The organism is Vibrio toranzoniae, from assembly GCF_024347655.1.
GTDB lineage: Bacteria > Pseudomonadota > Gammaproteobacteria > Enterobacterales > Vibrionaceae > Vibrio > Vibrio toranzoniae.
Map to the genome: position 1 here is coordinate 2,825,349 of NZ_AP025514.1, position 57,671 is coordinate 2,883,019.

Below are 57,671 nucleotides of genomic sequence, written 5' to 3' on the forward strand. Positions count from 1 at the left end.
CGATGTAACCTTCAGCTTTAAGTAATGCAGCAATTGCAACTTTAAGCTTTGAAGAAGGCATTTTTACAGCAACTTTGTTTGCTGCCTGACCGTTACGAACTCGGGTCAGCATATCCGAAATCGGATCTTGCATGCTCATAAGATTTACTCCAAATGATTAAGTGGCAATTACCAGCTAGCCTTACGAAGACCCGGAATCTCGCCTTTCATGCAAGCTTCACGAACCTTAATGCGGCTTAGACCGAATTTACGTAGGTAACCGTGTGGACGACCAGTTTGGTTGCAACGGTTGCGCTGACGTGATGCACTTGAATCACGTGGAAGAGATTGCAGTTTAAGAACCGCATTCCAACGATCTTCTTCAGATGCGTTTACATCGCTAATGATAACTTTTAGCGCAGAACGCTTTTCAGCGAACTTAACTACTAGTTTTGCACGTTTAGCTTCACGTGCTTTCATTGATTGTTTAGCCATAACAGTAACCCTACCCTTACTTACGGAATGGGAAGTTAAAGGCAGCCAGCAGAGCTCGGCCTTCCTCATCGGATCCCGCAGATGTCGTGATAGTAATATCAAGACCGCGGACGCGATCGACTTTATCGTAGTCGATTTCCGGAAAGATGATTTGCTCGCGAACGCCCATGCTGTAGTTACCGCGTCCGTCAAAAGACTTAGCGCTAACACCACGGAAATCACGTACACGTGGAAGTGCGATAGAGATTAAACGCTCTAAAAATTCCCACATGCGCTCACCACGCAAGGTTACTTTACAACCAATTGGGTAGCCTTCACGAATTTTGAAACCAGCTACAGATTTACGCGCTTTCGTGATAAGTGGCTTCTGACCAGAGATCGTTGCCATATCAGATGCTGCGTTTTCTAGCAGTTTCTTATCGTTGATTGCTTCACCAACGCCCATGTTTAGGGTGATTTTCTCAATCCTAGGGACTTGCATGACGCTTGTGTAGCTGAACTCTTTGGTAAGCTCAGCGACTACAGACGACTTGTAGTAATCATGCAGTTTCGCCATAGTAGAACTCCAAATTACTTCTAATTAGTTAGAAACAGTTTCGCCGTTAGATTTGAAGAAACGAACTTTCTTGCCATCTTCGATACGGAAACCGATACGGTCTGCTTTACCAGTAGCCGCGTTAAAGACTGCAACGTTAGAAGCATCAATAGCTGCTTCTTGTTCAACGATGCCACCTTGTTGACCTAGAGCCGGAACCGGCTTTTGGTGTTTTTTAACAAGATTGATGCCTTCAACAACAACTTTACCAGTTGTCAGAACCTTAGTTACTTTACCTTTCTTGCCTTTATCTTTACCAGCAAGAATGATTACTTCGTCATTACGACGGATTTTAGCTGCCATGTTGCCGCTCCTTACAGAACTTCAGGTGCAAGTGATACAATCTTCATGAATTTCGCGTTACGAAGTTCACGAGTCACAGGACCAAAGATACGTGTGCCGACTGGTTGCTCAGTAGTGTCATTTAACAATACACAAGCATTACTGTCGAAGCGAATGACAGAACCGTCTGGGCGACGAACGCCTTTACGGGTGCGCACTACTACCGCCTTCAGAACATCACCTTTCTTTACTTTACCGCGAGGAATTGCTTCCTTCACTGTAACTTTGATGACGTCACCGATATGTGCATAACGGCGGTGAGAGCCACCCAGAACCTTAATACACATTACCTTGCGCGCGCCAGAGTTATCTGCTGCGTCAAGTGTACTTTGCATCTGGATCATTGTTAGTGCTCCGCTAAATATTAAAACTAGACCCTCTCGGGTCGGGCTGCCTCTTTAAAAGGGACGCGAATTGTACCACCCTTTTTTTAAATTGGGTAGACAAAAAACAAGCGGCTCCAAAAAATAATTTGGAGCCGCTTATAAGTTATAGAATTACAAAGATTAAATCTTCGCTTTTTCTAGAACTTTAACCAATGTCCAAGACTTAGTCTTAGACAGAGGACGACACTCAACGATTTCAACTTTGTCGCCTAGGCCACAAGTGTTGTCTTCGTCGTGTGCGTGTACTTTAGTCGTGCGCTTAACGTATTTACCGTAAATTGGATGTTTTACAGTACGTTCGATAGCAACAACGATAGACTTGTCCATCTTGTCACTTACAACACGACCTTGCTGGATGCGGTTAGTTTCGCTCATTATGCGCCTGCCTTTTCAGTCAAAACAGTTTTCACACGTGCGATGTCACGGCGTACAGCTTTTAGAGTATGAGTTTGCTGTAGCTGACCAGTTGCAGCTTGCATGCGCAAGTTGAACTGTTCACGTAGCAAATTCAATAGCTCAGCGTTAAGCTCTTCAACGTTCTTTTCGCGTAGATCTTGTGCTTTCATCACATCACCTGCTTAGTTACAAAAGTAGTTTTAACAGGCAGTTTACGTGCCGCTAGGCGGAACGCTTCACGTGCCAACTCTTCAGGTACGCCATTCATCTCGTACATAACTTTGCCAGGTTGGATTTGAGCAACCCAGTACGCAACTGAACCTTTACCTTTACCTTGACGAACTTCAAGAGGCTTTTCAGTAATCGGCTTGTCTGGGAATACACGGATCCAGATTTGACCTTGACGCTTAATGTGACGTGTCATAGCACGACATGCCGCTTCGATTTGACGTGCAGTTAGACGACCACGGCCAACAGCTTTAAGACCGAATTCGCCGAAGCTTACTTCAGTACCTTTCGCTAGACCACGGTTACGACCAGTCATAACCTTGCGGAACTTAGTACGTTTTGGTTGTAGCATCGTTCGACTCCTTACTTACGGCCTTTACGCTGCTTCTTAGGCTTATCGCCTTTTGGCTCTACTGCGTTAGCAGCTGGCATACCGCCTAGAATCTCACCTTTGAAGATCCAAACTTTAATGCCGATCACACCGTATTGAGTGTGAGCCGAAGAAGTTGCGTAATCAATGTCTGCACGTAGAGTGTGTAGAGGCACACGGCCTTCACGGTACCACTCAGAACGTGCGATTTCAGCACCGCCAAGACGGCCGCCTACTTGTACTTTGATGCCTTTAGCGCCTAGACGCATAGCATTTTGTACCGCACGCTTCATTGCACGACGGAACATAACACGACGCTCTAGTTGAGACGCGATGCTATCAGCTACAAGCTGACCATCTAGCTCAGGCTTACGTACTTCAGCGATGTTAATTTGCGCTGGTACACCTGCGATTTTAGCTACAGCTGTGCGTAGCTTCTCTACGTCTTCACCTTTCTTACCGATAACAACGCCAGGACGAGCTGTGTGAATAGTCACACGGATGCTCTTAGCTGGACGCTCGATAACGATACGAGATAATGATGCTTTTTGTAGTTCCTTGGTAAGGAACTGACGTACCTTGAAGTCGCCGTCTAGGTTGTCAGCGAATTCGTTGGTATTAGCAAACCATGTAGCATTCCAAGGCTTAACGATGCCAAGACGAATACCATTAGGATGTACTTTCTGACCCATTGCTTACTCTCCTAGTCTTTAGCGATCTGCTACAACAATAGTGATGTGGCTTGAACGCTTCAAGATACGATCCGCACGACCTTTAGCACGAGGCATAATGCGCTTCATGATAGGGCCCTCATCTACGAAGATTTTAGCGACATTTAGATCGTCGATATCTGCACCTTCGTTATGTTCCGCGTTAGCGATAGCTGACTCAAGAACTTTCTTAACCAATACAGCAGCTTTTTTGTTGCTGAAAGTTAGAATTTCTAGAGCTTGGTCTACCGACTTACCGCGAATTTGGTCTGCAACTAAGCGAGCTTTCTGTGGAGAAATACGAGCAAAGTTATGTTTAGCTAAAGCTTCCATCATCTACTCCTTATTTCTTCTTAGCTTTCTTATCTGCAGCATGACCGCGATAAGTACGAGTTGGTGCAAATTCGCCCAGTTTGTGACCGATCATTTCTTCGGTAACGAAAACTGGAACGTGCTGACGACCATTATGGACAGCGATGGTCAAACCAATCATTGTTGGGATGATCATTGAGCGACGGGACCAAGTCTTAATAGGCTTTTTGTCTCCGCTTTCCACCGCTTTCTCTACCTTCTTCAGCAAGTGTAGGTCAATAAAAGGACCTTTCTTGAGAGAACGTGGCATGGCGATTCCTCTTTATAGATTATTTAGTGCGACGACGTACGATGTACTTGTCAGTGCGCTTGTTCTTACGAGTCTTGAAGCCCTTAGTAGGAACGCCCCAAGGAGATACTGGGTGACGACCACCAGATGTGCGGCCTTCACCACCACCATGTGGGTGATCCACCGGGTTCATTACTACACCACGTACGGTTGGACGTACGCCGCGCCAGCGTGAAGCACCAGCTTTACCAAGTTCACGTAGCATATGCTCAGAGTTACCAACTTCACCGATCGTTGCACGACCTTCAGAAAGAACTTTGCGCATTTCACCAGAACGTAGACGAATAGTTACGTATGCACCATCGCGAGCGATGATTTGAGCATAAGCACCAGCCGAACGAGCTAGCTGAGCACCTTTACCAGGCTTAAGTTCAACACAGTGTACAGTAGAACCTACTGGGATGTTGCGCATCGGCAGAGTGTTACCTGCTTTGATTGCTGCATCTACACCAGATTGAATCTGGTCACCTGCGTTAACACCTTTAGGTGCAATGATGTAACGACGCTCACCGTCTGCGTACAGAACTAGAGCGATGTTAGCACTACGGTTTGGATCGTATTCTAGACGCTCAACTTTCGCTGGGATGCCATCTTTAGTACGTTTGAAGTCAACTACACGGTAGTGGTGCTTATGACCACCGCCGATGTGACGTACTGTGATACGACCGTTGTTGTTACGACCACCGTTCTTAGAGTTTTTCTCTAGAAGTGGTGCGTATGGCTTACCCTTGTGTAGGTCAGCGTTAACAACTTTAACGACGTGACGACGACCAGGGGAAGTCGGCTTACATTTAACAATAGCCATTTTTACTACTCCTGTTATTCCGCGCCGCCAACGAAGTCAAGATCTTGACCTTCTTTCAAAGTAACGTAGGCTTTTTTCACGTCTGAACGACGGCCTTCACGCATACCTTGACGTTTGGTCTTACCCTTTAATACAAGAGTATTTACAGACTTAACTTCAACTTCAAATAGCTTTTCTACAGCTGCTTTGATCTCTTTCTTAGTTGCATCTTTAGCTACTTTGAAAACGATAGTGTTCGCTTTCTCAGCTGCCATAGTTGCTTTTTCAGAGATGTGCGGAGCACGTAGAACTTTTAAGATACGCTCTTCAGTGATCATGCTAGCATCTCCTCAACTTGCTTAACTGCGTCAGCAGTCATTAGAACCTTGTCGAAAGCGATAAGTGATACTGGGTCTACACCAGCAACATCACGTGCATCAACTTTGTATAGGTTACGAGCAGCTAAGAATAGATTTTCATCTACTTCGCCAGTCACAATCAGAACGTCGCTTAGCTCAAGCTCTTTAAGCTTAGCTACAAGTTCTTTTGTTTTTGGTGCTTCTACAGAGAAGTTATCAACAACGATTAAACGCTCTTGACGAACTAACTCAGAAAGAATGCTCTTCATAGCACCACGGTACATTTTTTTGTTTACTTTTTGGCTGTGATCTTGTTGTTTCGCAGCAAAAGTAACACCACCTGTACGCCAGATTGGGCTACGAATTGTACCAGCACGTGCGCGGCCAGTACCTTTTTGACGCCATGGCTTAGCGCCACCGCCAGATACTTCAGAACGAGTCTTTTGAGCACGAGTACCTTGACGAGCACCTGCTGCATATGCAACAACTACTTGGTGTACAAGAGCTTCGTTGAAGTCACGTCCGAAAGTAGTCTCGGAAACAGTTAGTGCATCAGCACCTTTAACCATCAATTCCATTACTTACTCCTAGACGTTATGCTTTAACAGCAGGTTTTACGATCACGTTTCCGCCTGTTGAGCCCGGTACTGCACCTTTAATAAGGAGTAGATTGCGCTCAGCGTCAACACGTACGATCTCTAGGTTTTGAGTCGTTACACGCTCAGCACCCATGTGACCTGCCATTTTCTTGCCTTTAAACACGCGACCTGGAGTTTGACATTGGCCAATTGAACCCGGTGCGCGGTGAGACAAAGAGTTACCGTGAGTCATATCTTGAGTAGAGAAGTTCCAACGCTTAACAGCGCCTTGGAAGCCTTTACCTTTAGATGTACCAGTAACGTCTACTTTCTTAATTTCGTTGAAAAGTTCTACGTTTAGCTCAGCGCCAACTTCAAACTCTTCGCCGTTTTCTAAACGGAATTCCCAAAGACCGCGACCTGCTTCTACACCCGCTTTCGCGAAGTGACCAGCTTCAGGTTTAGTTACACGGTTAGCTTTCTTAGCACCAGCAGTTACTTGGATTGCTGCGTAGCCGTCTGTCTCAAGAGTTTTAACTTGAGAAATACGGTTCGCTTCAACCTCAACAACTGTTACTGGGATAGAAACGCCTTCTTCAGTAAATACGCGGGTCATACCCACTTTACGTCCGACTAGACCAATCATTATTCTTATCTCCCTTAACCTAGGCTGATTTGAACATCAACGCCAGCTGCAAGATCAAGACGCATTAGAGCATCAACAGTTTTATCTGTTGGCTCAACGATGTCGATCAAACGCTTGTGAGTACGGATTTCGTACTGGTCACGTGCATCTTTGTTGACGTGTGGAGAGGTAAGAACAGTGAAACGCTCTTTACGAGTAGGAAGTGGAATAGGACCACGAACCTGTGCGCCAGTACGTTTTGCTGTTTCAACGATTTCCGCAGTTGAAGCATCGATTAGCTTGTAATCAAACGCTTTAAGGCGGATACGAATACGTTGGTTCTGCATGAGACAGAGCTCCAATTATTAAAAATTACACAAACAATATCGCCACTCAAACTCGAAAAAACGAGAGAATGCCGATTGATTTATGTGAAACCGTAGCATCCAAAATTAGGACGCATTGTCAGTTAACTTTTGAAGCAAACAAAAAGTTTACTATTTTTATTAACCGCGAACATAAGCTGAGTATACATTACTAGGTAAGACCTACTCCTCAGTGCTCATTGGTTCACAACCGACGTTAGCCAGTGCGTTGCATTATACAGATCACATTTTGGTATGCAAGTGTCGTTGGAAAAATAATCGGAATATATTTGATGAAGGTAATCGACGGTAGCTGAATGACGAAAGTCGAATAATAAAGAACGGAGGAATACTTGGGAAATTGTAGAAACGTAAGAGGTTAGAAAAATAAAAGGGAAGCCGAAGCTTCCCTTTTTTAATGCAGTTCTTCTATTGAAGAGTGTGCAAAATCAATTCGCGATTAAGCGAAGATTTTAGCTACAACACCAGCACCAACTGTACGGCCACCTTCGCGGATTGCGAAACGTAGACCTTCGTCCATTGCGATTGGAGCGATTAGCTCAACAGTCATTTGAACGTTGTCACCTGGCATTACCATTTCTACGCCTTCTGGTAGAGTGATGTCGCCTGTTACGTCAGTTGTACGGAAGTAGAACTGTGGACGGTAACCCTTGAAGAAAGGAGTGTGACGGCCGCCTTCGTCTTTAGAAAGTACGTATACTTCAGACTCAAACTTAGTGTGTGGGTTGATTGAACCTTTCGCAGAAAGTACTTGGCCACGCTCAACGTCATCACGCTTAGTACCACGTAGAAGTGCACCAACGTTCTCACCTGCACGACCTTCGTCAAGCAGTTTACGGAACATTTCAACACCAGTACAAGTAGTAAGAGTAGTCTCTTTGATACCAACGATTTCTACTTCGTCACCTACACGTAGGATACCGCGCTCGATACGACCAGTTACAACTGTACCACGACCTTGAATTGAGAATACGTCTTCAATTGGTAGTAGGAACGGTTGGTCTACTGCACGCTCTGGCTCTGGGATGTAAGAATCTAGTGCTTCTGCAAGCTCAACAATCTTGTCTTCCCACTGCTTCTCGCCGTTTAGTGCGCCAAGTGCAGAACCTTGGATAACTGGTAGGTCATCACCTGGGAAGTCGTATTCAGAAAGAAGTTCACGAACTTCCATCTCAACTAGCTCAAGTAGCTCTTCGTCATCAACCATGTCACATTTGTTCATGAATACGATGATGTAAGGGATACCAACTTGACGACCAAGTAGGATGTGCTCACGAGTTTGAGGCATAGGGCCGTCAGTCGCAGCAACAACTAGGATGCCGCCGTCCATTTGTGCAGCACCAGTGATCATGTTTTTAACATAATCCGCGTGTCCTGGACAGTCTACGTGTGCGTAGTGACGTGATGGAGTGTCGTACTCAACGTGAGAAGTAGCGATTGTGATACCGCGCTCACGCTCTTCTGGAGCGTTATCGATAGATGCGAAATCTTTAGCAACACCACCGTACACTTTTGAAAGTGTAGTACAGATAGCAGCAGTTAGAGTTGTTTTACCGTGGTCAACGTGGCCGATAGTACCAACGTTTACGTGCGGTTTCGTACGTTCAAATTTTTCTTTAGACACAATCGTGTTCCTTCCTAGTTATGATTCGCCACGTTCATTATTGAGCGAGACGCGCCAGAAATTGCTATTTTATGCGCCAACTCTCGTTAGCGCAATATTTGGACGCATTGTTCTTTTAAAAAATAAAGAAAAATGCCTTCCTTTTGTTTAACCACGTTCTGCAATGATTGCTTTCGCAACATTATTAGGCACTTCAGCGTACTCACTAAACTTCATAGAGTAAGAAGCACGCCCTTGTGTCGCAGAACGTAAATCAGTTGCGTAACCGAACATGACAGACAACGGAACTTGTGCACGAATTATCTTCAGGCCAGCTGTCCCCTCGTCCATACCTTCGATGATGCCACGACGACGGTTAATATCGCCAACAACGTCACCCATCCAGTCTTCTGGAGTAGTTACTTCAACTTTCATCATAGGCTCAAGCAGAACTGGTTGCGCTTCAAGTGCACCCGTCCTGAAAGCCATAGAGGCAGCGATTGTAAACGCCATCTCACTTGAATCAACTTCATGGTAAGAACCATCATACAGTGTAGCTTTGATATCCAAAACAGGATAGCCAGCAAGCACACCGTTGTTCATCTGCTCTTCAACGCCTCTAGCAACTGAAGCGATAAACTCTTTAGGTACAATACCGTTGGCAATTTCATCTACGAAGACAAAGCCTTCGCCAGTTTCTGATGGCTCCAGTTTCAGCCATACGTGACCGTATTGACCCTTACCACCATGCTCACGGATAAATTTACCTTCTGCTTTCGCTGTACCGCGAATTGTTTCACGATAAGCTACTTGCGGATTACCAACGTTGCAGTTCACGTTAAATTCACGCTTCATACGGTCAACGATGATATCTAAGTGTAGTTCACCCATACCAGAAATCAGTGTCTGGCCTGTTTCCGCATCCATATCAACACGGAACGATGGGTCTTCTGCTGCTAGTTTACCTAGAGCAATGGTCATTTTATCTTGATCAGCTTGCGAGCTTGGCTCTACAACGATCTGAATAACTGGGTCTGGAAACTCCATGCGTTCAAGAATAATTTTATGATTCTGGTCACACAGAGTTTCACCGGTGGTTACATCTTTTAAACCAATAATTGCTGCAATGTCACCTGCTCGTACTTCTTTTACTTCTTCACGTTTATTTGAATGCATTTGAACAATGCGACCTAAACGTTCACGTTGCTTCTTCACAGAGTTGTAAGCAGTTTTACCGCTTTCTACAATACCAGAGTAAACACGGATGAAAGTTAGAGTACCAACGAATGGGTCGGTTGCGATTTTAAAGGCTAGCGCAGAGAACGGTTCTTTATCATCCGCGTGACGCTCTACTTCATTCTCGTCTTCATCAATACCTTGAATCGCAGGTACATCAATTGGTGAAGGGAGAAAATCAACAACGGCATCTAGAACAGCTTGTACGCCTTTGTTTTTGAATGCACTACCACAAGTTGCTAGTACTATTTCATTATTAAGGGTACGAGTACGAAGACCTTGTTTGATTTCAGCTTCTGTTAGTTCACCTTCTTCAAGGTACTTATCCATCAACTCTTCACTTGCTTCTGCAGCAGCTTCAACAAGTTCTGTGCGATATTCTTCAGCCATTTCTTGCATGTCTGCTGGAATATCTTCATAAGTGAAGGTCATGCCTTGATCAGCATCGTTCCAATTGATTGCCTTCATCTTGATAAGGTCAACAACACCCTGAAAGTTTTCTTCAGTGCCAATATTCAATTGGATAGGAACAGGAGTTGCGCCTAAGCGGTCCTTGATCTGCTCAACGACACGTAAGAAGTCTGCGCCTGTACGGTCCATTTTGTTAACGAAAACCAGACGTGGAACTTGGTACTTATCGGCTTGACGCCATACTGTCTCTGACTGAGGTTCAACACCAGATGAGCCACAGAACACAACGACAGCACCATCAAGTACACGCAAAGAACGTTCTACTTCAATAGTAAAGTCAACGTGTCCAGGGGTGTCGATGATGTTGATACGGTGATCTGAGAACTGAGCTTCCATACCACGCCAAAACGTAGTGGTCGCTGCTGAAGTGATCGTAATACCGCGCTCTTGCTCTTGCTCCATCCAGTCCATGGTTGCTGCACCATCGTGAACTTCGCCGATTTTGTGAGAAAGACCGGTATAGAGCAGAATACGTTCACTTGTGGTTGTTTTACCTGCATCTACGTGAGCAACAATACCAATATTACGGTATCGCTCAATAGGAGTTTTACGAGCCACGGTTGAATCCTCTTAACTTAGAGACTTAGGGACTATTGCTATACCCAGGATGCTAAAAAGTACTAGCCCTAGAAATAGCAATAGTTCCTAGCATATGCATAGGAACTAAAGAAGTGCTGCAAGGAACCTTGCAGCACAAAAAGGTATTACCAGCGGTAATGTGCGAACGCTTTGTTTGCGTCAGCCATGCGGTGAACGTCTTCACGTTTCTTAACCGCAGTACCTTTGTTCTCAGACGCGTCTAGCATTTCAGCAGCTAGGCGTTGAGCCATAGATTTTTCACCACGCTTACGCGCAGCTTCAACTACCCAACGCATAGCAAGAGCGTTACGGCGAACCGGACGAACTTCTACAGGTACTTGGTAAGTTGAACCACCTACACGGCGAGATTTAACCTCTACCGCTGGGCGAACATTTTCAAGAGCTTCTTCAAATACAGCTAAGTGGTCTTTACCAGACTTCTCAGCCATTGAATCTAGTGCAGTGTAAACGATTTTCTCTGCAGTAGATTTCTTTCCGTCAACCATAAGGATGTTAACGAATTTTGCCAGCAATTCAGATTTGAACTTAGGATCTGGAAGGATCTTACGCTGACCTATTACGCGACGACGTGGCATGGATATTCTCCGTTGTCTTCTTCAGGTTTTTTCCAAAACTTTTCAGAATAATAAATAAAATAGTGTTTGGCCTTACTTAACGCTTTCTTTTAAAAAAGAAAATGCATTAAGACTTAGGACGTTTCACACCGTACTTAGAACGACCTTGTTTACGGTCGTTAACGCCAGCACAGTCAAGCGCGCCGCGAACAGTGTGGTAACGAACACCCGGAAGGTCTTTTACACGACCGCCACGGATTAGTACAACACTGTGCTCTTGAAGGTTGTGACCTTCACCACCGATGTACGAAGTTACTTCGAAACCGTTGGTTAGACGTACACGACATACTTTACGTAGTGCCGAGTTAGGTTTTTTAGGTGTAGTAGTGTAAACACGAGTACATACACCACGTTTTTGTGGGCACGCTTCTAGTGCAGGCACGTTGCTTTTAACAACTTGCTTTACACGAGGTTTGCGAACCAACTGGTTAATAGTTGCCATTAACTAGCTCCTGAAATTTACTTGAAAGTAAGCTTTGTGAAAAATCTATCCCTAATCACAAGTCGTAATTAGGGACGCAAAATTCTATTCAGCAGTGGGAGGTGTGTCAAGAAATATACAGATCTTTTTTAGCCGTCCAGAGCTCAGGATGGTTTAATTTTAACCAAACTGATAAAACACGGCTACCAAGTGACTGATTTGTCGTTCAAAACCGTCAGCTTAACGAACCCGTCAAAGTCCACTTGACTAAGTGCACCAGAGACAAGGGGCTGTAAACCTCGGCTATCGAGATCCGGTTTTAACACCGACACCTGATCAACTGCGCAGATTTGAGTGAATAACTCATGATTGGGAAGGCAAACATACACCGCATCTTCCACTAAAAGGAAGTTATCCTGTGGTTGAGAGTAGGTCAATGCGAGTTTAAGTTTGTCGACTGATTTTACGATATGAAGCATAGCGTTCCCTAGAAAGTCAGTATCTGCTGGCATTGAGTTAGCTTCTGCGTTAACTCATCCGCTTCAACCGCGGTTACATCAATCAACAGGTTGTCTGTCGAAATACCAAACTGACACAGGCTACGCTGACACACATACACCTGTTCGATGTCGTACAGGTCCATAAGCTTAAATGCTGAGATGTAGTCGCGTGATAGGACTTCGTCGGGTTGCTGAGCTTTAAGGAGCTGTGTCACGCCATCGCCAACAAAGAACACTGAGATGTCTTCACTGTAAGCGGAAGCGGCAAGTAATGCGTCTAACCCTTCTCTACCGGCAGCAGTACTATGAGGAAAACTATTAAATATAAAGGCTAACTTTCTCAAAACTGTACGACCCTATCTTGCGTGAGCAGCGCTTCCGATAAACTCCCTAATCCGGCCTGAGTGAATCCAGACGCTAGATTAGAAACACCAAGTTGATGTTGCGTTGCTTCTTCTGGGCTAATCACTCCGCGCCTTAACGCAGCAGCCACACAGGTCTCTAGGCTAACATCGTGCTCATCAGCCAGCTTTTGCCAAGCTGAAGCTAAGTCAAATTCATCGTTAGCCGGTACGGTAAGAGCTGAGCCGTTACTGACGCCATCTTGATAGAAAAACACACTGTGAAGTTTGTGCCCCTGCTTAATCAGAGCCACGGCAAACTGATAAGCACTTCTTGCGGATTGTGAGCCGTAAACGGGCCCATTAACTAGGAGTGTGTAGCTTAACAACCCTCTTCATCCTCTGTTTTACGTTGGCGGATATACAAATATACGGTGTGCTTCGAGATATTCAAGCGCTCAGCAACACGGTTAATCGCATCTTTGATATCGAAAATACCTTTGTCGTAAAGCTCCATCACAATCTGACGGTTCTTAGTATTGTTCGATACCGACTTGTCTGCATTGATTTCTTCAATCGTTCGCTCAACCGTTTGGTCGACGAGTTCTTCAACATCACTTGCGAAGTTAACCGATGACGCAGCTTCGTCAGCGTCTTGCGTTGGCATGAAAGATTGCAGCACTTGTGAGAATGGCGCATCTAAATTGACGTTGATACACAATAACCCTATCACTCGGTCTTCACCATTACGGATAGCAACCGTGATCGACTTCATTAATACTCCACCTTTAGCGCGAGTGAAGTATGAGCGTGAAAAGTTACGCTTAGAACCTTCAATATCTTTCAGCATCTTTAATGCAAGATCGGTGATCGGAGAGCCAACCTGACGACCTGTATTCTCACCGTTGGCAATTTTAATTGCAGAAGTATTGAGGTCTTCTAGTGAGTGCAAAACGATTTCACAAAACGGACCAATAAGGCTCGCAATCCCATCAACAACGGCCTCATAAGATCTTAAAATAATTTTATCGTGTTCACTGAATGGCATAACGTGGACTGATTCCATTTCAAGTAACACATCTGCATTGATTGTTTCTGTAGTAGTCACTTATTCCTTACCTTCGTGTGAAAAATCAACAAATTTATGTAAGTTTATCAGAAAATTTTAATTGCACACCTAGCTAACATTGCAACTAGTGATTTAGAACAAGTTTAAAAATAAAATACTCAATTTAAAATCATAAAAAAGCCTAACTTGAAGTTAGGCTTTTTATTCTACCAACGTATTTTAAAACGAAGTTTCGCTTTGATATTACTGAGCAGCAGTCGCTTCAGTATCATCAATTTTTAGTAATTCGACTTCGAACACTAGCGTTGAGTTAGCAGGGATAGTCGGTGTATCTTGCTCACCGTAGGCTAGCTCTGGCGGGATAACGAACTTGTACTTAGAGCCAACTGTCATCAGTTGCACGCCTTCAGTCCAACCAGGAATTACGCGGTTAAGCGGGAATGTTGCTGGTTCACCACGCTCGTAAGAGCTGTCGAACTGAGTACCATCTGTTAACGTACCTTTGTAGTGTACTTGAACTGTGTCCGTGTCTTTTGGAGAAGCGCCTTCACCAGTCGTCATTACTTGGTAAAGTAGACCAGATTCCGTTTGCTTAACGCCGTCAGTTTTAGCGAACTCAGCGCGGAAGTCATCACCCACTTTCTTAGTTTCTGCCGATTTTTCTGCCGCTTGTGCTTGCATAGTTTCAGCAACACGCTTATCTAGAGCTTCAAGAGCCGCTCGAGTCTCTTCTTCGTTCAGTGCCGTTTTCTCTGCGAATACGTCTTCGATACCTTGAAGAACCATGTCTTTGTCTAGGTTAATACCTAGCTCGCTTGGCTTATCAATGCTTGTGCTTAGGTAGTTAGCGAAAGATACACCGATTGCGTATGCCGCTTTGTCGTCTTCTGTTTTAAAGTTTACTGCTTCTACTTTAACTTCTTCTACTTGAGGAGCTTCTGCCTTTGGTTCTTCTTTCTGACAACCAACTGCTAGCATAACCGTTGCGGCAAGCAGTGATACTTTTAAAACTGATTTCATTGAATTCTCCAATTAATGGCCAAGCCATTGGTTATTGTGCACAAATCTAATGATTAGATTGGTGTGAATACGTTAGTTATAACAATATACTAGTCATATGTCTTTCGACAAAAACCGGATTATTAGACGTGATGCGAATATTTTTTCATTCATTGCTATGTACAATTGTCATCACCTTGTTAAATGGCTGTTTTTTCTTCCAAGATGATGATCAACGTTGGGAAATTGAACCCAATGGCGCCACCAGCTTTGCGCTCAGCAGAGATGGACGCTTCGCCCTGCTCTACTCTCAGAAAAAACACTTACTGCTCTGGGACTTAGAGCAAAACAAAGAGCTTGCTCAACTCGGTCCGCAAGACCAATCAGAAAACCAAGTATCCCGTATCCGAATCTCGGACAATGGTCGCTTTGCCATTACCGCAAGCCAAATGAATTTCGCCGTGTGGGACTTATCTTGGACTCAAGCTGAAGGGCTTTGGTCTATTTCCGATGGCTTGATTCGCGATGTCGATATATCTAGCAACGGTGAAAAAGTATTGCTTGGCCTGTCTAATGGTAAAGCGATCTATGTGGATTTAGTCACCGGACGCCGTCTGGAGTTCCTCGCTCACCGAGAAAAAGTGAATTCGGTGTCCCTTTCGGCCAATGGTCGCTACGCACTTACTGGCGGGAATGATTACAAAGCTTACCTTTGGGATACCGAGTCTGGCTTGGTATTGCGTACCTTTGAGCATGAACAAAGAGTAGTACGAGTTGCGCTACAGCGCGATGGTGAACTGGCTTTTACCTCTGACGGAGGTAATCAGGCTATGATTTGGGATCTTGAAACTGGTGAGTATCAAGCGCAACTACAGAGTTGGTCTCGACAATTGATATTTTCAAGTGCACGTTTCTCTGATGACGGCCGTATGTTGGTGACAGGAACACCATCAAGCCAAGTGAGCGTGTGGAACACTCAGGATGGCAAAAGAATTTCTCGTCACGATGCTGAACCATTAAAAGATGCTCGCCCTCCCCGTGCGGTAGTGTATGATGCGACCTTTGATGATAAAAACCGTGTGATATCGGGCACCTCAGCGGGCATTGCCCAAGCTTGGAATGTGGATTAAGAACGATGACAGAAAAGCGAGTTGAAAAACTGGAAAGCCGCGTGAATGACCTAGAGTGTCAGCTAGCTTTTCAAGAACAGACCATTGAAGAACTCAATGAAGCGCTTAGCCAACAACAGATGTTGATCACAAGAATGCAAGACCAAATGAAGTTCGTGGTTGGCAAAGTGAAAAACATGGATGGCTCAAACTTAGCAGACGCATCAGAAGAGACGCCACCGCCACACTATTAGGCAAGCTGAAAACGAGCGAATAAATATTAATGATGCACTCCACTGACAACAGAAATTGAAAGGGCGGCAGATCTATCTGTCGCCCTTCGTTTATGTACCGACAGGCTAGGATCAAACTATCATGGTTTACTCATCGGCATAAATTTTCACTTCAACATAGCCTTCAGTATCAACGCTGGCACGGTACATCCCAGAGCTGTTCATTCCGAAATGAATTTCGCCTTGGCCATCAATAGCGATCAAACCGCCTTCACCCCCCATGGCTTTTAGTTCACCTTGGATAATTTGCTCACTGGCCGTGTGCACATCTTCCTTGAGGTAACGCATTCGTGCAGCCACATCACTGGCGACCATTTTTCTGAGGAAAAACTCCCCCATACCCGTTGTAGAAACAGCAACGTTACCATTTTCGGCAATAGTGCCTGCACCTATGATTGGCGAGTCACCGACACGACCATATTGCTTATTGGTCACGCCGCCAGTGCTTGTCGCAGCCGCTAAGTTACCCGCTTGGTCTAACGCTACAGCCCCTACGGTTCCATGCTTTTTATCGTCTGGATACTGGTCTTGTTGCTCTTCATACTGAGCTTCAGAGAGAGCAAAAATACCTTTCTCCTTCATCGATTGCAGCTGATCGTAGCGACGTTCAGTAAAAAAGTAGTCTTGCTCGGTAAACGTATACTCGTGTTCAAAGGCAAACTTCTCAGCACCTTCGCCAATCAGTAGTACGTGGTCGCTTTTAAGCATCACATCACGCGCGAGCTCAACTGGGTTTTTAATATGACGCACCCCTGCTATCGCACCGGCATCCATTTCACGCCCATGCATCACTGAGGCATCCATCTCAACAAATTCATCATGAGTCAAAACCGAACCTTTACCAGCATTAAAGTGTGGGCTGTCTTCCATCACTTTAACCGATGCAACCACTGCATCGAGAGCATCACCGCCCGATTGCAGAACTTGATAACCGGCCAAAACAGACTTTTTCAAGGCTTCGACAATGCCCGTTTTTAGTTCATCGCTCATCTGATCTCGCAAGATGGTTCCAGCACCACCATGAATGGCGATTGAAAAAGGCTGTGACATGCAAATTCTCCACTGACGTATTCTTAGAATGTTGTGCTATCAATACCACATCCATGATTCTATGTCTGATAGAGAAAACCAAACTTTTTGCGGATGCTTAGATTTACGGATACTTAGATTTACGGATACTTAATTCGGTAGATTAAAAGCCAGGTCAAAAGGCTCGGCGCCAATACGAAAAAAGCCTCCACAAGGGAGGCTTTCAAGATTCTTAATCTACACCGTTAATTCGGTATTAGTGAGAACCACAGCTACCGCCGCCGCAGCAGCCGTCTTTTTTCTCTTCACCATGGTCGTGGTCTTCGCCACCGCAGCAACCGCCTTCGTGGTCATGATCGTGGTCGTGACCACAGCCACCTTCTTGGTGCACATGACCGTGTTGAACTTCTTCTTCAGTCGCTTCACGAACCGCTACAACTTCAACATCAAACGTTAGTGTTTGACCAGCTAGCATATGGTTACCGTCAACAACAACTTCGTCGCCATCTACTTCAGTAATTTCTACTGGGATCGGACCTTGGTCTGTATCCGCTAGGAAACGCATACCTACTTCGATTTCTTCAACACCTTGAAACACATCAGAAGGCACTCGTTGAACGAGGGCGTCGTTGTGCTCACCGTAAGCCTCTTCTGGAGTAACAGTTGCAGAGAATTTGTCGCCAGCCACTTTGCCTTCAAGCTCTTTTTCAAGACCTGTAATTAGGTTGTTGTGACCGTGAAGGTAATCTAGTGGAGCCTCTGCAGTTGATTGATCAACTACTACGCCATCTTCAAGTTTCACTTGATATGCAACACTAACCACTACGTTCTTTTCAATTTTCATGAGAGCTCCAAGGAGGTTTGGACTAGGCTCGAACAGTTGAACCTAGGAATAAATTTTGTACACCGGGTATTATGGGGATGAATTAATGAAACTCAATCATTCTGGTTTAAAAATACCGATCATTTCTTGATTCGCGTGTTCAGATTTCTCTACAGTTTTGGGTTTACGCTGTTCAGTGAAGTCGCAGTCGACACATTCCACCAACTCGATATTATTCTCGACCCACCAGCGAAGTGTGTCTTGAGTGTTGCAGCTTGGGCAGCTCGCCCCTGCGATAAAGCGTTTTTTCTGTTTCACGTTCATGTCCTTTACTACTCTGGATTCGCTGTTCTTCTATGCCCCACAATGTAAAGCCAATAGAGACCGCGTTTATTATTAGGCTGTATTTTTCTTATTACAAAATCATTGGCTCTAAGCTCTGAATTATTGCCAATAGTTTCGAGACTGGTGATCGTTTTCCATCTCGTGTCCAAAAATCTCTTCGAGCTCTTTGCGAGCCTCTTTGGCTCTTTGAGCTAGCTCTGCATCTTCACTATGCTGAGAAAGTAACTCCTTCAGCATACCATTATCCAATTTCCTAAAGTGTGCTTCTGCTCGCTTCGCTTTATAAGGATGCATGCCGAGTTCGGTCAACGTTTGACGACCTAAATCGAGGGCTCCAAGGAAGGTTTCTCGCGAGTAGTTACTCACACCGTGGTTAAGCAATTGATAGGCCTCAACACGGCTTCGAGCACGCGCTAAGATCTTTAAGCGTGGGAAGTGCTGCTTACATAAATCGACGGTTTTCATAATTTCGTCTGGAGAGTCAGTACACAACACAATCGCTTCGGCTTTATCTGCACCCGCAGCTCTTAACAACTCTAAGTGTGTTGAATCGCCGTAAAATACTTTGTAACCGAACTTTCTAAGGATATGTATTTGGCTGGCATCACTCTCAAGGACGGTGATACGAATCTTGTTGGCATACATTAAGCGGCCAATGATTTGACCAAAACGACCAAAGCCAGCAATGATCACTCGAGGGCTGCGATCCACCACATCTGAAGACATCGAACTTTCACTGATTTGATTAAGTTGACGAGCGAAAAATTTATCTTGCAGCTTTAACATCAATGGCGTTGTCACCATAGACAAGCTGACAACAACCAATAAGAACGACACTTGTTCGTTACTTAAGAGGCCTTGTGCGCTCGCCGCAGTAAAAATGACAAAGGCAAACTCACCACCTTGGCTAAGAATCATTGCCATTCGGCTACGCGCTTTAGCTTGAGTACCAAAGATACGAGCAAGCACATACAACACTAACCCCTTTAAGACGACCAAAGCCGACACAGCACTGAGTATGACGAATGGGCTTTCCGCTAACAAACCTAAATTTACCGCCATCCCAACAGAGATAAAGAACAGACCAAGCAGTAGCCCTTTGAAGGGGTCAATCGCAATCTCAAGCTCGTGTCGATATTCACTTTCAGCCAAAAGTACGCCCGCGAGGAAAGTACCTAATGCCATCGACAAGCCAATTTGCTGCATTATGACCGCAATACCAATCACAAGTAATAGTGCCGCAATCGTAAACACCTCACGAACACCACTCATGACTATGTATCGAAACAGTGGTCTCAGTAAGAAGTGACCACCAACAAACAAACCAATCACACCACCTAGCATCCACAACATATCAGCCCAACTACCACCGACATTACCAGCAAGCAGGGGTAACATCGCCAACATTGGAATGACCGCGATATCTTGAAAAAGTAACACCGCAAAGCCTGACTGCCCGGCCTCTTTGCCACCGAGCTCCCGCTCCTCAATAACACGCAAAGCTATCGCAGTTGAAGATAGTGCCAACCCCATACCTATCACGAGACTCGTTTGCCAACTTAAACCAAACAAACGCACGATAGCGGTAATTATCAAAGTGGTGATCAGCACTTGCGCGCCACCCAACCCAAGAATAGGCGCTCTCATTTGCCACAATTTTTTGGGGTTTAGCTCTAAACCAATCAGAAAGAGCAATAATACGACCCCAAGTTCGGAGAAATGCAGAATTGCCTCGACGTCACTGATCAGCCCGAGCCCCCATGGCCCAATCGCCACACCTGCTAACAAATACCCCAACACCGAACCCAAACCAGCTCGCTGTGCGATAGGAACCGCAACGACAGCCGCCGCTAAAAAGATAACGCTACTTTGCAGAAAATCATTAGTCAGGGCCATCATTCGCTCCTGTATCTTGTAGCGGATCTTGCAACCAGTTTCGATAGGCTTCAGCGTGTTGATAACGCGCCATATCCGAAACATTCCGTGCCCAATGTAAAACCAAAGGTGACATCCAGTTCATCTGACACAAAGCAGCGGTTAACTCAAACGGTTGTAAGATCTCTTGCAATGGATATTTATTATAGCCTGCAGCGCCAAATGCCTCTTCTTTACCACCAGTAGTGATAACACTTCTCCAGTACCTACCTTTAAGCGCACACTGCTCACCAAACGCAAAACCTTTCCCTAACACGCGATCAAACCACTCCTTTAAGAGCGAAGGGCATGAATACATAAATAGAGGGTGTTGAAACACAATCACGTCGTACTCAAGGAGCAATTTACGCTCATAAGGGACATCGATAAAAAAGTCTGGATAGATGGCATAGAGATCATGAACTTTAACATGCCCTAGCGACTCTACCTTTTTAATCATCATCTGATTAGCAATAGAGGTGTGCGGCTCTGGGTGTGCGTAAATGATTAACACCTTTGGCACGGGGTTGTCTGTCGAGGGAGTATTACTCATTCCTTTGAAACATTCCTTTGAGGGCTAAACAGTGGCAAGGCCACAAGAATTTAAAACAAAAGTTATTAATATGTTATTGGCATAATAACGCAAATTGCATTGTGATCGACTTTTATCTGGTTTCAGCCTACTATGCAGGCGTCTGTTCACCTCTAATTTCTATGCTACTTCTATGATTACTTTCTCTGATATTCAATTGCTACGCGGCGGTAAGCCACTCCTCGACCAAGCATCTGCGACTCTTCATCCTGGCGACAAGATCGGTTTGGTTGGTAAAAACGGCTGTGGTAAATCCACGCTTTTCGCCTTAATTAAGGATGAATTATCGATTGATGCCGGTTCATTCAGTAAACCCGCTCACTGGGAAATGGCTTGGGTTGCACAAGAAACCCCAGCATTAGAAAGAAAAGCCATTGAGTATGTGATTGATGGTGACAGAGAATATCGTGGCCTTGAAGAGCAATTAGCCAAAGCAGAACAGGCCGACAACGGTACACTGGTAGCAGAGATACACGGAAAAATTGAAACTATTGGTGGTTACACCATCAATTCACGAGCCGCAGAATTACTTGATGGCCTTGGTTTTCGTCAAGAACAAATGACATGGAATCTGACCCAATTTTCGGGTGGTTGGCGTATGCGCTTGAACTTAGCGCAAGCTCTTCTATGTCGTAGTGACTTACTGCTACTCGATGAGCCTACCAACCACTTAGACTTAGACGCAGTGATGTGGTTAGAGCGCTGGCTACAAAGCTACCCTGGTACACTGATTCTTATCTCGCACGATAGAGACTTCTTAGATCCTATCGTCAACCGCATCGTGCATGTTGAAAACCAGCAGCTTAACGAATACACAGGAAACTACTCGTCGTTTGAGACTCAACGTGCTCAGAAACTGATCCTGCAACAAGCAATGTTCCAGAAGCAGCAGAAGCAAATGTCTCACATGCAGAGCTACATTGACCGTTTCCGCTACAAAGCTTCAAAGGCTCGCCAAGCGCAAAGTCGTATTAAAGCGCTTGAAAAGATGGAACAAGTACTACCCGCTCAATTTGATAACCCATTCAGCTTTGAATTTAGAGAGCCAGACGCGCTGCCTAACCCAATCATGATGATGGATGAGGTATCGGCGGGTTACGACGACAACCTAATTCTAGAAAAGATTCGCCTTAACCTCGTTCCAGGTAGCCGTATCGGCCTGCTGGGCCGAAATGGTGCGGGTAAATCGACACTGATCAAACTGCTTTCAGGCGAACTAAAACAGCAAGGTGGTGAGCTGAACTATTCGCAAGGCGTTAAGTTGGGTTACTTCGCTCAACATCAATTGGAAACGCTGCACCCAGAAGAGACGCCACTGCAACACATGATGCAGATTGCGCCTAAGCACACCGAGCAACAATTGCGAGATTACCTAGGCAGCTTTGGCTTCCAAGGTGAAAAAGCGCTCGATAAAGTGGCTCCGTTTTCTGGTGGTGAAAAAGCACGATTGGTATTGGCGCTACTGGTATGGCAAAAGCCAAATCTCTTGTTACTCGATGAACCAACCAACCACCTTGACCTCGATATGCGTCAAGCGCTGACCTTCGCGCTACAAACGTTTGAAGGCGCGATGGTTATCGTATCGCACGACCGTTACTTACTGCGTGCAACCACCGATGACTTGTACCTAGTACATGACCGTCAGGTTGCGCCCTTTGACGGTGATCTTGACGATTACTATAAATGGCTGACTGAACAGCAAAAAATTGAACGTAAAGAAGCGCAAGCGTTAGCTCCGGCTAAAGACAGCGCGAACAGCGCAGCGGCAAAAAAAGATCAGAAACGTAAAGAAGCAGAGTTCAGAAAACTGACCGCACCACTGCGTAAAAATCTGACTCAATTTGAAAAGCAGATGGATAAGTTAACTCAGTCTCTTGAAGAAGCTGAACAGCAATTATCTGACACTTCACTTTATGAAGCTGAAAATAAGGCTAAACTGAATAAAGTACTCGCACTGCAAGCGAGCAGTAAATCACAGCTAGAAGAAGTTGAAATGGATTGGATGTCCACTCAAGAAGAACTTGAGCAAATGGAACAGGAAATGGATAGCTTATGAGCCCAGAGCACGCCCCGATATCACTAACACTGGAACGACTATGGCAATTTAGCCTTCAGTATTACAGTGTGCGCGGTGTAAAGGATGCGTGCTTAGCTTTGCAAAACCAGTTCCACGGCAACGTCAATCTTCTGCTGCTTCTCAAATGGCTTGATGAGCAGCAACTCTCTTTTGCCGAAGAAGAGTGGCATAAAGTACAACAGTGTTTAAGCCGCTCTGAAACTCTTCTTCACAACTATCGTGAGCTACGTAAACACCTCAAACCTCAGGTTGTCGACTCTCTCTACCGCGAAGCTCTCCAATTTGAGCTACAGCTAGAGAAACAGCAGCAGTCCGACCTCGTTGACTGCATTAACTCCCTTAAACTTTTTGCCAACCAACAATCGTCACTCACCTTTAAATACTGTCGTTTATTAGGGGCAGAAAACCTCTATGCCGCTTTTTCTGAACCAGCACCACAGCCCTAACACGTCACCTCTCCCTTTTGAATCAAAAACCGAGCTTAATTGCGCACTATCATTTCCATGTTCACGTACAGACGAATGCACACCAAAGGCAATCGATAATACAACCAACCTTGATGATATTCAGCCAGTTACGATCAACGTGTTTTTATGTTTCCTATAAGTTAACCCCTTGCGCTTATACCGAGAATCACCCAAGATCAAATCAAAACGTGGGCGTTTCACAACAAGCTCAATCCTTTATCAAAGCCCATAAAATAAGCATGGACTGTTTTTATGACAATATTTACCGCTGCCGCTGGTTTATCTAATCCCCACTTACAAACCTTAATACCACGGTTTATTAGAAAGCAGGCGTTGTTTCATCCTCAATGGCAAACATTAGAAACACCCGATGGTGACTTTCTCGACCTTGCTTGGAGCGAATCACCAAGTGGTGACAATCCAGGTAGTAATCATCGAAGTAACAAACCTATATTCGTTCTGTTCCATGGTTTAGAGGGTAGCTTTGAGAGTCCTTATGCCAACGGCCTAATGAATGCGTTTGCTAAAGAGGGTTGGCTTTCAGTGATGATGCATTTTAGAGGCTGCAGCGGAAAACCGAATCGCTTGGCTCGCGCATATCACTCAGGTGAAGTCGAAGACGCTCGCTTCTTCCTTAAACACCTTGATAGACAGTTTCCAAATAACCCAAAGGTTGCGGTTGGGATTTCCTTAGGCGGAAACATGTTAGCGAACTATTTGGTTGAATACGCAGATGACCCATTACTGTCGGCGGCAACAATAGTCTCTGCACCTTTTGATCTTGCCTGTTGTTCAAGCCGCATTGAACGAGGTTTCTCCAAGATCTATAAGAAGTACCTGCTCAATTCACTCAAATCCAATGCGTTGAAAAAGGGTAATCTGCTACAAGATAAACTCGGGATCACCGCTGAAGCGATCAAGAAAATTAATAAGCTATACGAGTTTGATGAACGGATTACTGCGCCGCTACACGGGTTCAAAAACGCGCAAGACTATTACGCACAGTGCTCCGCTCTTCCTAAGCTCAATCAGATAAAACTACCGACACAGATCATTCACGCCAAAGATGATCCATTCATGACCGATGATGTTATTCCAAAATTCGTCCTCCCCGACAACATCGATTATCGACTGTTTCAAAAAGGTGGCCATGTGGGCTTTATTACCGGCAGTACGCTCAAACCTAGATTTTGGTTAGAAGAAGCATTACCCGCCTACTATGAAAGTCTCCAAGATTCGGCATAATGCCCGGACGTTATAAAAATAAGCTTAGCTTTGGTAAAGAGGGGGGAGTGGTAATGTCCACTAGACACACTCATCAACGTACCAATGAACATACTTATGAACATAAAAGAGAGAAGTATTTATGATCATCCCATGGCAAGACATCGCGCCAGAGACACTGGAAAACCTCATCAAAGAGTTCGTACTACGTGAAGGTACAGACTACGGCGACGTAGAGGTTTCATTACAGAACAAGATTGACCAAGTGAAACATCAATTAGCCTCGGGAGAGGTCAGCATCGTGTTTTCTGAGCTACATGAAACCGTTGATATCCAAGTCATAAAACGCTTCTAGGCTGCGCTTAGAAAGGAGCCGTGTTATAGTAAAAATCGATTGCTAACAAGTATGTTACTCAAACGACAAGGGTTGTCATGTCCGCTAAACATCCAATTATTGCGGTGACGGGTTCATCTGGAGCCGGCACCACCACTACCTCAGAAGCCTTCCGTAAAATGTTCAATATGATGGACGTGAAGGCCGCTTGGGTTGAAGGGGATAGCTTCCATCGCTTTACTCGACCAGAAATGGATGTCGAAATCCGCAAGGCACGCGCGCAAGGTAAACACATCAGCTACTTTGGTCCACAGGCTAACGATTTTGGCGCATTAGAAGAATTCTTCCATCAATACGGTAATGAAGGCACCGGTAAAGTACGGAGTTATCTGCACACCTTCGATGAAGCCGTGCCTTACAATCAAATGCCAGGTACCTTTACGCCATGGCAAGAGATCCCTGAAAATTCAAATGTGATGTTCTACGAAGGCCTACACGGCGGTGTAGTAGACGGAGACATCAACGTCTCTAAACATGTCGACCTGCTAATTGGCATGGTGCCAATCGTAAACCTTGAATGGATACAAAAATTCGTTCGTGACACACGCGATCGCGGGCACTCACGCGAAGCAGTAATGGACTCAATTGTTCGTTCAATGGATGATTATCTTAACTACATAACTCCTCAATTTTCGCGTACTCATATCAATTTTCAACGAGTGCCAACCGTAGATACATCCAACCCACTCAACGCCAAAGGGATCCCTAGTTTAGACGAGAGCTTCGTAGTTATACGATTACGTGGCATCAAAAACGTCGATTTCCCCTACCTTTTGGCTATGATTGATGGCTCATTTATGTCTCGCCACAACACGCTTGTGGTGCCAGGAGGAAAAATGAGTTTTGCTATGGAGCTCATTGTAAGGCCAATCCTGCAGCAACTCATCGAAACCGGCAAAATAGGTTAACGGTACGACATTCCTATTGATTACTTTTCATACCGTGATCATGTGCACAATTTTGCGTAAAAAATCGTAGCTTGGTCACGATTAAAATCAAGAAATAGTACCTGAAAAAGGATACTATTCTTAAACGAAACACAAGATAGCTTGCAGCACTCAACAAGTGCTCTTATCCTAACGAGTCAATCCAGGCTTAGCTAAAATACGGAAAGCAGCAAGCATACCCTGCAGAGGAAGTAAGATATTATGGTTCTAGGTAAACCCCAAACCGATCCAACATTAGAGTGGTTCCTTTCACACTGTCATATTCATAAGTACCCTTCAAAAAGTACTTTGATTCATGCTGGTGAAAAGGCAGAAACCTTGTACTACATTGTGAAAGGTTCTGTGGCAGTTCTTATCAAAGACGAAGAAGGTAAGGAGATGATTCTTTCTTACCTAAACCAAGGCGACTTCATCGGTGAGCTTGGCTTATTCGAAGAAGACCAAGAGCGTACTGCGTGGGTTCGAGCAAAATCTCCTTGTGAAGTCGCTGAGATTTCTTTCAAGAAATTCCGCCAACTTATCCAAGTGAACCCAGACATCCTGATGCGTCTTTCAGCGCAAATGGCAAGCCGCCTACAAGTAACTAGCCAAAAGGTTGGTGACTTAGCGTTCCTTGACGTAACCGGTCGTATCGCTCAAACGCTACTAAACCTAGCGAAACAACCCGATGCAATGACTCACCCTGACGGCATGCAAATCAAGATCACTCGTCAAGAAATTGGCCAGATCGTTGGTTGTTCTCGTGAGACAGTAGGTCGTATCTTAAAGATGCTAGAAGAGCAGAACCTAATTTCTGCACACGGTAAAACTATCGTGGTATACGGCACTCGTTAATCTCGATTAACTGAGCCAAAAATTTGAAAGCCACCAAATGAAAATTTGGTGGCTTTTTTGTTATCTAAAGATCTAAAGAGCAGATGCGAGATGCGAATGGAACACTTACAACTTCCAAACGCAAACTATCTCGAAGCGAAGCGCACCCGCATCCCTAGGGCAAAGCCTGTGCTCGAATCTTTCTTTAACCGTTGGTGCTTTCAAAAATCTTGTCAGCCGATGCTGCAACAAACCCGGTATAAAGCTCACCATTCGCCATCGCATAGCGCTTAGCAAACTCATAGAAGCCACCAGGAATCATCTCATTGCCTTCCACAAATGAAACTGGGACTTTGTCTGCCATTGTTGATGATTGCTCTAATAAGACCTCTGGAGAGCCTTTCACCTCACCTCCAGATGCATTGATCGTGAATCCCGACTCATTCAGATAGTCATTCACAACCTGCACTTCATCGAACTTATTTAACTGGTTCACACTCACCGTAAAGTGGTTGGCACCGTAACCATGAGCCGCTAGCCAAGACGCGTATTCACTCTCTTTTGCTAGCACTTGGAAATCAGCGAAGCTCAAATCCCAGAGACGACCACCAAACAAGAATTCATGACCTTGAAGCTGACTTGCGTCAACTTGCTCAACCAACTTAGCAACGATCTGTTGCAACTCACTTGAGCACTCTTCTACCTTCAACTCACTAATGAACACTTTCGGCTGCTTTGGATCTGGATGCTCGTAATGCTTAGCGACTAGCTTCTTGCTCTCAAACAGGTAATCGCCACACGCTTTATAACCTAACTCAAGGAAAGGCTTAGCCAGCGTTTCAATTCCCAGCGGAGCTACATTGAAAGTACGCAGTGCAATATGATCATTAATCAGCGCTTCGTCTTCTTTTAGCAACTGGTGTACTTTCTCAGCCGATGGGCACAGCCTGTGAATGTAATCATCCCATAGTGATTTAAAGAGTAGATCGGGCGTCATGGTGACTCCTTGTCAGAGGTTCTAGCAAGCTAGTAATTTGGATTAGAAAGGGAGTGGCTGAGACCCAAAGTCAGCAGCCATCAGCCTGTGACATACTTGTTCTATTATTATCTACCGCCCAATCTAGGTGTCGGACGTGATGGAAAAGGAAGCGATAACACCACTTCCCTATTTCCAATTTAACGAATGAGCTTAGTACTCATTAGCCTAAATTACAGCTCAATACCCGGGCTAAACGTTGCTGGAAGTTGAGTTTCACCACCTTCCATTGAAGCCATAGGATAAGCACAGTAGTCAGCCGCATAGTAAGCACTAGGGCGTAAGTTACCTGAAGCACCCGGACCACCAAATGGTGCATCACCACTGGCGCCTGTTAACTGACGGTTACGGTTCACAATACCCGCTCGAATATGGTCAACGAAGTATTCCCATTCAGAATCATCTGTTGATACTAAACCAGCAGATAAACCAAAGCGTGTGTCGTTAGCTAACTCAACCGCTTGCTCTAGTGATTGGTAACGGACCACTTGTAGCAATGGACCGAAGTACTCTTCATCCGGCAGTTCAGCAATGTTGGTTGCATCGATAATCCCCGGAGAAACAAACGCCGCTTGACCCGCTTTTGCTTCCACGAGGCTGACACCGCCTAGCGATTGCAGATTCGCTTGCGCGTCTAAAATAAACTTAGCTGCTGTTTCAGAGATCTGTGGGCCCATGAATGGTGCTGGCTCAGCGAAAGGCTGATCAACACGAATCTTTTGAGTTGCTGCAACAAGCTTATCGATCAGTAGGTCACCCTTCTCGCCAATAGGAACATATAGACGACGAGCACATGTACAACGTTGACCTGCACTGATGAACGCCGATTGGATAATGGTGTATACCGTTGCGTCCGCATCACCGTATTGGTCGCTGATCACCATAGGGTTATTGCCGCCCATTTCTAACGCTAGCATCTTGCCCGGTTGACCCGCGAATTGACGGTGCAGGATATGGCCCGTATTCGCACTACCCGTAAATAACACGCCATCAAGACCTTTAGCATCGGCCAGTGCGATACCTGTCTCTTTAGCGCCTTGCACTAGGTTGATTACGCCAGCAGGAAGACCCGCTTCTTGCCATAGCTTCATTGCGAACTCACCTGTCCAAGGTGTCTGCTCTGAAGGCTTAAATACCACGGTATTTCCCGATAGCAGTGCAGGAACAATATGACCGTTAGGTAGGTGTCCTGGGAAGTTATAAGGACCAAATACCGCCATCACGCCCAGTGGACGGTGACGAAGTACGATTTGGTTGCCTGCCGCTTCACGTGAAGCTTCACCAGTACGTTCGTGGTAAGCACGGATAGAGATAGCTATCTTGCCTGCCATCGCGCCCGCCTCCGTGCGAGTTTCCCAAATAGGTTTACCCGTCTCTTTTGCGATAATTTGTGCGATTTCTTCGCTGTTCTCTTTCACTTTTTCCGCGAACTTCAACACGATCGCTTCGCGCTCAGAAAAGCTCAGCTTTTTCCAAACTAAGAAGGCTTCACGAGCCGCCGCTACTGCGGATTCAACCTGTGCCGGTGTTGCACTATCACCCTGCCACACTACTTCGTTGTTGTATGGGCTTACTGATGTCATGGCATCACCTTGACCTGCCACCCATTGTCCTGCTATCCACTGAGTCATACTTCTATCCTTAAAAATCTTCGACAGATAATCACCGCTCTTATTGAGCCAACATGCGAACGAATTCGCCTTCTTTTACTTCAAGAGCGCTTGCTACTTCAGATGATAAAATCACTGTGTCTCTTTCTTGGTCATACGCGCCTTTCGCGGCGACCGCGCGGAAGTTTTCAAACGAGGTATTACCAATTAGGAAGTCTTTCGAGCTAGAGTGATCGGCAATTTTTACTTGAGCACGAATCGCATGACGCACCGATTCGATATTTTTTAAATCACATTCAACCGTTGGGCCGGCATCAAAAATGTCAACATAGCCACGATTAGTAAAACCTTCACGTTCAAGTAGCCTTAGTGCCGGACGAGTATTCTCGTGCACTTGGCCAATCACAGACTGGGCCTCTTTACTCAATAAGTTTACGTAGATTGGTAACTTTGGCATAAGGTCAGCAATGAAGCCTTTCTTACCAATACCAGTTAAGTAATCTGCAAGTGTAAAATCAATAGAGAAGAAGTGCTCTTGCAGCCACTGCCAGAAAGGTGAATTGCCTTCAGCATCCGATACACCACGCATTTCAGCAAAAATCGTTTTCGAGAAACGCTCTGGGTGTTCAGCCATGATCAAGAAACGACACTTAGACATCAAACGGCCATTCAATCCACCACGGAAATCAGGTCGCAAGAATAGTGTGCAGATCTCACTGCATCCTGTGTAGTTATTACCGAAAGTCAGCAGCTTCACGACATTATTAACGCCAAGCTTTTGTGATGAGTGAACCACTTTACTGATGTGGTAAGAATAAAACGGTACATCCCAGCCAATCGAAGCTTCGATCCCTGTAGTACCGGCCACTTCTCCAGTTTCGGTATCAAAGCCAACCATTAAGTAGCCTTCGTCACCGGGCTCAGTCACATCTTGTTTGGCAAAGCTGTATTCAGAGTGAGTAATTCGGTTGGTTAACAGTTCTTCATTAACCGGAAGAGACGTAAATCCATGTCCTGACTCAACGGCGCAGGTATGCAGCGAATCGTAGTCAGATAATTTAATTGGGCGAACAACTAGCATCAATATTCCCTCCAGATGCAAAACAGGCCCAAAACCAGAAGCTTGGGCCTTTAGCGAAACGTCATAGGATCGCTCTAATGACGATGATTCCTATGACGCCGCTCAGGCTATACTAGCGTAGCGATTGCTTTGTCTAGTTTTGATAAGCCTTCTTCAATTTCTTGTGTAGTAATAACCAGTGATGGCGTGAAACGAACCACGTTTGCCCCCGCAACCAGTACCATCAAGCCTTGTTCACCTGCTGCTACTAATACGTCGCGTGCACGGCCTTGCCACTCTTCATTAAGCGCAGCACCTAGCAATAGACCTTTACCACGGACTTCACTGAAGATTTGGTACTTATCGTTAATCTTAGCAAGACCATCACGGAACAATGCTTCACGCTCTTTCACGCCTGCTAATACTTCAGGTTGGCTAACCACATCAACAACCGCTTCTGCAACAGCACACGCCAGTGGGTTACCACCGTAAGTAGAACCGTGAGTACCTACTTTTAGATGTGCCGCTAATTCAGTGGTCGTTAGCATGGCACCGATAGGGAAACCACCACCCAGAGATTTAGCCGTACTTAGAATATCTGGTGTCACACCTAGGCCTTGGTAAGCGTAAAAGTTGCCCGTACGACCATTACCCGTTTGCACTTCATCAAAGATAAGCAGTGCATTGTGTTTATCACACAGTTCACGAACTGTGTTCACGAATTCAGAGGTTGGCGAGATGATACCGCCCTCGCCTTGCAGAGGTTCCATCATGATTGCACAAGTGCGATCAGAGATGTGCGCTTCTAGCGCTGCAATATCGTTGTAAGGCAGGTGAGTAACGTCGCCCGGTTTAGGACCGAAACCGTCAGAATAAGCTTCTTGCCCACCAACGGTTACGGTAAAGAAAGTACGACCGTGGAAACCTTGTTTGAATGCAATGATTTCAGATTTCTCAGGACTATGGACATCCGCAGCCCAACGACGAGCTAGCTTCAATGCTGCTTCATTGGCTTCAGCGCCAGAGTTCGCAAAGAATACTTTTTCTGCAAAACACACGTCGGTTAGCTTTTTCGCTAGACGCAGCGCAGGTTCGTTGGTCATCACATTACTTAGATGCCAAAGCTTATTCGCTTGCTCAGTAATTGCATTCACCATTGCTGGGTGACAGTGACCCAAACAGCTCACAGCGATACCACCAGCAAAGTCGATATACTCTCGGCCTTGTTGGTCCCAAACGCGTGCGCCTTCCCCTTTTACTGGGATCATTTCCATTGGGTTATAACAAGGCACCATCACCTCATTAAACAGACTACGTTCTACTTTATTTTCCACTGTCATCGTACATTCCTTCTCGATACCGCAAGCTTCGCAAATAAGCGTATTGGTTTATAAGTGAGACAAAAATATTTTGTCCCGTCATAATCCCGCCGCAGCATTATATTTACATTTAATTAACGTTTTCAATAGTAGATTATTCTTTAGCCATCCATGACAGCCAGCTAAATGTCACTACCTATGACTATTTATGCATCAATTAATCTATTTTATGAAGCTTTTTCTATTCAAACGTATCTATAAAAACAGCAAAGCCTTACTGGTACAGCTGTATATTGAGGTCGAGAGGAAATAAGGCGAATAATATTGCATAGACTAAAAACTTAGCCTAACGAGGGAGAAATGTTATAAAAGGTGATCAGTGTCAGGGAGAGAGGAGCGCTTAAAACACGGATTCAAACACCTAGCGTCTTAGGAAATTAGCCAGAAGTTGGTGTCCCTGATCTGTTTTAATCGATTCAGGGTGGAACTGTACTGCATCAATCGGCAAGGTTTTGTGTTGATAACCCATGATCTCATCCATACTGCCATCTTCAAATTCCGTCCAAGAAGTGAGTTCAAAGCAGTCGGGTAGCGTGCCATTCTTCACCACTAAAGAGTGGTATCGCGTCACAGTCAGAGGATTATTGAGACCTTGGAAAACACTCTTACCGTTGTGACGGATTGGAGAGGTTTTACCATGCATCACTTGTCTGGCTCTCACCACTTCACCACCAAAGACTTGGGCAATGGCTTGATGACCAAGACACACCCCTAAGATCGGCAGCTTACCAACGAAGTGCTCAATGACTTGCAGAGAAATACCCGCATCATCGGGCGTACAAGGGCCCGGCGAGATAACAAGATGACTAGGATTCAGCGCTTCAATGCCCACAATATCAATCTCATCGTTGCGAACAACTTTTACAGTTACCCCTAACTCACAGAAATACTGATACAAGTTATAGGTAAAGGAGTCGTAGTTATCGATGATAAGTAACATGGGTCGAAATCGTTTGCTAAATACTAAAGGGTTGGGAGATATAGGGGCGGTATTGTGCAATACCCATAGCGAAAGGCAAGTGGAAACTGCATTTCGCCAATAATTAAGGCCAACCTAAGTTGACCTTAATTGTTTACAGATAGCTCTAAGCTATCTGGATTGGCTTGCTTGTATAGCTTACTAATCTACTTACGATTTAGCTATTTGCGACGACGCCACATTGCTAGGCCGAACAATGACATCAGTGCACCAAAACCGAATGAGCCGCCGACTCTTAGCTCAAGAACCGCAGGATCATGATCCGATGAACGGAAGTGATCTTGGTACTTAGGCAGATCGCCTTTGTACTCTTCGTTGTAGTCAAATAACGTCGATTCGCCACCGTTAATGTGCCAGTCAGTAGCATCAACCACCATGTCCTTCAAGCTGTCACTGATCAGTAAGTGATCCAACGCGCCCACTTCGTCATTGTATGAGTAGCTCCAACTGTCTGGGTGCTTTTGAGCCACTGCATTAATGTAGCCGTAGTTCTTAGTAATCACCGCACCGCTATCACCAAACTGCTCAACACCATCAATGTAAGTGTTACGCGCCGCTTTGATTTGCTTACCGTATTTCTCTTCAGAGTAATCCGTTAGCACCAGCATTGGATCTTCCATGCCGTACGAGTTCATATCACCCAGAATCACTTTATGGCCTTTGATGCCATCAAGCGCTTCACCTAATGCGACCGCAGCTGCCACACGGAAGTTCTCACATGAACCTTGCTTATCGGCATCAACACCACCTTGACCACCCTCTTCAACTGACGCAGCATCTTCCCAACACTTAGAACCTTTCGATTTAAAGTGGTTAATCGCTACGGTGAGTTTCTCTTTGGTGCCTTTAACTTTAAAGGTTGGCGCCAATGAGTCGCGTTGGTAGTTCTTACCGTCTTCAATCACCTTGCCAGAATCGTCTAACACCTCTGGTGCTTGCTGGCTTGGCATCGCGATAACACGGCTGTCTTTAAGCTTCACTACCTTCTTACGGTAGATAACACCCGTTGTGATTACGTCGGTACCAATCGAGTCCATCTCGTCGGTTACGCCATCTTCATTAGAATCGACAGCGACAAACGTATAACGGTCTTTCTTACGTTCAATACGGTTATTCAGTTGATTAACAAGCTGCCCAATGGCAGAGCCTTCACCAAATCCGTTGTTCTCAATTTCCATCAAACCAATGATGTCAGCGTCTAAGCGAAGAATCGCGTTGACAATCTTCTCTTGCTGCATCTCAAACTCAGTGATGGTGTTTGCGCCACGGTTGCTGCCGTGCTGGTTCGCATCACCATCAAATGGAGAGTTGAAGTAGTTCAGTACATTGAAGGTCGCGATACGTAGGTCACCTTCATCCATGTCTGGCTTGTCGTTACGCGGATCGTTGCGAACGAAGTTTTCAGCCGAGATCTGGTTAGTCGCAATTAAACGGTACTCACCGTAGCTGTAAGTCAACACACCTTCTAGGCCAACAATGGTGTCATCGATACGGATATAGTCTTCTGTTGAGCCATCTTGGTCGATGTCGGTACGGCCAAAGTCTGGATAAAAAGGAACTTGACCATCACCCGCTTTTTGATCCGTTTCTACGAAAATACGACGATCAGCGTTGTCTTCTGTTTGCTGTTTCGCGTCATCAGAACCTGCGGCGAAAAGCTGGTTAGGCTGCATGTTGATACGCTCATGCGCCAACACCATGTTGTTACGACGACCTGCGTAGTCATAACCGAAGGTACGCGTTACACGCATATCAAGTGCTTCGGTTGTTTTCACCAACATGCCTTCGTAGCGTTCAAGCGTTGCCGCGAAGTTCTCGTCACTGTCTAGCGCTTCAATCGCCGTTGCTTCAGGTGCTTGTTGTGTCCACTGCTTTAGCCATTGATTGTTTTCAACTTTAAGTTGAGTGTGGCTGTAGTATTCTTGAACCTTGCCTTTGACACACACCACATCGCCCGCGGCTAGCTCTGAGCTTGACTGGTTAGTATGAATGAATAGACCTTCAGAGGTGCTTGAGTTGAAGTCATCCTCAAGTGCTTGCAGATAGAAGCCTTTGGTTAGGCCTGTAGTCACTGCACTTACCACACCTTTGACGAAGTATTCATCATCAGTGATATACGGATAGCCATCGATGAATGGCGATGTTGCACCTTCACCTTGGATCTCTTGAATAGTGGTGAATACCGGATCTGAGCCATCTTGTGTACAAGTAAACGCTTCTGGCAATTCAACACTGTCTAGTGAACCTAACCCTTCAATGTTGTCTTTTGGTAGCGATATCCACTGTGAAGCGTCAAACGTCGCCGAGGGTGTTTGTTCAGCTCGAACCAAAGTGACATCTTTGCCCCAGTCCACATCGCCCATCACACCAATCATATCCAGCACACTTGAGTCTGAATTCAAGATAGCCAGCGGATCGTCTCCATTATGGTTAGCCAGCGAAGCATTTAGAATGTCAGCGACGGCCTTAATCTCATCACTGGCACTGGTATGAGCGACAACAAGTACCTCACCGGGCGCTAAAACGTGGCCATCTAAAGGTAAAGTGCCCCCCCATGATCCGTTGCCATTCGCTGATTTAGCCAACGAATAACCATCTAAGTTAATGTGGCTATCACCGTTATTAGCAATCTCAACCGCTTTGTTGTAACTGCCGCCTTCCACATATTGTGAAATAAACAAATCAGCGTGTGCGCTTGTGGTTAACAAGCTACCAATTGCCACTGCTAGCAATGAAGGTTTGTGTAAAAGAGCCATCCGTTTCACCTGAGTTCATTGAGTTATCGTCACTGCCGTCTATGGGCAGTCATGTATTTTGTGGTAACTATCAGGTTTATTTATGAAAGGAATAAGTCAGTTGGCAAGAAAATGAGGAACTTATCACTTTGGAATCATCAATTGTTTGGCACGTTATATATTTCCAACATATATAGAAATGAGTGCAATTTTATAAAACTTGAGAGCCGTGAATAAGATCAACAACACAGCATCCACAAAGTGAATATGTTAGCTAGATAGTGTATGAATTATCAATTCAAACAAGAGATTTATTGGGAAGGTAAATGGAGCGGGCAATAAAAAGCCCAAAGTAAACAAAGTCTACTTTGGGCTCAAATTCTCAAGCGAGTTGTTTTAGTGCACCCTATGGGCGAGTAACAAAACCGACTGCTGCGTACGCTTTTTTCAGTGTCACAGAAGCACGCTCAGACGCTTTTTCAGCCCCCGCTTTCATTACTGCGTCCATGTAAGCACGATCAGCACGGATACGGTGGTATTCAGATTGAATCGGCTCAAGCATCTCAACCAATGCTGCACCTACATCCTTCTTGAATGGACCGTACATCTCAACGCCTTGGTATTGCGCTTCGATCTCTGCGAAGGTTTTGCCTGTCGCTGCAGAATAAAGACCCATTAGGTTCGAGATTCCCGCTTTGTTTTCCCAATCGTGAGCAATGCGTGGTGGCGTTTCTGCATCGGTTTGCGCTTTGTTGATCTTCTTGATGATCGACTTAGGCTCTTCTAGCAGAGTGATCACGTTCTTACGGTTATCATCCGACTTAGACATCTTCTTAGTCGCGTCTTGCAAGCTCATTACACGTGCATTCACTGTTGGAATGTAAGGTTCTGGCACTTGGAAGATTGGCGTTTCTGGACCGTAGATGTTGTTGAAACGAGTGGCGATATCACGCGCTAGCTCTAGGTGTTGTTTCTGGTCGCTACCTACTGGCACTTGGTGAGCGCCGTAAAGCAGGATGTCTGCAGCCATCAACACTGGGTAGTCGTATAGGCCTACGTTGACATCGTTTGAATGACGAGCAGACTTATCTTTAAACTGAGTCATACGGCTCAGCTCACCCATTTGAGTGTAACAATTAAGAAGCCAACCAAGCTGAGCATGCTCTGGTACGTGTGACTGAACAAATAGCGTGCTCTTCTTTGGATCAACACCGACAGCAAGACAGATTGCTAATGCGTCTAGAGTCGCTTCATGCAGTGCTTTCGGGTCTTGGCGAACCGTAATTGCGTGAAGGTCTACAACACAGTATTGGCAATCGTAATCATCTTGCATCTGTTGCCATTGACGTAGAGCACCCAAGTAGTTACCGATACTTAGTTCACCAGATGGTTGAACACCACTCAATACGATGGGCTTGCTCATGGTTTTAATTCCTTTGCTTGTTCGCTTGGTTTTTCACTTCGCTTGTTAACTTAGTTTGTTAACTTCGCTTGTTTGCCTAGCTTCTTAACTTAAATATAGAAAAGCCGCGTAGCTCTTTCTACGCGGCTCATCCAGTGTACTCATTGACAAGTATTTTGCTAGTAGGTTCGCTAACTTTTGTCCGCTTTATGCTGAAACTAGAACGACATCTAGTAATTGCGCAATGTTGTCTGCGACATAGTCAGGGTTTGATGCTGAAATTGGCTCACCGTGGTTGTAGCCGTAAGTCAGACCAAACGAGTGACAGCCTGCATTCTTAGCGGCTTTGATATCGTTACTTGAATCGCCAACCATCAGCATCTCTTCTGCCTTCACATTGTGCTTTTCTAGCAACCAGTTCAGCGCCACAGGGTTCGGCTTTTTCTCTGGGAAAGAGTCGCCGCCCAACACATCAACAAAGTACTTATCAATACCGTGTTGCGCCAGAACGTCGGGGACAAATTTCGACGGCTTGTTGGTCACAAGTGCCATGGTGAAGCCCGCTTTATGTAACTCAGCTAACGTCTCTTTTACTGACGAGTAAAGGTGGCTGAGCTTATGGCCGCCCTGCTCGTAGAAATCATCAAACAGGATGCGCGCTTTCTTTAACAGATCAGGCGCTAGACTTGGGTCAACGGTTAGGTTGCGGCTGAGTGAGCGCCCGATAAGCACGTCAGCACCATTGCCTACATAATCGCGAACTTGTTCTTCGCTCACTGAAGAGAAACCCAGCTCCTGACAAGCTTGGTCAGCCGCGACGGCTAAATCTGGTACGCTGTCTAACAAGGTTCCATCCAAATCAAAGGCGATCAGTTTTATTGAGCTTAATGACATCTTACTTTCCTATTAATTATATTCGTCTTATATGTTGAGCGATAAGACGTAAAAAAGGGGCCAATGAGCCCCTTAATCTAAATTTTTCTAGTTTAGGTCAACTGACCCTAGTTCTACTTTTATGCGTTAACTTTTGCAAGCTCTGCGCGCATCTCATCAATCACTTCTTTGTAATCCGGTTGATTAAAGATAGCCGAACCAGCAACGAACATATCTGCGCCCGCTTCTGCGATTTCACGGATGTTATCAACCTTCACGCCGCCATCAATCTCAAGGCGGATATCACGGCCAGATTCGTCAATAAGTTTACGAACAGCGCGTAGCTTATCAAGTGTGTGAGGAATGAAAGATTGACCGCCGAAACCTGGGTTCACCGACATTAGTAGAATCATGTCTACTTTATCCATGATGTAATCTAGGCAAGACAGTGGTGTTGCTGGGTTAAGAACCACACCGGCTTTACAGCCGTGTTCTTTGATTAGCTGTAGAGTACGATCGACGTGCTCTGATGCTTCAACGTGAAAAGTAATCATTGATGCGCCAGCTTTCGCAAACTCAGGCACGATGCTGTCCACTGGCTTAACCATTAGGTGAACATCGATCGGAGCGGTAATACCGTAGTCGCGCAGCGCTTTACAGATAGGCGCGCCAAAAGTCAGGTTAGGTACGTAATGGTTGTCCATCACATCGAAGTGCACAACATCAGCACCCGCTGCGAGTACTTTTTCTACATCTTCACCAAGACGAGCAAAATCTGCAGACAAAATCGATGGAGCGATTAGAAAATCTTTCATACCAAACCTCTTAAGAGTGAGTAAATTGCGAATGTCACCGCCTTGGTGATATCTCATACACAAATACAAGACTCAAGCCCAAGACTATTTGGTGTGCAATTCTACCTAAGCCCCTAAGCAGATCCTAGCAGTTCGAAAGATTAGTTTAAGAAAGTATCCGTTGGTCACTCAATTTAATGAGTTTGGAGGTTATTCTGACGAGTCCTATTCCGCTGATGCGTGTTGCTGGTTTTTCTCTTTATGGAAAAGCGCCAGTAACTCATCCACTTTATTACGGCCAGCGCCGTTACGGCTGATAGTGCGCTTCACCTTAACCACATTCAATTCCGCACCATGATATAAACGACGCGTTAATGTCGTATCGTGATTTGAAATCAAAACAGGAATACCGCGTTCCATCGCTGCTTTTTCAGCAACATCCGCCAGCGCAGCTTGATCATCTAAGCTAAAACCATTACCTGCGTAAGAGGTAAAGTTAGCCGTATTCGACAGCGGTGCGTATGGAGGATCACAGTAAACCACGCAGCCTTTACGGGCGCGGCTAAAGGTTTCATGGTATCCCTCACAAACGAAGGTGGCTTTTTTCGCTTTCTCGGCAAAAAACTCCAGCTCAGCTTCTGGGAAGTAAGGTTTTTTATAAGAACCAAACGGAACGTTAAAACCGCCCTTCTTGTTGTAACGACATAGGCCATTAAAGCCAAATCGGTTCATATACAAGAAAGCCAACGAACGATACATGACGTTATCTGTACCATTGAACTCAGCACGAATATCTAGGAACGCTTCTTTACGGTTGTTCTCAGGGCAGAACCAACGCTTCGCTTCAGTGATATAGGTTTCAGGATCGGTTTTAAGAAGGTTATACAGGTTGATAAGATCGGGATTGATATCTGCCAATAGGTACTGTTCAAAGTCAGTATTCAAAAACACTGAGCCAGCACCGACAAACGGTTCTACCAATTTACGAGCAGGTGGCAGGTGACGTTGGATGTCTTCAACTAGGCCATATTTACCACCAGCCCATTTTAGAAAGGCACGCTGCTTTTTCATTTACTGCTCTATCTATCAACTCAAAAATAAGGCTGCGGAATGTAACATATTTTGAGGCCAAGCTCAGGGTTATTTCGCACGTTCTATTTCTCGATGTACTTGATTCATCGATTTTGCCCAAGGTTCCAACTGCTGAAGTGGTTTTGATAACAGACTTACCGCGTCTCGTGCCACTTGAATTGTTGGGTAATCTTGATAAGTGATGATAAACCACTTAGTGTCGCTGCGAAGTGTTGGGTAGATACGAACCTTATTCTCAAGGTCATATTCTTCAATGAAAGATTGTACATCTTCCAGTGAGGTCATCGCGCTCAACTGCAGAGTATATGCTCGTGGCGAGATAGCTTGTAACTCTTCACGAGCAAACGAGAAGGTGATCTTTTTAGCCGGCGGTGTTGAGTCAGTTCGTTCTGATTCTTCATCGGCTGTCGACTGTGACTCGGCTTCTTTTGAATCAGCCTGCGAACTCACAGCAGCATCGGTATTTTCTTCCACGGCCGCATCAAGCGCACTGGTATCGGCACCCTCAACTTTGTCATCAAGCAGAGCATCAACCACGTCAGAGGTGATCACAACGCGCTGCTGATCTTGCTCGGCCTCTCCAACACTGGCGGTGTCTTCAACGACACTCGGTGGCAGAGAAGAGCTGTCATCATCTGCACCTTGGTAACTCATGTCGGTTGTTGTTTCAGAGTCAACAGCTTCATTGACGCCGGTTTGTTCAGTGCCGCTTTCCACTTCAAAGGTTGGAATAGCCGTCTGTTCAATCGGTGCGATAAGCGATTGCGCTTTATCGTCTGGTGTTGGCTGACTGAACATCCACCAATAACCGCCACCAATCAACAACAGCAACAAGGCCACCACAATCGCGATATTGATCGGTGAACCAATGATTGAGCGAATAATAATCCTTTTTTCCACTTTCAATTCTCCTAAAGCCATTAACTCTCCGGGCAGAGGTCGCGCTTTACTAAACGCACGTCGCACGCGAGTTTCAGACTCATCATCAACATATCGAATCACCAGTGATTCAAAAAAATGTTCAGCTTCTGGTTGCGAAAGATCATCGATCTCGAGATCGATAGGCTTGTGTTGTTGGCCGTAACTCAGACGTGTTAATAGGGTGTCTAGATGACCCGTTTCCGAGAAGAGAACGATATTGATCGTCCACTGAGGGTTTGATTGAGCTTCCAGTACCAACATCCATAATTCGGATACCAATAGCTCAGAGAGACGGTGCGCATCATCAACAACGATAACCACATGACACGAATCTCCATCCAGTAACCGGGTGAGGCTATCTGACAAAGAGTCATGTTGATTAAAGAGTGGATCAGAAACAATCTGACTAAGAATAAGTGCGCGGCGTTGTTGATCGTCTTGGCTTGGATGACAAAGTAGTAAACACTGATTTTTTTCTGTCGACCATGCTTCAAGATAACGCTGAGCCAACCAAGAGCGGCCAGAACCGGCTTTTCCAGCGACCGTCACAAGATTTGAGCCAAAGTTAGTCAAAAGCTGTAAGCGCTCTAGCAGCTCAACTTGAGACTCTAACTCTAATACTCTTAATTCATGAGCCAAACTCATTGGGGATCCCTACTGATTAGATCGATCAGTAAAACGCTTCAGTTGCCTAGAGTTTCGCTAGGCAACCTCACAACAAAATTTAAAGGGTACGGCAGAAATCGATCGCTTGCTTGATGATGTCTTGAGGCACATCAGCGACCACTTCAGCAGCACCAATACTTGTTGGCAATACCAAACGTAACTGACCAGACAGCACTTTTTTATCGCGCATCATGTGCTTCATAAAGTCTTCAAAAGACATGCTTTCTGGCGTATGGATTGGCAGTTTCGCATTCTTGAGTATAGAAATAATTCGCTCAAGTTGCTGCTGAGAGATCAGTCCCTGTAATTGAGCCGTTTTCGCTGCCATTACAGTGCCTGACGACACAGCTTCACCATGTAGCCAGTTACCATAGCCTAGTTCCGCTTCAATCGCATGACCAAATGTATGACCTAGGTTCAATAACGCTCTGATTCCTGACTCTTTTTCATCTATAGCCACCACTTCAGCCTTAATTGCACAACAACGAGCAATTGCGGTAATCAGTGCCTCTTCATCAAGTTGATAAAGTTTCTCTAGATTCTGCTCCAACCAATCAAAGAAGGCTTCATCGTAAATGATGCCGTATTTGATTACCTCAGCAATACCCGCAGCAAATTCACGCTCAGGAAGCGTTGATAAACAGTTAGTATCGATGATGACAGATTTCGGTTGGTAAAAAGCGCCGATCATATTCTTACCAAGGGAATGGTTTACTGCGGTTTTACCACCTACAGAAGAGTCCACTTGAGAAAGAAGTGTCGTTGGAATTTGAATGAAATCAATACCGCGTTGGTAACAAGAAGCAGCAAAACCGACCAAATCACCGATAACACCACCACCTAAAGCAATCACCACCACATCGCGGCTGTAATTTCCTTCAAGCATGTAGCTCATCACTGAATTGAACGTTTCAAGAGTTTTGTACTGTTCACCATCTGGCAACTCTAAAAGAGAAGTTTGACAGCCGACTTGATCCAATAGCGATAAAATTTTATCGGCATAAAGAGGCGCTACTGTCACGTTACTGATAACAACAACTTTCTGTTTGCCTGATAAAAAAGAAAGGTACGCCGGGTCTTCAAATAACCCGGCGCCAATAGAGATAGGGTAGCTACGCTCAGCTAGATTGACCGTAATCCGTTCCATGGGTTTGCTCTCCAAAAAAATGAACTTAACGTTCTTCTAGCATTTTTACGATCTGGTTGGCTACCACTTTTGCACTTTGGTCGTCAGTACGAACTGTGTAGTCCGCCACTTCTTCGTATAGTGCGTTGCGAGATACGGCTAGATCTTCTAGTACATCTCGCGGGTTGTCTGTTTGAAGTAGAGGGCGTTTCTTGTCGCGGTTAGTGCGAGCAAGTTGCTTTTCAATTGTTGTCTCTAGGTATACAACAATGCCTCGTGCAGATAGACGGTTACGGTTTTCTTTGCTCAGCACTGAACCACCGCCTGTCGCAAGAACAATTCCTTGCTCTTCTGTCAGGTCGTTGATTACAGATTCTTCGCGTTTACGGAAACCTTCTTCGCCCTCAACATCAAAAACCCATGCGATGTCTGCGCCAGTGCGCTCTTCGATCACAGTGTCGGAGTCTAAAAACTCCATATGAAGTTGGGAAGCTAGGTGTCTACCAATTGTACTTTTGCCGGCGCCCATTGGGCCAACAAGAAAAATATTGCGTTTCTCAGCCATGTTTTTAGCAGTAATTTACAACGTTAATTCAATGACATCGCCACAAGGTAGGTCAGTACAAGTACTGAAATTAAAAGGCCCGTGGCACCGATTCCTCACAGATAATTCGTGATAAGACCCGAAATTATCAAGGTTAGGTGCCACTAATGCAACTTTATTTTTAATCTAATTGTTCATTACTGAATCACAACTTTCGGTGTAACAAAGATCAACAACTCACTTTTCCCTACATTTTCGTAGCTTCTGCGGAACAAAGCCCCTAATACAGGCAGGTCTCCCAATAGAGGAACTTTATCGACGGTGCTACTCACACTGTGCTGAAATATCCCACCAAGAACGACCGTTTCACCATTATTAACAAGCACTTGCGTGCCAATGCGCTGAGTATCAATTGCAACAGCCTCTCCAGTTCCGGTTTTCACCACCTGTCCGGGCCTATCTTGAGTTACGCTCAAATCCAACACTAAACGATTGTCAGGCGTGATCTGTGGAGTCACCTTAAGGCTCAATACCGCTTTCTTAAATGCGACTGACGTTGCACCACTTGAAGATGACTCTAAATAAGGAATTTCAGTACCTTGTTCAATATAAGCGGGCTTTTTATTGGTGGTAATCAAACGCGGACTCGAAATAATTTCAGCTTTTGACTCTTGCTGTAGCGCTGATAACTCAAGGTCGAGCAAGGTATCAGAGCCCAGTTTGGCAACCTGAAAGGCAATGCTTGATGCATTTGAAGATGTCGCACCTAAGTTAACGTTGAGGTACTCATCAATGACGCTATTCCCCCCATTACTATCGTAAGGTGCAATCGACGGGTAGTTGCCTTCGATAGAACCACCAACCGTGAAGCTTCCGTTTGTTGAAGATGCTCCCCAACGCACTCCTAGCTCATCAAGGTTCCCCTCAGTAACAGTCACGATGCGCGCCTCTATCTGAACTTGCTTCACAGGAATATCTAAAGATTCAATAATGCTTCGTATCACGGCAATGTTTTCCTCCAGTTCTCGAATAAGCAATGAATTGGTGCGCTCATCAATAGTAATCGAGCCACGATCGGACAACATGCTCACCGTCCCGTCACCACCAATCATGTCGGCAATGTCGGTCGCTTTAGCAAAGTGAATCTTAATAATTTCCGACTTAAGCTCACCCAATTCCTCTTCTAAACGCGACTTCTCTAACGCTTGCTGCTCTCGAAGGTCGAGTTCATCTTTTGGCGCTACCAAGATGACATTGCCATCTACCCGCTTATCTAACCCTTTGACCTGTAAGATGATATCCAGAACTTGCTGCCAAGGCACACCATCTAAACGTAAAGTTAGGTTTCCGGTTACTGAATCAGACACGACTAAGTTAAAGTCGTTATAGTCAGCGATAAGCTGCAGGACATTTCGCACTGGAATATCTTGGAAGTTAATCGATATCAGCTTACCCTCTTTCTCGAGTATACTTTTTTCTGTTACCGCTTCTTCTATAGCAGGCTTACTGATCACCACCTCAATAAAACGGCCTTTGAGATTGTATTCGTATTGGTAGTCCTTGCTGATTGTCGCTAACAACCGAGTGCTTGGGGCCTCTTTATACACTTCCACGCCTTCAACCAAGGTAGCGAAATCTTTCACATCAAGAAGCTGGAGTTTGTTGTCATCAACATGAGTATTGATCAGCTCTATGCTTAGCCCCTCTTGCGCACGTTGAACATCCACCACAACCGTGCTGGTTGCGAGTTCGATAATTAGGACAGCGTCTTTATTTTTGTTCACCCTAAAATCAATATTCTCTAACTTATTAGGTAAGTCCTCAGCGTGACTGAGCACACTAAAGATCAACATCACAGACACAATCAAGCCTTGTAACCCTTTGTTCATTGACTCATTTATTCCTTTAATCATATTTACATCTCATATTCACATCACGTGACATTGTTTTACTTCAGAGCCAGCTTAACGTTGCGCTTGTGCCAACAACCTAAGCCATCTGGAAGAGTTTCATTAATCAGAACGTGCTGGCTCGTTACTTTAGTAACACGACCGTTATTTAAACCGATAAACTGGCCTTTTTTCACGTTTACCACATTCCCTTTGGGTGTTTGCACTAATCCAAACACGCTTGAGCCACTTCCCATCACGCCTCTTAAACGAAGCTTACTCAGCGGGTATTTCTCTAGCTTGCCATTCCGAGAGCGAGCACTAGGTTGCCAACAATTTTTCTTAATTAGAGGCTGATTCTGCACAATGGCTTCCTTAGGAAGTTCAAACGGAGGACGAAAAGCTCGGCGTTGATAAGTAGCAGCCGTAAACTCAGCGGCAGGAACAAGCTGTTCCACCTCTTTCCTGGCCTTGGCTTCAACTTGCACTACAAAACCTTCTAACGAATCTTCATTCGCTTTACAGCCCACAAGCAAAAGCAGTAGTAAGGTTGAACAGAACACTCTATTGGGTTTCATCACTCAACTCCGGCTTAAATTGGTAGGTATACGCTCGCACCCTGAAATGGAGCGTGCTACTTTCTTGGCTGACGCGCTGCCAACTCACATCATTAAAACTAATGATTCGTGGGAGTTTGGCGATGGCTGCTGAGAAGTCTCCAATCGCGTGATAGTCCCCTGTTAGCTCTATATTGAGCGGTAAACGATAGAGAAACTCCTTGTTTTGCTTCTGTCCCCAATCAATACGCGTAAACGTCAGCTTATTATCCAACCCAAGCTCATTCACTGAGGCCAACATACTTGCCAACTCTTTTTGTACTGGTAGCTGCTCTAATAGATAATCATAACGACTGGTTAAATCATCCAACTGACTCTGGAGCTTAGGCAAAACCGCCGCCTTATTGGCTTTAATCCGCAAAGTTGTTTTAAGCGTCTGTTCTTGCTGTTTCATCTGCTGAAGTTCATCGTCCAAAGGAGCAATATACAACCAAGTCCCCACACCTTGGATAAGTATCATCAAGGCAAAAATGACCAATAGCTGAGGCAATAAAGGCCATTCGGTGATCTCATCAACATCGAGATCTTGCAAGCTCACCCGATTTTGAAAACTAACCATGATTCGCCCCCTTCTCTTTTACATTCTCGGCTGGACTATCTAATGACACAGGGATAAACACAAAAGAGACCTTGAAGGTCTGAAAGTCCTTATTGAAGCGTTTGCGATTATGAATGATAGAGTGCATCTCAACCCCTTTAAGGGAACGGGAGCGTTCTAAGTTATCCAACATCGTTGCCAAACGAGAAGTACTGTCGCTGATCCCCTCCATTTCAATTTCCTGACCATTCATTTTTATCTTATCGACATACACGCCTTCAGGGATGAGCTCCGGCATCAGGTTCATAAAATCAGTTGTCTTATTGCGACCGAGCTGTAAGGATTCGACCACGCCAAGTCTAGTAAGAATGGCTTTGTGTTCCTGTTCTGCGACTTTTAACGACTGAATTTTCTGGTCGAGTTGAGCGATATATTGATTGAGATAGTTGAGGCGCGCTTGTTGCTTGGCTTGTTGGCCGTGAAAGTAGTTACCGACCGCTCCTTGCCCACCAAGCGCAATGATGACGCCAAGAATGACTAGATGAACAAAACGCTTCTTATACTGAGCTCGAATTTCATCGCGCCAAGGCAGCAAGTTAATTTGATGCAACATGCTTTTCTCCCTGCCACTTGAGGCCACGCATTGCCATCCCCGCCGCAATACCAAAGTGCTGACAATTCAATGACGATCGGCGTTTCTGGGCCACCTTATTCTCAAACAAAGACATAGGGTTCAGTGACTCACAACTCATCTGAAAATGACGTTCTAACTCCTCAACGACCATTGGCATGCTCGCTCCTTCACCCATTAACCAAATCCCTGAGATAGGTTGAAGCGCATTGACCGACGAATAGAGCTGCAGTTGACGCTTGAGCTTTTCAATAAGATTAACAATAAACCGATGTGTATCCTGAGTGGTGCCGAACACGCTTTCCATATCACTTGGATTGCCTGCGCCTAACAGCTCTTGAGTACCAAAGGCGATGTCTTTATAAAAAGGCGTAGAATTATGCGGGATAATCCCTAACGAGGTTTGGTCGATTCCAACGTCCACCAGCAGCCAGTTCTTCTTTTCTGGGTACAAATGCGAAGCCAATTGCCAAATATTGAGAAGCCCATGTGCTTGGGTATCAACGACGATAGGTTTAAACCCGGCTTTGCTTAATGCATTGGCTCGACTATCCACAACTTCCTTGCGAGTCGCGTACACCTGATAACTACTTGTCGATCCTTTACCAAACCGTTTGTCTTCGAGCTTTACAAAATCTAAACTCAGCTCTTCGATAGGAAAGGGAGATTGATGAGCAAAGGTTTGATAGATAGAAAACTCTTTCTCTCTATCTTCTAGATCGCTCTCTATTTGCAGTACTTTGCTGATCACCGTGTTATCTGGTACTGAAATAGCGACGTTACGACTTCCAAAAGGCAGTCCTTTCTTAAGTTCTTTGAGTTTCTTAACAGTTTTCTGATACTCCAAAGTATGGTTAGCTGTAAAAATGTCGTCCGAAATCGGCAGCTCTTTGTATCCCACGATGGCATACAACTCCCCAACGGGTTTTAGTACCACAGCTTTGATACTGTGATGATTTATATCTATACCTGTAATTAATGATGAACCCATTTGACCTAGCTCCTGAAGTGCTGAGCATTTCGTTGATTATCTAGGGGTTGTGATTATTAGTTAAATAAGCGTTAATAAACGAAAGCTAAGTTTTTAACCTAGAGTACAAGGGTTTGCTGCTTGTCAGCCTTAACTAATCAGGGATTATCCGGTGAAGTTCATAAAGAGATTATTCATATTTACATTGACTTGCATGATTCTTGGAGTCAGTACAATTTTCGGGTTTTATTATTACGTAAAACCAGAGCTACCTGATGTGGCCACTTTGCGTGACGTAGAACTCCAAACACCAATGCAAGTCTTCAGTCAAGATGGTAAGTTGATATCTCAATTTGGTGAAAAACGTCGGAATCCAGTCACTTATGACGAGATCCCTCGCCACTTAGTTGAAGCTCTAATTGCTACTGAAGATAGTCGTTTCTACGATCACCCAGGTATTGACCCTATCGGTATTACTCGTGCTGCAATCGTGGTCGCTATGTCGGGCTCTGCAAAGCAAGGGGCGAGTACCATTACTCAACAGCTTGCGCGTAACTTTTTCTTATCTAATGAGAAGAAGATCATGCGTAAGATCAAAGAGATATTCATTGCGATCCACATTGAGCAACTGCTTAGCAAAGAAGAAATCATGGAACTTTACGTGAACAAGATATTCCTTGGTCACCGTTCCTATGGTTTTGGTGCAGCCGCTCGTGTTTACTTTGGTAAAGACCTTCCAGATCTCACCTTGAGTGAACTGGCTACACTTGCGGGTATGCCAAAGGCACCATCAACCATGAACCCTATCTACTCCGTTGAACGTGCAACCAACCGTCGTAATGTTGTATTACGCCGCATGTTGGATGAACAATACATCACTCAAGAAGAGTACGATGAGGCTCGCAACGAAGAACTTCTCTCTAAATATCATGGTGCAGAAATAGAAGTCAGCGCTCCGTATGTCGCGGAAGTAGCGCGCGCTTGGATGGTCGAACGCTACGGCGAAGAGGCTTATACATCAGGCATGAAAGTTTACACGACGGTTGATTCAAAACTGCAAAGGGCAGCCAACCAAGCCGCGATTAAGAACCTACTCAACTACGATGAACGTCACGGTTACCGTGGTGCTGAAAAGGTGCTGTGGCAAACCGAGCAATCGGCTTGGGATCATGAACAAATCGTTCAACACCTCAAGTCTCAACCAACCTATGGTGACTTAGTCCCAGCGGTCGTGACGAGCGTTGATGCGAAAAGTGCACAGGTTTGGGTTAAGAACCAAGGGGAAGGAGCGATCGAGTGGCAAGGCATGAACTGGGCACGTAAGTTCCTAACAGACAATCGCCAAGGCCCTGCGCCTTCTCAAGCGAAAGAGATACTTGCTGTTGGTGAACAAATTTGGGTTCGCCATGAAGCCGTAACAGGCGATGAAGTATCTGAAGAACCGAGAGAAGAGTCAGCAGAGGCGAAATCAGAAACGCCTGTAGTATGGCGACTAAGCCAAGTACCGAATGCGAACACTGCTTTTGTTGCAATGAACCCTAACAACGGCGCGGTTTTGTCGATGGTGGGTGGCTTTAACTTCGTGCACAACAAATTTAACCGAGCGACGCAATCTATTCGTCAGGTTGGGTCTGGTATCAAACCATTTATCTATTCAGCAGCGATTAATAAAGGCTTAACGTTGGCATCACTGATCAACGATGCACCTATCAACCAATGGGATAAGAGCCAAGGTACCGCATGGCGACCAAAAAACTCACCGCCTACCTATGTCGGCCCAACCCGTTTACGCATTGGCCTAGCTCAATCTAAAAACGTGATGGCCGTACGTGTACTGCGTGAAGTAGGCTTGGATGATACACGTAACTATCTAACACGCTTCGGTTTTGATATTGATAAAGTGCCTCGCTCTGAAACCATCGCTTTGGGTGCAGGCAGCTTAACGCCAATGAAGGTTGCACAAGGTTACTCAGTATTCGCCAATGGCGGCTACTACGTTGAACCTTTTTATATCAGTCACATTGAAACACCATTTGGTGAGATTGAGTTTAAAGCAGCACCGAAGGTCGTTTGTAAGGAAGATTGTCAACAACAGATAACGAGCAACACTATGGCCGATGAGTTTGCTGAGCAAGATGTCGACACTGAAGTACAATACGCACCTCAAGTTATCTCTGAGCAGAACGCATTCCTAGTACGTGAAATGATGTACAGCAATATTTGGGGTGGCGGCGACTGGAGTCAAGGCACAGGTTGGAATGGTACTGGTTGGCGTGCTCAACCTTTAAAACGTCGTGACATTGGCGGTAAGACAGGTACAACCAATGATTCGAAAGATGCCTGGTATAGCGGCTACGGACCAGGCATGGTTGCGACCGTATGGGTCGGCTTTGATAACCACAACCGCGCTCTAGGTCGTACCAGAGCGAATTCAAACCTTGAAAAAAACCCGATTACAGGTGCCGAAGCTGGAGCGAAAACCGCAGAGCCAGCATGGGTTAAATTCATGGGAACGGCACTCGCGGGCGTACCAGCACAGCGCAAAGAACTTCCGAAAAACATCATCCGAGTTCGTATTGATCGTGAAACAGGTTTGCTAACTAACAAATTCGATAGCTCATCAATCTTCGAGTACTTCGAAAAAGGCACAGAGCCAACCGAGTACACCACCGAAGGTTTCAACGATGATATCTACTCAACGTCGTCTGGAGAAGCCGTAGAAGCGCTCTTTTAGCAGTAGAGTCTATTAAACAAACACCAAGTAAAAGGGCAGATACAATAATTCGTACCTGCCCTTTTTTATGCCTGAAAACCGCCTATTGAGGCATTAAATCTTACTGTTTCTCAAGTTGCGTTCTAATAGTTTCAGCCAGTTGCTCAAAGCGTCCCTTTAACGGAGATCCTGGCCTGTACGCCACGACAATTCTGCGCGAAGGAGTAGGATTCACCGCAGGAACATAGCACACACCATCTTTCTGCTTTTCCTTTGGTACCGATAACTGAGGTAGTAAAGTAATACCCGCCCCTGCCGCGACCATGTTACGCAGCGTTTCTAAGCTAGTCGCTTTGAAACGTTCATCGTCTTTTGCTCCCGCCGCAAAACAGAAGCCCAAAGCTTGATCTCGTAAACAGTGGCCATCGCCCAGCGCAAGTACGGTTCTACCATTAAGTTGAAGCATATCCACACTGTCTTGCTGAGCCCATTCATGGTCACAAGGCACAGCTAGACTCAGCGGCTCATCATAAACATCAATCTCTTTGAACATCGCCGTTTCATCAACCGCAGCCAATACCAAGCAATCGAGCTTGCCATCTTCCAACTGGCTGACCAGTTGATGAGTCTGCGCTTCATGCAGGTAAAGCTCAAGATCGGGGAAGCTCTCTTTCAGATGAGGAATAATTTTGGGCAAAATGTACGGGCCTACCGTCGGAATAAAGCCAATATGCATTGGCCCCGTCATTGCTTCACCATGTCCACTCGCCATATCTTTAAAAGTCTTCACCTCATTGAGAATAGACTTCGCTTGCTCAACAAGTTGTAAGCCTGATTCTGTAAATATCACCTTTCTTGGGCTACGCTCGGTTAACTGAAGGCCAATTTCATCTTCCAATTTACGTATTTGGCCACTGAGCGTGGGCTGACTTACAAAGCACGCTTCTGCCGCTTTTCGGAAGTGTTTATGCTCTGCAAGCGCTACCAAGTATTCAAAGTCACGAATGTTCATGAGCAGTCTCTCACCTCAAGTTTTAATAAGAACAAAGGTTTTAATAGAAATATTTAAAATAAATGTTCTTGATAGAATTTACCTATCAAAACCATAACATCAAACGATTAGAGCTATCAAAGAAATTATCTAATAATGGGCTCAACGAAACGAAACAGAGCAAAGAAAAACGTTAAGCTCTGATAGAACAAATTAAAAATACTATTTAAGGAAATCAATATGTTTACATCTAAAGAAGGTCAATCAATCCCTCAAGTAACATTCCCAACTCGCCAAGGTGATGCATGGGTTAACGTAACGACGGAAGAACTATTCAAAGACAAAACAGTTATCGTATTCAGCCTACCAGGCGCGTTTACGCCAACGTGCTCTTCAAGCCACCTACCTCGTTACAACGAGCTACACTCTGTATTCAAAGAGAACGGTGTTGATGACATTCTATGTGTTTCAGTAAACGACACATTCGTAATGAATGCTTGGAAAGCAGACCAAGAAGCGGAAAACATCACATTCATCCCAGATGGTAACGGTGATTTCACAGACGGCATGGGCATGCTAGTTGAGAAAAACGACATCGGCTTCGGCAAACGTTCATGGCGCTACAGCATGCTGGTTAAAAACGGCGTAGTAGAGAAAATGTTCATCGAAGAAGACGTACCAGGTGACCCGTTCAAGGTTTCTGATGCAGATACTATGCTTAACTACATAGCTCCTGAGCACAAAGAGCAAGAGTCAATCACAGTATTCACTAAACCAGGCTGTCCTTTCTGTATGAAAGCGAAGCAGAACCTTATCGACAAAGGTCTAAACTACGAAGAAGTCGTGCTAGGTAAAGACGCAACAACCGTAAGCCTACGTGCAATCTCTGGTCGTACTACCGTTCCTCAAGTATTCATCGGTGGCAAACACATCGGTGGCAGCGAAGAGCTGGAAGCTTTCCTAGCTTAATTTTTCTAGCGAGAACTTAGCAATATTGGAAACACTGGCTAACCTACCCTTTGTAGGTTAGCTACTTACAAGTTCTCCTTCTAAAGTTTCAAAAAAGCATTTAGAAAGTGAGGCTGGACAAAGCATATAGCTTCGACTCATTGACTTAAGAGTCACGCTAAACCTAAGAAACAAAATCACAAAACTAACCCACTACGCTGACTCGCTTTAAAAATCACTTGAGTTGGAGGGGTTCGTTCAAACTAAATTTAGCCATTGCGAGAAGATTATTATGAAACAAGTCAATGTAGATGTAGCAGTTATCGGGGGCGGTACGGCAGGTCTAGGTTCTTACCGCGCTGCAAAAGCACACACTGACAGTGTTGTGATGATTGAAGGCGGCCCTTACGGCACAACCTGTGCCCGTGTTGGTTGTATGCCATCTAAACTGCTTATTGCAGCTGCAGAAAGCGTACACCACATCGAGAAAGCGCCGGCTTTTGGCGTTCACCCACAAGGTGGTATCGTAGTTAACGGCCGTGAAGTCATGGACCGAGTGAAGTTTGAGCGTGACCGTTTTGTTGGTTTTGTTTTAGAAGGTGTTGATGAAATCCCAGAGCAAGACAAGATCTCTGGCTACGCAAAATTCTTAGATGACAACACGCTACAAATTGATGACCACACAGTTGTGACGGCTAAGCGTATTGTCATCGCGACGGGTTCTCGCCCAGCATACCCTGCAGCTTGGAACGAGCTGGGCGACCGTCTAATCATTAATGATGATGTGTTCAATTGGGATGATTTACCGAAATCAGTAGCCGTATTTGGCCCTGGTGTTATTGGTCTTGAGCTTGGTCAGTCACTGCACCGCTTGGGTGTAAAAACAAAACTGTTCGGTTTAGGTGGTCAAGTAGGCCCAGTAACCGACCCAGAGATCATGGCTTATGCAGACAAAGCCTTCAATGAAGAGTTCTACCTGGATGCAGACGTAAAAATCGAAAGTATGAAGCGTATTACCACTGAATCTGGTGAAGATCGCGTCGAAATCCAGTTCATCAATAAACAAGGTGAATTAGAAACTAACGTCGTTGAGTATGTACTGGCAGCAACAGGCCGTCGTCCTAATACAGACAAGCTTGGCCTAGAGAACACCTCTCTTGAGCTTGATGAACGTGGTGTGCCAATCGCAGACCATTACACGCTACAAACATCGCTACCATCAGTATTTATCGCTGGTGATGCAAGCAACCAACTGCCTCTCCTGCATGAAGCAGCAGACCAAGCTCGTATTGCGGGTGACAACGCAGGTCGTTTCCCTGAGATTCGTGCAGGTCTACGTCGTTCTAAAATCTCAGCGGTATTCTCTGACCCACAAATCGCAATGGTTGGTGAAACGTACAAAGAGATCACAACACGCTTAGGTACTTGTGGTTGTTTCGCAACAGGAGAAGTGTCTTTCGAGAACCAAGGTCGTTCACGAGTGATGCTACGCAACAAAGGTATTCTGCACGTCTACGGTGAGCAAGGTACTGGCCGTTTCCTTGGCGCTGAAATGATGGGGCCAAACGCAGAACACTTGGCGCACCTATTAGCTTGGGCGCATCAAAACAAGATGACGGTTTCGGAAATGCTAGACATGCCTTTCTACCACCCCGTTATCGAAGAGGGTGTACGAACCGCTCTGCGTGACCTCAATGCGAAACTACACCTAGGCCCACAGATGGTGAAGCACTGTCTAGACTGTGGACCTGGTTGTTAATCTCAGGTCACCTAAAAAGATAGCAAACATTAGATATTAGAAAGGAAAGCCATGAGCTTTCCTTTTTGTTTTTGGCAAGACACGCCATTCCTGAACTGAGGAACAAAGTACCTAGAACCTCTTGAAGCCATTGCCTATCGCTAAAAACTTAGCTATTACTTCTCAGCGGCAATCACAGAAATTTCAACCAATAGCGCTTCACGAGCCATGTTACCAGTCACACATGCACGAGCAGGAGCGTGACCTTCTGGAACCCATGCATCCCATACGGCATTCATTTCTTGGAAATCTTTCATGTCTTTCAAGTAAATCGTTGCTGACAGCATATGCTCTTTGTCGCTACCTGCTTGTTCAAGTAGCGCTTCAACTTTATCTAGCATGGTCTGTGTTTGTTCTGTGATGTCTTTGGTTGCATCAGCGCAAACTTGGCCACATAGGTAGATAGTACCGTTGTGTTTAACAATACGGCTCATACGTTGCTTGGTTTCTTGGCGCTCAATCATCGATCTTCCTCTCTATGTCACCGTGATCCAATATCTTGTGACGTGGTATTATCAAGGCAACAAGCATAACGCGAATTAAGCCTAAGATGACATGTGTTCATTGCAATAAAAATGGAAAAATCTTCAACAAACTCGGTCGCTGCCAACGTTGCATGAATCAACTGATGATGTTGTCGATAATAAGCTGGGGAGCATGGTGGTTATTTTTCAGAGAAGACCCGAAAACCATCAATGCCATCGCTTTGATGATGGCAGCTTGCGCATTCAGTGGTTTGTTGTCGCTGCATTGGTTTATGAAGTTTGTGGTGCTGCCTTTAAGGAACAAAAAGCGTTAACTAAGATCTTGGGGGGAGATAAGTGATAACGGTCAAATATCGATTCAATGACCCGGTAGAGCTTCTATTTAGCGCCCCATCATCATTTCCCAAATAGCAGATAGAAAAAAGCCCCAGAATCAATCGATTCTAGGGCTTTCTTAGAAAATTCTAAGAAAAAGCAGTGGTACTTTAATAGACCGGGCTTTTCTTAGTTTGTTCCCAAAAAAGAGCAGATTTTTGATCTTTTTTTAGGGAGCTACAAAATCAATGCGTTATGCCACATTAACCTTGGCGATAATCTGCTCTACCAAGTTCACTTCCAAGGCCACTTCATCACATGCATGTTGACGAGGACATTGGTCGCAATCTTTTAACACCTTCTCAGGTAGCAAAGATTTCGATGTTGGTAAGAAAGCGTGCTTCATAAAGAACTCAGGCGTACGAGTCAGTACAAACACCTTCTTAATGGCCATTTGTCGTGCTTTATCAACCAAGTGTTGCACAATCGCCGTCCCCTGCCCTTGACCTTGCCAACCCGCTTCAACACCGAGTGAACGAATTTCAGCTAAGCCTGAATCATAGACATAGAGTGATGCACAACCCGTCACTTCACCATGATGCTCTGCGACTGCAAACGAGCCAATATCACGGACCAGTTCATTACGAGAACGAGGCAAGTTTTCACCCATATTGGCCCAATAGGCCACCATACCTTCTAGCGCCTCGATATCGGTCAAACGGGCAGAACGAACTTTAACGATAGAGGTGTCACGTTGCGATAAGCGCTTTTCTGCTTGGTCGACTGCGTAAGCCACTTGTTGTGGTGATACACCGCCCAGCGCACTACGTTTTTCAAGACACGATTCAATGGTCAGAATGTCATACACATCTTCTTCAATCACCTCTGAGAACTCTTTCATCTCTGCGATGGTTAAGTCTTCTAATGCGCAGCCTTTAGCAATCGCCGCCACTACCGTCACACCGACAATATGGTGAGCTTCACGGAAAGGAATGCCTTTCGCTACTAGGTAATCAGCCAGTTCAGTGGAGTTCGCATAACCTTGTTTCGCCGCTTCAAGTGTACGTTCGCCGTTCACTTTGATGCCATCAAAACAAAGAGCAGCCATTTCCATACAATCATTCCAAGTGTCTAAAGCGTCGAACAGACCTTCTTTATCTTCTTGCATGTCTTTGTTGTACGCCAAAGGCAGTGCTTTAACTGTCATCATCATTGCTGCTAATGAACCGTAAACACGGCCCGTTTTGCCACGGATAAGCTCTAGCGCATCCGGGTTTTTCTTTTGCGGCATCAGAGATGAGCCTGACGTCACGGTATCGGCTAACTCGATGAAGTTTGATTCACCAGAGTTGTAGAAAATCATATCTTCTGCAAGACGCGAAAGGTGAAGCATAGAGATAGAAGCGATCGACATCAGCTCCATCACATGGTCACGGTCAGAAACTGAATCTAGAGAGTTGCGTGTTGCACGACGGAAACCTAAGTTGTGAGCTAACTCTTCACGGTCCATCGGGTAAGCGGTTCCAGCAAGGGCACCAGAACCCAGCGGACATGTATCTAGACGCTTAATCGCATCATTCAAACGAGAATAATCACGCTCAAGCATTTCAACGTAAGCCAAGCACCAGTGAGCAAAAGTTACCGGCTGAGCACGTTGCAGGTGAGTGTAGCCAGGAAGCACGGTTTCTTGATGCTGAGAAGCAACGTTGACCATTTGGCTCTGTAGACGATCCAATGCCAATAGCAGTTGGTTACCTTGCTGACGACACCATAGTTTCAGGTCTGTCGCCACTTGGTCATTACGAGAACGGCCAGTGTGAAGCTTTTTGCCTAAATCACCGACCTTGCCGATAAGTTGCTGCTCAACCCAACTGTGAATATCTTCTGCATCAGAACGTAGAATCTGTTCAGGATCTTCCATCACCTCAAGTTTTAGCTCATTCAGCGCTAACTCAAGCTTCTGTTGCTCTTCTTCGGTTAATACGTTGACCGACAGTAGAGCTTTAGACCAGGCAATTGAGCCCACAATGTCTTGCTCAGCCAATCGGTAATCAAAACGAAGAGAATCGTTAAAACCTTTGAACCGGGTGTCTGCTGCTTGGGTAAATCTACCGCCCCATAATGCCATTGTGTATCTCCTAATTGCACAGTGCTCACTGTTTTTGCAAATGATAATTCTGATTAAGATTCAGTATTTTTCTGATGGTTTAAACTTACGGCAATTCAAAATGAAAATAAAGTATTAATTCATTATTTTAACATATTTATTCACCAAAACTTCAAACCATTGATTATTTTCACGTGGAAAGAGAATTATATGCCATTCAATAGTAAAAACCGAAGCTGATTGATTGAGTAAATAGAAAGCAAAAAGCCCATTCACTAATCAATAGTAAATGGGCTTTAAAAATGATGTCTCGTTTACTCGCCTTCAATCTTTCGCTAAAGACTAGCTCGCTAACTCATTATTAGGATTACTTTTGGCTATTCAGCGCACGGATACGGCTTGATAGCGAATAAAGGCGGATGAAGCCTTCAGCGTGGCTTTGGTCGTACACTTCATCTTCACCAAAGGTTGCAAACTCTTCTGAGTATAAGCTGTTCTCAGAACGCTTCTGAGTCACTGTTGCATGACCTTTGTAAAGTTTGATCACCACTTCACCATTCACGTCTTGTGCTAGTTCTTCTGTCGCCGCAAGAATTGACTTACATAGCGGCGTGAACCAACGGCCATCGTATACAAGGTGAGAAGCTTTAACGCCTAGCTCTTCACGGAATTCGAAG

Annotated in this window: 64 protein-coding genes (2 of these 64 cut by a window edge); 12 read left to right on the plus strand and 52 right to left on the minus strand. The window is 45.1% G+C overall.

Annotated elements, in window-relative coordinates; all coding sequences use genetic code 11:
* From rpsH to fkpA, 25 genes are all read right to left on the minus strand, one after another.
* Positions 1–139 carry the 5' end (the start) of a 30S ribosomal protein S8 gene (gene rpsH, locus OCU50_RS12820; protein ID WP_004738788.1) on the minus strand. Its footprint begins 254 nt before the window's first position, so only the first 139 of its 393 coding nucleotides appear in the window; the start codon lies at positions 137–139; its stop codon lies beyond the left edge, outside the window.
* Positions 140–168: 29 nt separating this feature from the next.
* Positions 169–474 (minus strand): 30S ribosomal protein S14, encoded by a 306-nt coding sequence (rpsN, locus tag OCU50_RS12825; protein ID WP_004736747.1) that lies wholly within the window; start codon positions 472–474, stop codon positions 169–171.
* 16 nt (positions 475–490) lie between these two features.
* Positions 491–1,030 (minus strand): 50S ribosomal protein L5, encoded by a 540-nt coding sequence (rplE, locus tag OCU50_RS12830; RefSeq protein WP_004736744.1) that lies wholly within the window; start codon positions 1,028–1,030, stop codon positions 491–493.
* A 24-nt stretch (positions 1,031–1,054) separates the two neighbouring features.
* The gene (gene rplX, locus OCU50_RS12835; protein WP_004736742.1) at positions 1,055–1,372 is read right to left on the minus strand and encodes a 50S ribosomal protein L24; all 318 of its coding nucleotides are present in this window, start codon (positions 1,370–1,372) and stop codon (positions 1,055–1,057) included.
* An 11-nt stretch (positions 1,373–1,383) separates the two neighbouring features.
* Positions 1,384–1,755 carry a 50S ribosomal protein L14 gene (gene rplN, locus OCU50_RS12840; protein ID WP_004736740.1) on the minus strand — a complete coding sequence of 124 codons (372 nt, stop codon included), beginning with the start codon at positions 1,753–1,755 and terminating at the stop codon, positions 1,384–1,386.
* A gap of 162 nt (positions 1,756–1,917) precedes the next feature.
* A complete protein-coding gene (rpsQ, locus tag OCU50_RS12845) occupies positions 1,918–2,172 on the minus strand; it encodes a 30S ribosomal protein S17 (protein ID WP_008224753.1) in 255 nt (84 codons plus the stop codon).
* Positions 2,172–2,363, minus strand: a complete 192-nt coding sequence (gene rpmC, locus OCU50_RS12850; protein WP_004736737.1) for a 50S ribosomal protein L29 — start codon at positions 2,361–2,363, stop codon at positions 2,172–2,174. The genes rpsQ and rpmC overlap by 1 nt, the downstream gene beginning before the upstream one ends.
* Entirely contained in the window at positions 2,363–2,773 is a 411-nt protein-coding gene (rplP, locus tag OCU50_RS12855) for a 50S ribosomal protein L16 (protein WP_060468716.1), read from the minus strand. Before rplP ends, rpmC begins: the two co-directional genes overlap by 1 nt.
* Positions 2,774–2,784: 11 nt before the next feature.
* Complete coding sequence (gene rpsC / locus OCU50_RS12860; RefSeq protein WP_017054813.1) at positions 2,785–3,483, minus strand: 30S ribosomal protein S3; 699 nt, start codon at positions 3,481–3,483, stop codon at positions 2,785–2,787.
* Positions 3,484–3,501: 18 nt separating this feature from the next.
* The gene (gene rplV / locus OCU50_RS12865) at positions 3,502–3,834 is read right to left on the minus strand and encodes a 50S ribosomal protein L22 (RefSeq protein ID WP_004736732.1); all 333 of its coding nucleotides are present in this window, start codon (positions 3,832–3,834) and stop codon (positions 3,502–3,504) included.
* Between the two features lie 10 nt (positions 3,835–3,844).
* The gene (rpsS, locus tag OCU50_RS12870; protein ID WP_004736729.1) at positions 3,845–4,123 is read right to left on the minus strand and encodes a 30S ribosomal protein S19; all 279 of its coding nucleotides are present in this window, start codon (positions 4,121–4,123) and stop codon (positions 3,845–3,847) included.
* A gap of 19 nt (positions 4,124–4,142) precedes the next feature.
* On the minus strand, positions 4,143–4,967 hold the full coding sequence (gene rplB, locus OCU50_RS12875; RefSeq protein WP_017054814.1) for a 50S ribosomal protein L2: 825 nt from the start codon (positions 4,965–4,967) through the stop codon (positions 4,143–4,145).
* Between the two features lie 14 nt (positions 4,968–4,981).
* On the minus strand, positions 4,982–5,284 hold the full coding sequence (gene rplW, locus OCU50_RS12880) for a 50S ribosomal protein L23 (RefSeq protein WP_004736765.1): 303 nt from the start codon (positions 5,282–5,284) through the stop codon (positions 4,982–4,984).
* Positions 5,281–5,883: a 50S ribosomal protein L4 gene (rplD, locus tag OCU50_RS12885; protein WP_017054815.1), complete on the minus strand. Its 603-nt coding sequence runs from the start codon at positions 5,881–5,883 to the stop codon at positions 5,281–5,283. The genes rplW and rplD overlap by 4 nt, the downstream gene beginning before the upstream one ends.
* A 16-nt stretch (positions 5,884–5,899) precedes the next feature.
* Complete coding sequence (gene rplC / locus OCU50_RS12890; protein WP_017054816.1) at positions 5,900–6,529, minus strand: 50S ribosomal protein L3; 630 nt, start codon at positions 6,527–6,529, stop codon at positions 5,900–5,902.
* A 14-nt stretch (positions 6,530–6,543) separates the two neighbouring features.
* Entirely contained in the window at positions 6,544–6,855 is a 312-nt protein-coding gene (rpsJ, locus tag OCU50_RS12895) for a 30S ribosomal protein S10 (RefSeq protein WP_004736761.1), read from the minus strand.
* 478 nt (positions 6,856–7,333) lie between these two features.
* On the minus strand, positions 7,334–8,518 hold the full coding sequence (gene tuf / locus OCU50_RS12900; protein WP_060468717.1) for an elongation factor Tu: 1,185 nt from the start codon (positions 8,516–8,518) through the stop codon (positions 7,334–7,336).
* A 147-nt stretch (positions 8,519–8,665) separates the two neighbouring features.
* The gene (fusA, locus tag OCU50_RS12905) at positions 8,666–10,762 is read right to left on the minus strand and encodes an elongation factor G (protein ID WP_060468718.1); all 2,097 of its coding nucleotides are present in this window, start codon (positions 10,760–10,762) and stop codon (positions 8,666–8,668) included.
* Between the two features lie 146 nt (positions 10,763–10,908).
* The gene (gene rpsG / locus OCU50_RS12910) at positions 10,909–11,379 is read right to left on the minus strand and encodes a 30S ribosomal protein S7 (RefSeq protein ID WP_010435163.1); all 471 of its coding nucleotides are present in this window, start codon (positions 11,377–11,379) and stop codon (positions 10,909–10,911) included.
* Positions 11,380–11,485: 106 nt separating this feature from the next.
* On the minus strand, positions 11,486–11,860 hold the full coding sequence (gene rpsL / locus OCU50_RS12915; protein ID WP_004737194.1) for a 30S ribosomal protein S12: 375 nt from the start codon (positions 11,858–11,860) through the stop codon (positions 11,486–11,488).
* A gap of 182 nt (positions 11,861–12,042) precedes the next feature.
* Positions 12,043–12,318, minus strand: a complete 276-nt coding sequence (gene tusB, locus OCU50_RS12920; protein ID WP_017055801.1) for a sulfurtransferase complex subunit TusB — start codon at positions 12,316–12,318, stop codon at positions 12,043–12,045.
* An 8-nt stretch (positions 12,319–12,326) separates the two neighbouring features.
* Positions 12,327–12,683 (minus strand): sulfurtransferase complex subunit TusC, encoded by a 357-nt coding sequence (gene tusC, locus OCU50_RS12925; RefSeq protein ID WP_060468719.1) that lies wholly within the window; start codon positions 12,681–12,683, stop codon positions 12,327–12,329.
* The gene (tusD, locus tag OCU50_RS12930) at positions 12,680–13,069 is read right to left on the minus strand and encodes a sulfurtransferase complex subunit TusD (protein WP_060468720.1); all 390 of its coding nucleotides are present in this window, start codon (positions 13,067–13,069) and stop codon (positions 12,680–12,682) included. The genes tusC and tusD overlap by 4 nt, the downstream gene beginning before the upstream one ends.
* Positions 13,063–13,788, minus strand: a complete 726-nt coding sequence (locus tag OCU50_RS12935) for a helix-turn-helix transcriptional regulator (RefSeq protein ID WP_017055804.1) — start codon at positions 13,786–13,788, stop codon at positions 13,063–13,065. The genes tusD and OCU50_RS12935 overlap by 7 nt, the downstream gene beginning before the upstream one ends.
* A 204-nt stretch (positions 13,789–13,992) precedes the next feature.
* Positions 13,993–14,769 (minus strand): FKBP-type peptidyl-prolyl cis-trans isomerase, encoded by a 777-nt coding sequence (gene fkpA / locus OCU50_RS12940; RefSeq protein ID WP_060468721.1) that lies wholly within the window; start codon positions 14,767–14,769, stop codon positions 13,993–13,995.
* 131 nt (positions 14,770–14,900) lie between these two features.
* On the opposite strand from fkpA, the gene OCU50_RS12945 reads away from it, so the two are divergent.
* Together OCU50_RS12945 and OCU50_RS12950 are read left to right on the plus strand one after the other, a co-directional pair.
* Positions 14,901–15,878, plus strand: coding sequence for a WD40 repeat domain-containing protein (locus tag OCU50_RS12945; RefSeq protein ID WP_060468722.1), 978 nt, complete (start codon positions 14,901–14,903; stop codon positions 15,876–15,878).
* Between the two features lie 5 nt (positions 15,879–15,883).
* Positions 15,884–16,111, plus strand: coding sequence for a SlyX family protein (locus tag OCU50_RS12950; RefSeq protein WP_017055807.1), 228 nt, complete (start codon positions 15,884–15,886; stop codon positions 16,109–16,111).
* Between the two features lie 126 nt (positions 16,112–16,237).
* Here the strand turns inward: OCU50_RS12950 and OCU50_RS12955 are convergent, their stop codons facing one another.
* The 5 genes from OCU50_RS12955 to kefG all read right to left on the minus strand — a co-directional run bounded on the left by OCU50_RS12955 (position 16,238) and on the right by kefG (position 20,814).
* Positions 16,238–17,200, minus strand: a complete 963-nt coding sequence (locus tag OCU50_RS12955) for an isoaspartyl peptidase/L-asparaginase family protein (protein WP_060468723.1) — start codon at positions 17,198–17,200, stop codon at positions 16,238–16,240.
* A gap of 235 nt (positions 17,201–17,435) precedes the next feature.
* A complete protein-coding gene (slyD, locus tag OCU50_RS12960) occupies positions 17,436–18,023 on the minus strand; it encodes a peptidylprolyl isomerase (RefSeq protein WP_017055809.1) in 588 nt (195 codons plus the stop codon).
* Positions 18,024–18,119: 96 nt separating this feature from the next.
* The gene (locus OCU50_RS12965) at positions 18,120–18,320 is read right to left on the minus strand and encodes a YheV family putative zinc ribbon protein (RefSeq protein WP_017632113.1); all 201 of its coding nucleotides are present in this window, start codon (positions 18,318–18,320) and stop codon (positions 18,120–18,122) included.
* Between the two features lie 126 nt (positions 18,321–18,446).
* Complete coding sequence (gene kefB / locus OCU50_RS12970) at positions 18,447–20,243, minus strand: glutathione-regulated potassium-efflux system protein KefB (RefSeq protein ID WP_060468724.1); 1,797 nt, start codon at positions 20,241–20,243, stop codon at positions 18,447–18,449.
* Positions 20,230–20,814, minus strand: coding sequence for a glutathione-regulated potassium-efflux system ancillary protein KefG (kefG, locus tag OCU50_RS12975; protein WP_060468725.1), 585 nt, complete (start codon positions 20,812–20,814; stop codon positions 20,230–20,232). Before kefG ends, kefB begins: the two co-directional genes overlap by 14 nt.
* 172 nt (positions 20,815–20,986) lie before the next feature.
* Between kefG and OCU50_RS12980 the strand changes: the two genes are divergently transcribed.
* The 6 genes from OCU50_RS12980 to crp all read left to right on the plus strand — a co-directional run bounded on the left by OCU50_RS12980 (position 20,987) and on the right by crp (position 26,796).
* Complete coding sequence (locus OCU50_RS12980; protein WP_060468726.1) at positions 20,987–22,909, plus strand: ABC transporter ATP-binding protein; 1,923 nt, start codon at positions 20,987–20,989, stop codon at positions 22,907–22,909.
* Positions 22,906–23,376 (plus strand): TIGR02444 family protein, encoded by a 471-nt coding sequence (locus OCU50_RS12985; RefSeq protein ID WP_060468727.1) that lies wholly within the window; start codon positions 22,906–22,908, stop codon positions 23,374–23,376. The genes OCU50_RS12980 and OCU50_RS12985 overlap by 4 nt, the downstream gene beginning before the upstream one ends.
* Positions 23,377–23,649: 273 nt before the next feature.
* Positions 23,650–24,642 (plus strand): hydrolase, encoded by a 993-nt coding sequence (locus OCU50_RS12990; RefSeq protein ID WP_060468728.1) that lies wholly within the window; start codon positions 23,650–23,652, stop codon positions 24,640–24,642.
* Positions 24,643–24,763: 121 nt separating this feature from the next.
* Positions 24,764–24,976 (plus strand): YheU family protein, encoded by a 213-nt coding sequence (locus tag OCU50_RS12995; protein WP_017055816.1) that lies wholly within the window; start codon positions 24,764–24,766, stop codon positions 24,974–24,976.
* A gap of 77 nt (positions 24,977–25,053) precedes the next feature.
* The gene (locus tag OCU50_RS13000; RefSeq protein WP_017055817.1) at positions 25,054–25,923 is read left to right on the plus strand and encodes a phosphoribulokinase; all 870 of its coding nucleotides are present in this window, start codon (positions 25,054–25,056) and stop codon (positions 25,921–25,923) included.
* Between the two features lie 240 nt (positions 25,924–26,163).
* On the plus strand, positions 26,164–26,796 hold the full coding sequence (gene crp, locus OCU50_RS13005) for a cAMP-activated global transcriptional regulator CRP (RefSeq protein WP_004410522.1): 633 nt from the start codon (positions 26,164–26,166) through the stop codon (positions 26,794–26,796).
* A 184-nt stretch (positions 26,797–26,980) separates the two neighbouring features.
* On the opposite strand, the gene OCU50_RS13010 is transcribed toward crp, so the two are convergent.
* The 18 genes from OCU50_RS13010 to pilM all read right to left on the minus strand — a co-directional run bounded on the left by OCU50_RS13010 (position 26,981) and on the right by pilM (position 47,658).
* Positions 26,981–27,772, minus strand: a complete 792-nt coding sequence (locus OCU50_RS13010; RefSeq protein WP_060468729.1) for a DUF1338 domain-containing protein — start codon at positions 27,770–27,772, stop codon at positions 26,981–26,983.
* A 212-nt stretch (positions 27,773–27,984) separates the two neighbouring features.
* On the minus strand, positions 27,985–29,442 hold the full coding sequence (astD, locus tag OCU50_RS13015; RefSeq protein ID WP_060468730.1) for a succinylglutamate-semialdehyde dehydrogenase: 1,458 nt from the start codon (positions 29,440–29,442) through the stop codon (positions 27,985–27,987).
* 40 nt (positions 29,443–29,482) lie between these two features.
* On the minus strand, positions 29,483–30,502 hold the full coding sequence (astA, locus tag OCU50_RS13020; protein WP_060468731.1) for an arginine N-succinyltransferase: 1,020 nt from the start codon (positions 30,500–30,502) through the stop codon (positions 29,483–29,485).
* 107 nt (positions 30,503–30,609) lie between these two features.
* Positions 30,610–31,821: an aspartate aminotransferase family protein gene (locus OCU50_RS13025; protein WP_060468732.1), complete on the minus strand. Its 1,212-nt coding sequence runs from the start codon at positions 31,819–31,821 to the stop codon at positions 30,610–30,612.
* Positions 31,822–32,221: 400 nt separating this feature from the next.
* Entirely contained in the window at positions 32,222–32,800 is a 579-nt protein-coding gene (locus OCU50_RS13030) for an aminodeoxychorismate/anthranilate synthase component II (RefSeq protein ID WP_060468733.1), read from the minus strand.
* Between the two features lie 200 nt (positions 32,801–33,000).
* Entirely contained in the window at positions 33,001–35,595 is a 2,595-nt protein-coding gene (locus OCU50_RS13035; protein WP_060468734.1) for an ExeM/NucH family extracellular endonuclease, read from the minus strand.
* Between the two features lie 385 nt (positions 35,596–35,980).
* Entirely contained in the window at positions 35,981–36,997 is a 1,017-nt protein-coding gene (trpS, locus tag OCU50_RS13040) for a tryptophan--tRNA ligase (RefSeq protein WP_046224646.1), read from the minus strand.
* A gap of 186 nt (positions 36,998–37,183) precedes the next feature.
* A complete protein-coding gene (locus OCU50_RS13045; RefSeq protein WP_060468735.1) occupies positions 37,184–37,870 on the minus strand; it encodes a phosphoglycolate phosphatase in 687 nt (228 codons plus the stop codon).
* Positions 37,871–37,989: 119 nt separating this feature from the next.
* Complete coding sequence (rpe, locus tag OCU50_RS13050; RefSeq protein WP_060468736.1) at positions 37,990–38,664, minus strand: ribulose-phosphate 3-epimerase; 675 nt, start codon at positions 38,662–38,664, stop codon at positions 37,990–37,992.
* Between the two features lie 204 nt (positions 38,665–38,868).
* A complete protein-coding gene (locus tag OCU50_RS13055) occupies positions 38,869–39,714 on the minus strand; it encodes a Dam family site-specific DNA-(adenine-N6)-methyltransferase (RefSeq protein WP_060468737.1) in 846 nt (281 codons plus the stop codon).
* A gap of 69 nt (positions 39,715–39,783) precedes the next feature.
* Complete coding sequence (locus tag OCU50_RS13060; RefSeq protein ID WP_060468738.1) at positions 39,784–41,301, minus strand: SPOR domain-containing protein; 1,518 nt, start codon at positions 41,299–41,301, stop codon at positions 39,784–39,786.
* A 79-nt stretch (positions 41,302–41,380) separates the two neighbouring features.
* Positions 41,381–42,469: a 3-dehydroquinate synthase gene (gene aroB / locus OCU50_RS13065; RefSeq protein ID WP_060468739.1), complete on the minus strand. Its 1,089-nt coding sequence runs from the start codon at positions 42,467–42,469 to the stop codon at positions 41,381–41,383.
* A 25-nt stretch (positions 42,470–42,494) separates the two neighbouring features.
* A complete protein-coding gene (aroK, locus tag OCU50_RS13070; protein ID WP_017061125.1) occupies positions 42,495–43,013 on the minus strand; it encodes a shikimate kinase AroK in 519 nt (172 codons plus the stop codon).
* 176 nt (positions 43,014–43,189) lie between these two features.
* Complete coding sequence (locus OCU50_RS13075; protein WP_060468740.1) at positions 43,190–44,881, minus strand: type IV pilus secretin PilQ; 1,692 nt, start codon at positions 44,879–44,881, stop codon at positions 43,190–43,192.
* Between the two features lie 59 nt (positions 44,882–44,940).
* Positions 44,941–45,459 (minus strand): pilus assembly protein PilP, encoded by a 519-nt coding sequence (locus OCU50_RS13080; protein WP_060468741.1) that lies wholly within the window; start codon positions 45,457–45,459, stop codon positions 44,941–44,943.
* On the minus strand, positions 45,446–46,057 hold the full coding sequence (locus OCU50_RS13085; protein ID WP_060468742.1) for a type IV pilus inner membrane component PilO: 612 nt from the start codon (positions 46,055–46,057) through the stop codon (positions 45,446–45,448). The genes OCU50_RS13080 and OCU50_RS13085 overlap by 14 nt, the downstream gene beginning before the upstream one ends.
* Positions 46,050–46,649 (minus strand): PilN domain-containing protein, encoded by a 600-nt coding sequence (locus OCU50_RS13090; protein WP_060468743.1) that lies wholly within the window; start codon positions 46,647–46,649, stop codon positions 46,050–46,052. Before OCU50_RS13090 ends, OCU50_RS13085 begins: the two co-directional genes overlap by 8 nt.
* The gene (gene pilM, locus OCU50_RS13095; protein WP_060468744.1) at positions 46,633–47,658 is read right to left on the minus strand and encodes a type IV pilus assembly protein PilM; all 1,026 of its coding nucleotides are present in this window, start codon (positions 47,656–47,658) and stop codon (positions 46,633–46,635) included. The genes OCU50_RS13090 and pilM overlap by 17 nt, the downstream gene beginning before the upstream one ends.
* Before the next feature lie 151 nt (positions 47,659–47,809).
* Between pilM and OCU50_RS13100 the strand changes: the two genes are divergently transcribed.
* Complete coding sequence (locus OCU50_RS13100; protein ID WP_060468745.1) at positions 47,810–50,371, plus strand: penicillin-binding protein 1A; 2,562 nt, start codon at positions 47,810–47,812, stop codon at positions 50,369–50,371.
* Positions 50,372–50,471: 100 nt separating this feature from the next.
* Here OCU50_RS13100 and oxyR read toward each other — a convergent pair whose 3' ends face one another.
* Positions 50,472–51,362: a DNA-binding transcriptional regulator OxyR gene (gene oxyR, locus OCU50_RS13105; protein ID WP_060468746.1), complete on the minus strand. Its 891-nt coding sequence runs from the start codon at positions 51,360–51,362 to the stop codon at positions 50,472–50,474.
* 219 nt (positions 51,363–51,581) lie between these two features.
* On the opposite strand from oxyR, the gene OCU50_RS13110 reads away from it, so the two are divergent.
* A complete protein-coding gene (locus OCU50_RS13110; RefSeq protein ID WP_017055839.1) occupies positions 51,582–52,310 on the plus strand; it encodes a glutathione peroxidase in 729 nt (242 codons plus the stop codon).
* A gap of 271 nt (positions 52,311–52,581) precedes the next feature.
* Complete coding sequence (locus OCU50_RS13115) at positions 52,582–54,048, plus strand: dihydrolipoyl dehydrogenase (RefSeq protein WP_060468747.1); 1,467 nt, start codon at positions 52,582–52,584, stop codon at positions 54,046–54,048.
* A gap of 155 nt (positions 54,049–54,203) precedes the next feature.
* Here OCU50_RS13115 and OCU50_RS13120 read toward each other — a convergent pair whose 3' ends face one another.
* Complete coding sequence (locus OCU50_RS13120; RefSeq protein WP_060468748.1) at positions 54,204–54,551, minus strand: RidA family protein; 348 nt, start codon at positions 54,549–54,551, stop codon at positions 54,204–54,206.
* A gap of 86 nt (positions 54,552–54,637) precedes the next feature.
* Here OCU50_RS13120 and OCU50_RS13125 point away from each other — a divergent pair, with 86 nt between their 5' ends.
* The gene (locus tag OCU50_RS13125) at positions 54,638–54,886 is read left to right on the plus strand and encodes a DUF3624 domain-containing protein (protein WP_082710360.1); all 249 of its coding nucleotides are present in this window, start codon (positions 54,638–54,640) and stop codon (positions 54,884–54,886) included.
* A 254-nt stretch (positions 54,887–55,140) separates the two neighbouring features.
* Here the strand turns inward: OCU50_RS13125 and argH are convergent, their stop codons facing one another.
* Positions 55,141–57,015: an argininosuccinate lyase gene (gene argH / locus OCU50_RS13130; RefSeq protein ID WP_060468750.1), complete on the minus strand. Its 1,875-nt coding sequence runs from the start codon at positions 57,013–57,015 to the stop codon at positions 55,141–55,143.
* 346 nt (positions 57,016–57,361) lie between these two features.
* A protein-coding gene (locus OCU50_RS13135) for an argininosuccinate synthase (RefSeq protein ID WP_060468751.1) crosses the window boundary here: on the minus strand, positions 57,362–57,671 show its final stretch. The gene runs 902 nt beyond the window's last position; the window shows 310 of its 1,212 coding nt (coding positions 903–1,212); its start codon lies beyond the right edge, outside the window — the gene reads right to left on this strand; it ends in the stop codon at positions 57,362–57,364.

Coding starts and splice junctions, on each gene's coding strand:
- rpsN (WP_004736747.1), bottom strand. CDS start 474: ATGGCTAAACAATCAATGAAAGCACGTGAAGCTAAACGTGCAAAACTA.
- rplE (WP_004736744.1), bottom strand. CDS start 1,030: ATGGCGAAACTGCATGATTACTACAAGTCGTCTGTAGTCGCTGAGCTT.
- rplX (WP_004736742.1), bottom strand. CDS start 1,372: ATGGCAGCTAAAATCCGTCGTAATGACGAAGTAATCATTCTTGCTGGT.
- rplN (WP_004736740.1), bottom strand. CDS start 1,755: ATGATCCAGATGCAAAGTACACTTGACGCAGCAGATAACTCTGGCGCG.
- rpsQ (WP_008224753.1), bottom strand. CDS start 2,172: ATGAGCGAAACTAACCGCATCCAGCAAGGTCGTGTTGTAAGTGACAAG.
- rpmC (WP_004736737.1), bottom strand. CDS start 2,363: ATGAAAGCACAAGATCTACGCGAAAAGAACGTTGAAGAGCTTAACGCT.
- rplP (WP_060468716.1), bottom strand. CDS start 2,773: ATGCTACAACCAAAACGTACTAAGTTCCGCAAGGTTATGACTGGTCGT.
- rpsC (WP_017054813.1), bottom strand. CDS start 3,483: ATGGGTCAGAAAGTACATCCTAATGGTATTCGTCTTGGCATCGTTAAG.
- rplV (WP_004736732.1), bottom strand. CDS start 3,834: ATGGAAGCTTTAGCTAAACATAACTTTGCTCGTATTTCTCCACAGAAA.
- rpsS (WP_004736729.1), bottom strand. CDS start 4,123: ATGCCACGTTCTCTCAAGAAAGGTCCTTTTATTGACCTACACTTGCTG.
- rplB (WP_017054814.1), bottom strand. CDS start 4,967: ATGGCTATTGTTAAATGTAAGCCGACTTCCCCTGGTCGTCGTCACGTC.
- rplW (WP_004736765.1), bottom strand. CDS start 5,284: ATGATCACTGAAGAGCGTATCTTAAAAGTTCTACGTGCTCCGCACATC.
- rplD (WP_017054815.1), bottom strand. CDS start 5,883: ATGGAATTGATGGTTAAAGGTGCTGATGCACTAACTGTTTCCGAGACT.
- rplC (WP_017054816.1), bottom strand. CDS start 6,529: ATGATTGGTCTAGTCGGACGTAAAGTGGGTATGACCCGCGTATTTACT.
- rpsJ (WP_004736761.1), bottom strand. CDS start 6,855: ATGCAGAACCAACGTATTCGTATCCGCCTTAAAGCGTTTGATTACAAG.
- rpsG (WP_010435163.1), bottom strand. CDS start 11,379: ATGCCACGTCGTCGCGTAATAGGTCAGCGTAAGATCCTTCCAGATCCT.
- rpsL (WP_004737194.1), bottom strand. CDS start 11,860: ATGGCAACTATTAACCAGTTGGTTCGCAAACCTCGTGTAAAGCAAGTT.
- tusB (WP_017055801.1), bottom strand. CDS start 12,318: ATGCTTCATATCGTAAAATCAGTCGACAAACTTAAACTCGCATTGACC.
- fkpA (WP_060468721.1), bottom strand. CDS start 14,769: ATGAAATCAGTTTTAAAAGTATCACTGCTTGCCGCAACGGTTATGCTA.
- OCU50_RS12945 (WP_060468722.1), top strand. CDS start 14,901: ATGCGAATATTTTTTCATTCATTGCTATGTACAATTGTCATCACCTTG.
- OCU50_RS12950 (WP_017055807.1), top strand. CDS start 15,884: ATGACAGAAAAGCGAGTTGAAAAACTGGAAAGCCGCGTGAATGACCTA.
- OCU50_RS12955 (WP_060468723.1), bottom strand. CDS start 17,200: ATGTCACAGCCTTTTTCAATCGCCATTCATGGTGGTGCTGGAACCATC.
- slyD (WP_017055809.1), bottom strand. CDS start 18,023: ATGAAAATTGAAAAGAACGTAGTGGTTAGTGTTGCATATCAAGTGAAA.
- kefB (WP_060468724.1), bottom strand. CDS start 20,243: ATGGCCCTGACTAATGATTTTCTGCAAAGTAGCGTTATCTTTTTAGCG.
- kefG (WP_060468725.1), bottom strand. CDS start 20,814: ATGAGTAATACTCCCTCGACAGACAACCCCGTGCCAAAGGTGTTAATC.
- OCU50_RS12980 (WP_060468726.1), top strand. CDS start 20,987: ATGATTACTTTCTCTGATATTCAATTGCTACGCGGCGGTAAGCCACTC.
- OCU50_RS12985 (WP_060468727.1), top strand. CDS start 22,906: ATGAGCCCAGAGCACGCCCCGATATCACTAACACTGGAACGACTATGG.
- OCU50_RS12990 (WP_060468728.1), top strand. CDS start 23,650: ATGACAATATTTACCGCTGCCGCTGGTTTATCTAATCCCCACTTACAA.
- OCU50_RS12995 (WP_017055816.1), top strand. CDS start 24,764: ATGATCATCCCATGGCAAGACATCGCGCCAGAGACACTGGAAAACCTC.
- OCU50_RS13000 (WP_017055817.1), top strand. CDS start 25,054: ATGTCCGCTAAACATCCAATTATTGCGGTGACGGGTTCATCTGGAGCC.
- crp (WP_004410522.1), top strand. CDS start 26,164: ATGGTTCTAGGTAAACCCCAAACCGATCCAACATTAGAGTGGTTCCTT.
- OCU50_RS13010 (WP_060468729.1), bottom strand. CDS start 27,772: ATGACGCCCGATCTACTCTTTAAATCACTATGGGATGATTACATTCAC.
- astD (WP_060468730.1), bottom strand. CDS start 29,442: ATGACTCAGTGGATAGCAGGACAATGGGTGGCAGGTCAAGGTGATGCC.
- astA (WP_060468731.1), bottom strand. CDS start 30,502: ATGCTAGTTGTTCGCCCAATTAAATTATCTGACTACGATTCGCTGCAT.
- OCU50_RS13025 (WP_060468732.1), bottom strand. CDS start 31,821: ATGACAGTGGAAAATAAAGTAGAACGTAGTCTGTTTAATGAGGTGATG.
- OCU50_RS13030 (WP_060468733.1), bottom strand. CDS start 32,800: ATGTTACTTATCATCGATAACTACGACTCCTTTACCTATAACTTGTAT.
- OCU50_RS13035 (WP_060468734.1), bottom strand. CDS start 35,595: ATGGCTCTTTTACACAAACCTTCATTGCTAGCAGTGGCAATTGGTAGC.
- trpS (WP_046224646.1), bottom strand. CDS start 36,997: ATGAGCAAGCCCATCGTATTGAGTGGTGTTCAACCATCTGGTGAACTA.
- OCU50_RS13045 (WP_060468735.1), bottom strand. CDS start 37,870: ATGTCATTAAGCTCAATAAAACTGATCGCCTTTGATTTGGATGGAACC.
- rpe (WP_060468736.1), bottom strand. CDS start 38,664: ATGAAAGATTTTCTAATCGCTCCATCGATTTTGTCTGCAGATTTTGCT.
- OCU50_RS13055 (WP_060468737.1), bottom strand. CDS start 39,714: ATGAAAAAGCAGCGTGCCTTTCTAAAATGGGCTGGTGGTAAATATGGC.
- OCU50_RS13060 (WP_060468738.1), bottom strand. CDS start 41,301: ATGAGTTTGGCTCATGAATTAAGAGTATTAGAGTTAGAGTCTCAAGTT.
- aroB (WP_060468739.1), bottom strand. CDS start 42,469: ATGGAACGGATTACGGTCAATCTAGCTGAGCGTAGCTACCCTATCTCT.
- aroK (WP_017061125.1), bottom strand. CDS start 43,013: ATGGCTGAGAAACGCAATATTTTTCTTGTTGGCCCAATGGGCGCCGGC.
- OCU50_RS13075 (WP_060468740.1), bottom strand. CDS start 44,881: ATGAACAAAGGGTTACAAGGCTTGATTGTGTCTGTGATGTTGATCTTT.
- OCU50_RS13080 (WP_060468741.1), bottom strand. CDS start 45,459: ATGAAACCCAATAGAGTGTTCTGTTCAACCTTACTACTGCTTTTGCTT.
- OCU50_RS13085 (WP_060468742.1), bottom strand. CDS start 46,057: ATGGTTAGTTTTCAAAATCGGGTGAGCTTGCAAGATCTCGATGTTGAT.
- OCU50_RS13090 (WP_060468743.1), bottom strand. CDS start 46,649: ATGTTGCATCAAATTAACTTGCTGCCTTGGCGCGATGAAATTCGAGCT.
- pilM (WP_060468744.1), bottom strand. CDS start 47,658: ATGGGTTCATCATTAATTACAGGTATAGATATAAATCATCACAGTATC.
- oxyR (WP_060468746.1), bottom strand. CDS start 51,362: ATGAACATTCGTGACTTTGAATACTTGGTAGCGCTTGCAGAGCATAAA.
- OCU50_RS13110 (WP_017055839.1), top strand. CDS start 51,582: ATGTTTACATCTAAAGAAGGTCAATCAATCCCTCAAGTAACATTCCCA.
- OCU50_RS13115 (WP_060468747.1), top strand. CDS start 52,582: ATGAAACAAGTCAATGTAGATGTAGCAGTTATCGGGGGCGGTACGGCA.
- OCU50_RS13120 (WP_060468748.1), bottom strand. CDS start 54,551: ATGATTGAGCGCCAAGAAACCAAGCAACGTATGAGCCGTATTGTTAAA.
- OCU50_RS13125 (WP_082710360.1), top strand. CDS start 54,638: ATGACATGTGTTCATTGCAATAAAAATGGAAAAATCTTCAACAAACTC.
- argH (WP_060468750.1), bottom strand. CDS start 57,015: ATGGCATTATGGGGCGGTAGATTTACCCAAGCAGCAGACACCCGGTTC.